Genomic DNA, 57,671 nt, shown 5'->3' with positions numbered 1-57,671 from the left:
TGCCGAATAGCTTATAACGATTCAGCGCGATTCTGTCGTATAGCCAGTTGCGTATAGCTGAGGGGAGCACTCTAAACAGGTTGAGTGTTTTCCAGGGGTAGCCAAGCTGCAGGACGATATTTAAGAACGCTTCGCTTTTTTCAAAGCACTGTCCGCCTTCAACATAGAGCATGGTTTCGTAGAATGAACGGGGATAACCGAAGTGTTCCAGAATCACTTTTCCTTGCTCCGATTGCACTGAACAGAGCTTAAATTGGCGGGCTTTATCATGCTTAATAATAAAATTAGCCCATCCATTACAAAGCTTACAGGCACCATCGAAAAGAATCACTTTATCAGTGCTATTTAGGTTGGGGGGCAATTGACTCATTACAGGCATTCCTTCGCTTATTCGGTTGATAGTATTTTTAAGTAGAGCAACTTCGCTTCCTTTGAGGCTGCTCTGTTGGCCAGTGTTTAGTTTAGCTTGGAGGCTTTATAGCGTTCAATAAACAGGTCTAGTGCTTCATTTAAAGACGAGGCTTGTTGTTCTTCCCCATTGAGCTTTAGCAATTCCGCGACTGTTTCTGCCGTACAGAGATGATCAGCATCGGGGTTACGCCTGAGATCGTATCGGCTAGGGGTTGAAGGATCGAAAGCTAACAGGGGGAGGTGATCCAGCCAGGGGCTTTTCCTGATAATTTTTCGGACCTCTTTCCAGGTACCATCAGGGACGATAATAAGGGGCTTTTGGCCTTCTTTGGTCGGACGGAACGCTTGACTTCGGGGTATCAGATCCTCTCTGTCGGCTGGGAAAAGCAGCCAGGCATTCGTCTCTGGGGCGCTTATTCTTTCAATCAGTTGTTGAGGAGGCTCTTTACGTTGCCAGATATAGCTTGTTGTACGCGGAAGAACCTTTTGGATTATCTTGCTGGTGGTCGTGGGACGCGCTGGTTCATTTTCATGTAATAGCAGCGCGAACTCCAATCGAGTATGTTCATTTGTAATCAGCTCACAGCAGCACCAGGCCTGCGCTAATCCACAACTTTGACAGTATTGATCAGCCAAGAGTTATCGCTTCTCCATCTGCACTTTGAATTTCAGAAGAGCATCCCCTTTAGCGGGCACATCAATTATCCAGCGCGCACTGCCACCCATGACTTTCTCGTATTTATGGCTGCTGCTTTCCATCTTCCAGGTTAATGGGAAATTTGCTGTCATCTCTAATTTGGCTGCAGTCGAGCGGGTATTGGTAATACGTAGCTCCTGACCAACCAGGAAGCCATTAAAGGTTTTGCTGAAGTGGGTTTGTTTTCGATGGATCGAAAGATCAAAAGCTTTGCCCTGACGAATTTCGACCTCATCATTCTTACCCGTATGACTAATTCGGCTGCCACCGGCAAACTGAAGCATGCCCTTGCTGTCTGGGGTAAATGTGCGGATCTTCCCACCTGGGAGTGGCAGCCCTAATTTACTTTTCTGGTCATTGCGGAACTTCAGTGTCAGTTCTGGTTTAACCCGGTGTTGGTTTCTTTCCAGAGTAGGGTAAACGAGGAATTCATAGTTATAACTGCGGTCGACCGGAATACCATCTGCATTCATAAAAGCGACCTGCTTGACTTGGCCATCAAGCAGATCAACTTTATTGGGTAGATCAAAGAGGTGGAAATCACCCAGCTCTTCCTGGGCCATTGCCTTAGGGGCAGAGCGCACCGCAGCGCCCATCGCAAAATCTGCTTGTAGCATCTCGGCATGACGCGCGTTGCCTGGGTTGTTCAGATTGCCCGCAACCAAAGATATCTGCGCGTTTTTGAAATCAGTGCCGGTTTGGTTGGTGAGGCTGGCGCGACCATCCAGAGTGGCTCGGTTGCCTGCTTCATTCAATGTAAGCACATAATCCATTCCCCAGCTTAAGCCCCCGGTCAGATAGCTAATACGTGACTCTTGGCTACGGGAAGTACCCACAGAGCGAAAGTTTACGCTGGGTTTGCTGAGCAGGTTGCTGGGAAGCGAAGGGTAGATGAATCGCCACTGATTATTTAATGGAATGCTCTCAAAGCGGTTGTTGCGCTTAATAAGGGCCCGGTTTCCATCGATGTTGAGAAGCTGAACTTCGGTTACCACTTCCTGGCCTGATACAGGGTTCAATCGGGCCAGCTGTAAACGTTTTCCAACGTAATGCTTCAACAGGTTATGCTGGTTAAGCAGGTTGGTATTAAGATTTTGTTCGAGTATCTGCCCAGCATTATCGATGCGTAAGCTTTCAACTTGCATCTGCTCGCTAACATCTTCCAAGGTTACTTCTTGCTGTGAGCGCAGTGGCGGTAACTCGCGAGTCTCTCGGACAAGGCCAAGATTCTGGTTGTACAAGGTTAGGGCTACAGCTTTACGTTGCTCTGAACCGATTTGCAAAGACTGTGCTTGTGCGCCTGTTAGGGAAAGACTCGCAATTAAAATACCCAGGCTTAGTTTTTGAAGTTGCATGCGTTAGATCCTCTTACTCAGCGCAAACTGTTTCTTCCATTGATATGTTTACCTAATAGGCCTGAATCGAGCCTTACTCCATATCCAGAGCAACCCGGAAACCCCAGCTGTTGCGTTTGGAATCAAGAGGGTGTCTGTAGCGACTGGCTGGTCTGATCAGTCGATCGATTTCAAACCAGGAGCCTCCGCGCATAACACGGTTCTTACAAGCTTTTTGTTTATATGCAGAACCATCGATCGGTACCAGGTCATAAGTATCCAGATAACAATCGGCAACCCACTCATCGACGTTGCCTGTCATATCATGAAGCCCCCAGCTGTTTGCCGGAAAACTACCCACCGGTGCGGTTTGCTTACCATCCCACTCGCTTCCGCAGCCAGCGCAGTTAGCCATATTGGGTTTCAGTTCATCGCCCCACCAGTAGGTGGTCAGATTTCCTGCACGCGCTGCATATTCCCATTCTGCTTCAGATGGCAAGCGGTAAGGCTGCCCTGTTTCATTTTTTAGCCAGGTGACATAAGCAACAGCATCACGCCAGCTTACGTTGACAACGGGACGGTTGCCGCGTCCCCAGCCATTATCATTAGGCAGGGCTCTGTTCGTTTCATTAGCGAAATGATCGTATTCGGCAAAGGTGACTTCGAAACGGGAGATGGCAAAGGGCTTTCTTATGGTTACGACATGAACCGGTTTCTCGTTATCATCGCCAATGCCTGTTTGATCGCCCATACGGAATTGCCCGGACGGTAATAACACCATTTCCGGACCATACTGGGTATCGTCAATCTGGTCTTTGAATACCTGCTGGCCTGGGTCTTCAGGATCGCCGTTGCCTATTTTACTTTTCGCGATCTCTAGTTGTTGCTGGAGAATAGTTTTATCCAGTTTCAGATCTTCTATCTCGCTGTCACGCTTTTTCTGCAGATCTTGTTGAGCTTGAAGAGAATCATACATCTGTTGAAGCGCTTCTTGCTGCTTCTTGATCTGTAGTGCCTGAAAGTCCTTCTCTTGAAAGTTGAAAAAGTCAGAGGTCAGCCAGCCTAGGAAATAACCAATAACAAATAGAAAACTTCCCGCAATACTGAGTAGAACAGGCTTTGAGATTACCGGAAGCTTCAATCCCTTAAGCTTATCTTTTAACGATGGCTTATCGGTTTCTTCCGTGTCAGCCGCTTCTTCAGCCGAAGCGTCAGCAGAATCTGTTTTTTTATCCTTAGGTTTTTCGTCTTCGCTTTTTTCAGCAGGCTGTTCTTTTTCGGGTGGAAACATCTCTTTGACAAGTTCGGTACAGTTAGCAAAGCGCTCTTCTGTATCCGTTGATATCGCCCTTTGAAAAGCATCCCACTGCTCATCATCCAGTTCGAGTGGTTTGGCTAGCTCTTTTCGAACACGATCTGCTTCGGTGTCTTTAACGCTAAAAGCGGGTTTGCCAGAGAAAAGTTCGAACACGATACAGGCGAAGGAGTAAACATCCGCTTTACGAGACAGTTTTCCTGGATGAAACGCTTCAGGTGACTGGTACTGCTGATAAGTAAAAGCCGGGCTTACCTGATCTTTTATCGCCTCAAAGCTTTCATGCAGAGCAAACAGTGAAAGCTTCACACCGCCTTTTCGGTTAATAAAAACGAAATCCGGATCAAGGCAACCATGCGCCATTCGAAGCTTTTGGAAGCCCATATCCACAGCATAGGCAAGTTGCTTGATTAGCCCTAGTCTCTGTTTTGGCTGAAGCGGATTACCCTTTTCAAGCATCGATCTCAGGGTTAAGCCATCGAGCTTTTCATAAGAGAGGAACAGCAAGCCACCTTTATGGGTAAAGAACCCATAGCATTCGGCAATATGCTTATTTTGCAGCTGTTTACTCAGCGTGGCATGTTTTTTAATTGCTTCAACAAACGCTACTTGCTTCAGTAGAGATGGATTAACAATAAGCAAAGTCACCAGAGGGCTTCCGGCAACGCCGACATCTTCGGCCTGCCATAGCTGGCCTAAAGGGTGTGCTTTACTTTGTTTGACGAGCTTGAAGCGATGGTGGTCCGGACCGATCTCGGAACCTTCCTGTAATGCTTCGAAGATTGATTCTGGGGTAGTGCTCATCTGGACCCATCCTGTTCCTGAATTCTCTACATATCATAGACAAGGGTGGGGGGATAAGTCAGCAGTAATGTGCTGATTTTGTGACGTTTAATCGATTCAGCAGATCTGCTTGGTCAAGCAGATCTGCTAGAGCTGTCTGCTTAAGCTGATGTATCCAGGTCTGGGAAGCTTTTTACCAGATCATCAACGGCTTTCATCTGGCTTAGGTAGGCTTCCAGAGTATGTAGTGGAAGAGCACATGGGCCGTCACATTTTGCCTGCTCTGGATCTGGGTGGGCTTCAAGGAACAATCCCGCAATTCCTTGTGAAAGTCCGGCACGAGAAAGCTGTGCAGCCAGAGCGCGTCGGCCACCTGCTGAATCCGTGCGACCTCCAGGCATCTGTAAAGCATGGGTCGCATCAAACATCACTGGATAACCAAACTCTTTCATAATCGAAAAGCCCAGCATATCTACAATCAGGTTGTTATAACCGTAGCAGGAACCTCGCTCACACAGGATCAGGTCGCTGTTACCCGCTTCTTCGCATTTGTGCAGGATGTGTTTCATCTCCTGAGGGGCCAGGAATTGCGCTTTCTTTATATTGATAACGGCATCGGTTTGCGCCATGGCCTGAACAAGATCCGTCTGGCGTGACAGGAAAGCAGGCAGCTGAATAATGTCACAGACTTCGGCAGCAGGCGCTGCTTGATCGGGTTCATGTACGTCAGTGATCAAAGGTACCTTAAAGGTGTCTTTAATCTCCTGAAGGATTTTAAGACCCTCATCCAGGCCTGGGCCTCGGAAAGATGTCAGGGATGAACGGTTAGCTTTGTCGAAAGATGCTTTAAAAACGTATGGGATTCCAAGTTTTTGCGTAACTTCAACGTAGTACTCAGCGATTTTAAGGGCTAAATCGCGTGATTCCAGAACGTTCATACCGCCAAAAAGTACCATCGGCTTATCGTTAGCAATCTCAATACCTGCAACCTGCACAGTCTTTTGCTGCATCTTCATCATCCGTCAAAAATAGAGAAAGGGGTATTATAACTGCATCTGGATGCAGAAGGAGAGGGGGGATCAACTTTTTCGTTTACGCGGGGAACAGGTGGGCGTATTTTCCAATCCATTCCAGTGCTGCATCCTGATCGGTTAGGTCCCGCCCCTCTGTAGAGAGAATGTGTCTGCGATAGCGCTGGATATAACACAGCTGTTCAAGCATGCGGATTCTCATCAGGGAATCTTCGGAATTAAAGCCGATTTCTAACTCATAGCATCCATTCTGACCTTCACAGCTTTGAATTGTGCCGCGGACTTCCAGATGGTTAGCAACGCTTGGGATTTTTATTGCGATTGCATCACCATAGCTATATGGCTGGGAGGAATGGCAGATGAGCTGGAAAATAGCAGGTGTTAGAGGGTTCGGTTTTGAATCCTGCATATTGAGTTCGATAGGGAACTCATCGGGATGGCGGATAGATACTTTTGCGTCGCCCATGACAATCACCTTATCAGCAATGTCTAGTATAGCTTTGATTTTTAAAGCCGTCTTAATCAATATATCGGCAGTGTTGTTAATCTTTTAGCTTTCTTTCTAAATTGGAGCGTTCATGTCACAAATAGACCAGGAAAAACTAGAAGAGTTGCAAGAAAGCTTATCGAAACTACAGAATTCTCGAAAAACACTTCTGCTATCTACTGTTACGTCAGAAGGCTTTCCTGAGATCAGTTATGCCCCTTATGTTCGTAACGAATCAGGACAGTTTTTTATCTTTATCAGCGAACTCGCTAGCCATACGCAAAATATTATGAACACGGCTAAGGCATCGGTGATGTTTATCAATGAAGAATCGGAGAGCCGCAACCTTTTTGCCCGAGAACGTCTTATCTATCAGTGTTCCAGCATTGAGGTCGATAATGAAAGCGATTTATATCATACCCAGCTTGACGCTATGGAAGCTGAGTTCGGGAATATGATCTCGATGTTGCGAACCCTTAAGGATTTCCACTTGTTCTGTCTGGAGCCAGAGCGAGGAAGTTATGTTGTGGGTTTTGGGAAAGCATATGATGTGGACCCAGTGTCCGGCACTTTGATCCACATAGATGAAGAAAAGCTAAAGCAGGGAAAAGGCTAGACACTTCCGCCCATCATCTCGACCACCACTGTTTTCACCAGAAATGCCGCTAGGCCCAGGCCCAGTGCGAAGAACAGAATGAAGGTACCAAACCTGCCCGCGTTAGATTTCTTCGCCAGGTCATAAATGATGAAGAAGATAAATGCGGCGAATACTGCCAGTCCTATATTGAGGGCAATCGCTTCCATTTCTGCTAAACGCATAGTCAGGCTACCTCGAGTGGGTCTGAATTAAAAAATTGGTTGCGGATTGTACAGTAAAAGCCCGCTGAAAGGTACTTTGCATTCCTTTATTAGCGTGCTCTAAAGTTGTGCGAACTGGTGGTGAAATTCTGATTGTTTTTTGATCGTTATCAATGGTTTTTTGGCACAGAATTTGAGGGCTGAATTTTGACAAAAAAAAATTAAAAAAAAGTAATATTCAGCTGCTATAGTCTCGTCGCGCTACAAGCCCCGAAACATCAATGTTTGCGTGAAAATCACCGCTTTGCCTACACCCAACAAAGTGCAAAATCAAGTATTGCATTACCCTCTGGGATCACTATATTTAGTGTCTTAGTGAATCCGCGGTACTACATATAGTGTCTTACGCGTAGCTAGAGTAGATAAGCTGCAGGCCCCGAAACAGCGGCCTTTGCTGACAAAGCGATGCCTGGAAGATGGGTTTTGATCAGGAAATAAGCAGCACATAATTACAAACACAAGATTAGGTTTATTTGGAAGGTCGCATGCAGCAAGATCTGATGGTTACCAAAAGGGATGGTCGACAGGAAAAGCTGGATCTGGAAAAGATTCACAAAGTAGTAATTTGGGCAGCGGATGGATTAAACGCGGTTTCCCCATCAGAAGTAGAGTTGAAGGCACATCTTCAGTTCTTTGAAGGTATGAAGACCTTCGATATCCACGAGACGCTGATTAAATCAGCAGCCGACCTGATTTCTGAAGATGCTCCTGACTATCAGTACCTGGCCGCGCGTCTGGCTATCTTCCATCTGCGTAAGCGTGCGTTTGGGCAGTTTGAACCGCCACGTCTGTTTGATCATGTATCCGCTCAGGTCGAAGCTGGTCGTTACGACAAACACCTGATTGAAGACTACTCTGAAGCAGAGTGGGAAACGCTGAACGGTTATCTGGATCACAAACGTGATATGAATTTCTCCTATTCAGCTGTGAAGCAGCTGGAAGGTAAGTACCTGGTACAGAACCGTGTGACAGGTGAAGTGTATGAGAGCCCTCAGATTCTGTATATGCTGGTGGCTGCTTGTCTGTTCGCAGATTATCCAAAAGAAACGCGTCTGGATTATGTGAAGCGTTTCTATGATGCGACTTCTTTGTTCAAGCTATCGCTACCTACACCTATTATGGCCGGTGTACGTACACCAACGCGTCAGTTCAGTTCTTGTGTACTGATCGAGTGTGGTGACAGCCTAGATTCTATCAATGCGACTTCTGCTTCCATTGTTAAATACGTATCTCAGCGTGCAGGTATTGGTATTAATGCAGGTCGTATTCGTGCGTTGGGTAGCCCGATTCGCAATGGTGAAGCATTCCACACGGGTTGTATCCCTTTCTACAAACACTTCCAAACAGCAGTTAAGTCTTGTTCTCAGGGCGGCGTTCGTGGTGGTGCAGCTACGTTGTTCTACCCGATCTGGCATCTTGAAGTTGAATCGCTGTTGGTTCTGAAGAACAACCGTGGTGTTGAAGAGAACCGTGTTCGTCATCTTGATTACGGTGTTCAGATCAACAAGCTGATGTACACACGCCTGATCAAAGGTGGTGATATCACGTTGTTCAGCCCGCATGAAGTACCGGGGCTTTACGATGCATTCTTTGCCGATCAGGATGAGTTCGAGCGTCTGTACGTTCAATATGAGAACGATCCAAATATCCGTAAGCAAACCATTAAAGCGGTTGAGCTGTTTGGTATTCTGGCTGCTGAGCGTGCGCAGACAGGCCGTATCTACATTCAGAATGTTGACCACTGTAACACTCACAGCCCATTTGATCCGACAGTTGCACCGGTTAAACAGTCTAACCTGTGTCTGGAAATTGCGCTGCCAACTAAGCCGCTGCAGCACGTTAATGACGAAGAGGGTGAGATCGCTCTTTGTACGCTGTCTGCGTTTAACCTGGGAGCATTGGAAGATCTGGATGAGCTGGACAACCTAGCTGACCTGATTGTTCGTGCGCTGGATAACCTGCTGGATTATCAGGATTACCCAATCCCTGCTGCACATACTTCTACGATGAACCGTCGTCCTCTGGGTGTAGGTGTGACTAACTTCGCGTACTACCTGGCGAAGAATGGTGTTAAGTATTCGGATGGTTCTGCTAATGGTTTGGTGCACAAAACATTTGAAGCCGTTCAATACTATCTATTGAAAGCGTCTAATGCGCTGGCGAAAGAGCGTGGTAAGTGCCCTAAATTTGATGAGACTGTTTACTCTAAAGGCCTGCTGCCAATCGATACGTACAAGCGTGAGGTTGATGAGTTCTGTGAAGAACCATTGCACTACTTCTGGGAAACCCTGCGCGAAGATATCAAAGAATTTGGTCTGCGTAACAGTACACTGACAGCACTGATGCCATGTGAAACCTCTTCACAGATTACAAACTCAACCAATGGTATTGAGCCACCACGTGGTTACGTATCGGTTAAAGCAAGTAAAGACGGCATCATGAAGCAGGTTGTGCCTGGTTATACCGAGCTGCGTGAGCAGTATGAACTACTTTGGGATATTCCAAACAACACCGGTTACCTGCAGCTTGTTGGTATCATGCAGAAGTTTGTGGACCAGTCTATCTCTGCAAATACTAACTATGATCCATCACTGTTCCCGAACGATAAAGTTCCGATGAAACAGCTGCTACAGGATCTGCTGACGGCCTATAAATACGGCGTCAAGACACTTTATTACCACAACACCCGTGACGGCGCTTCTGACCAGGCCGATGACGGTGGTTGCGAAGGCGGTGCGTGCAAACTGTAAGGTTTGCCCTCCTGCTTTTCAGCCAGAGTAGATAACGGCCTGCCCTGAAAGGGGTAGGCAACATAATTAGAACTATCCAAGGTTTCAGGAACGAATACCCCGATGGCGTACACCACGTTCAGTCACAGTACTCACGACGCAACTAAAGAACCCATGTTTTTCGGCCGCAGCGTTAACGTTGCCCGTTATGACAAGCAGAAATACCCAATCTTTGAAAAGCTGATTGAGAAACAGCTTTCATTCTTCTGGCGTCCGGAGGAAGTTGATCTATCAACTGACCGTAAAGACTTCATGAACATGCCAGAGCATGAGAAGCATATCTTCCTGAGCAACCTGAAATATCAGACTTTGCTTGATTCAGTACAGGGGCGTTCGCCGAATATCGCGTTTCTGCCGGTTGTATCTCTGCCTGAACTGGAAACCTGGTTTGAGACCTGGGCATTTAGTGAAACGATCCACAGCCGCTCATATACGCATATTATCCGTAATATCATTACTGAGCCTTCAGAAGTCTTTGACCAGATCGTTACCAATCCTGAGATCATTCGTCGTGCCGATTCTGTAACACGTCTTTACGATGAGTTTATTAACCTGTCGAGTGTACACAGTATTCACGGTGAAGGTTTGCATACGGTTGATGGAAAGGTTTACGACACATCAATGCGTAACCTTAAGAAGAAACTTTACCTGACACTGGTATCGATCAATGTTCTTGAAGCGATCCGCTTCTATGTCAGCTTTGCTTGCTCCTTTGCTTTTGCAGAGCGTGCGATCATGGAAGGTAACGCCAAGATCATTAAACTGATTGCCCGTGATGAAGCTCTGCATCTGACTGGTACTCAGCACATGCTGAACATCATGGCTTCGGGTGCAGATGATCCGGACTATAAGGATATCGCTAAAGAGTGCGAGCAGGATGTTTACAACATCTTTAAGGAAGCTGCGCAGCAGGAGAAAGACTGGGCACAGTACCTGTTCCGTGAAGGTTCCATGATCGGTTTGAACGCGCAGATTCTTTCTGATTACGTTGAGTACATTACTAATGTGCGTATGAAAGCGCTGAATCTGGAAGAGATCTTCCCGGCACGTCAGAATCCACTGCCATGGATGAATGCGTGGTTGGTAAGTGACAATGTACAGGTTGCACCGCAGGAAGCGGAGATCAGCTCTTACCTCGTTGGTCAGATTGACAACGAAGTAGATGAAGGTGACTTCGACGGCTTTGATCTATAAAGGATAGAACTATGGCTGGCCCATCAAGGATCAAAGTAAATCATCATCATACGTTTTATTATCAGTATGAGCCGACCTTGTTGGATGCGCTGGAAGCACAAGAGATTCCAGCGCCTTACAACTGCCGTGGTGGATACTGCGGTTGTTGTAAAGTGCGCCTGATTGAAGGCGAAGTGGATTATGTTCAAGACAGCTTATTGGATATGCAGGATGATGAAATTCTTACCTGCTGCTGTATCCCCAAGACCCATGTAGAGCTGGAGCTACCTGAAGAGTAAGTAGGTACTTCCTTAACTCTTATAACCTGGGTTTTTCACAATTTAAGTTATCCCAAACGGTGCTGCCTCGATGGCTTCACCGTTTTTCTCGTTTTTTTTACACAGCCTCAATGTTCATCTGTCAATAGCCGAAAAATAAAAAATAATTTTTTATTTTGAAACTGTTGATTTATATAACGTATTGAAAAATAAAGGTTATTTTTTGATGGATTAAAAAATAACCGATTTGCTGAATTCTACGTAAAACGTGCTTTTCAGCCATCTACCCCAAAACTATTCACTGAGTTATCCACAGGAGCTGGGGATCGTTATCAACTGAGATCTTTCTTGCGATCTTTAGTGATTAAAGTGAGTTTCTATGTGCTGCATCAACGGGCGGTGGCGTGTTTACTGCGAAGTTTGAGCAAGCTGTGAGTGAACAGAGTGAGGATAACAATCGAGCCTCCAATCAGGGTATTGGCGCTTGGGGCCTCTGAGAGAAAAAGCCATACCAGCAGTGGGCCGGCAATTGTTTCCAGTAGCATCAGCATACCTACCTCTGCGGCAGGGATACGGGTGGGGCCTAAAGTAATCAGAATAAAGGCGATGGGGATAACGATCAGGCAGAGTAACAGCATCCAACCCCACTGGTTGCCTTGCAACGAGAGAGGCGCTCCCCAAAGCCATCCGACCAGCGCGATAATGCCGCCTGCGAAAACTAAGGCTGGTGTCATATCTCGGTCTTTAACCGCCCGGTCATTAACGAACTTGCTGGAAAGGCTGAGGGCACAAGCCAGTGCCAATAAATCACCGGTAAGGTTAGGGGTGGACCAGGAGTCCTGCATAACCCAGCCTATTCCCAGCATGCAGATGGCAATTGCTAACCAGGTAATCGGTGGCGATTTCTCACCAATCGTAAACTGAGCAATGATTGCTGCAAACAGGGGCTGTGCACTAATGATCACCAGAACATTCGCGACGGAAGTGTGATGAATAGCGGAAACAAAAAAGATTGAACTTAACGCAAATAGGATGGCTGAGCGAATGTAGGGGAGATCTAACTGGACAAGCTTTAGCTCTGGTTTACGGTATAGAGTCCATAGACTGACCATCAGGGTCATTAATAACCCCCGCCAGAACAGCAGACTAAACTCATCGGTATCTACCAGCCGGATAAGCAGTGCATCAAAGCTTAGTACGATGACACCGAGGGCTGTTAACAGGAAGCCTTTTGCGTATTCAGTATTCATATAGTCGCCAATGGATCGAGTAGTGTGAACATACTTCATATTTTCCGCTCTGTCCTATACTGCTTTTAAATCCAGTTAAGGAGCGGAAGGATGCAAAGGCCAGACGAATTAAAGATCAATTATTGTGATCCTATTACGATGACCATGCTAATGACCCCTGATATGGCAAATTTTTCAGGTAAAGTGCATGGTGGCGCCTTACTCAAAATTCTTGATCAGGTTGCTTATGCCTGCGCGTCTCACTACAGCGGTAATTATGTCGTGACCTTGTCAGTCGATCAGGTTTATTTCAAAGCGCCGGTTCAGGTGGGTGAATTGGTGACCTTCTACTCTTCGATCAACCATGTGGGAAATTCGACCATGGAGGTTGGTGTTAAAGTCATTGCTGAGAATATCCATTCAGGGGAGCGGCGACATACGATCAGCTGCTTTTTTACCATGGTGGCCGTCGATGCCGAAGGCAATGCTGCAGCGGTGCCTGAAATAAAGTTAACAACAGATAAAGATAAACAGCGCTATATAGCTGCTAGCATGCGAAAGCAGTTGCGTAAGGAGTATCGAGATAGGGTAGAGGAGATTCATGATAAATGGACTGAAAATAAAGCTAATCTCAGTTCAGAAGAGATGGATGCATGGATCAAAGAGCATGCTGAACTCTAAGAGCTTGTTAAAAAGCTCAAAATAATGAAAGAGTTAGCAGGTTCGTAAGAATCGAAGACCTTGGCATAACCAAAGCAAGTGTAATAGAGTGATGCTTCATACAGTTAGAAGGAATTAGGTATGTTGCAGCATCAGCTTGAAGTGCTTATTAAGTCCGAAATCCCCCTGATTATTATTGAAAGCACCGAAGAGAATCAGGTGGTAGATATGCTGCTTGAGCTGAAGCCTGTGTATGAGCGCCCCCTTTTCAAATGGACGCTGACAGAGGGTATCCAAAGAATGGACAGGGATATGCCATCGCAGAAGCTATTCTCCCAGCCCGTTGATGCGCTGGGGCATATCAAGTCGGTTTCTACGCCCGGTGTCTATATTATGGCTGACCTGCATCCGTTTCTGGATGAAGCCATGCATGTTCGTTTATTAAAGGATATCGCGCTCAAGTTTAATGAGCTGGGTCACACCCTTATTCTCTTAAGCCATGCGCTTGAAGTTCCTGTGGAATTGATGAAGCTAAGTGCCAAGCTTGATATCGCGTTACCTGAGCGTAAAGAGGTGGAGCGAATCGTTCGCGATGAAGCCAAAGCATGGCTGCTGAACTCGGGTGATAAGGTTCAGGCTAACACAGAGAACCTTAAGTTACTGATTAATAATTTAACCGGATTAACGCGTACTGAGGTGCGTCGCCTGGCCCGCAACGCCATTTTTGACGACGGCGCTATTACCGCAAGCGATATACCTAAAATTAATGAAGCAAAGTATCAGTTGCTTAGCGAGCAGGGCAACCTGCACTTTGAGTATGATACCGCGCAGTTCTCTGATGTCGCCGGATTTAAACGCTTAAAACACTGGCTCGGAGAACGTCAGGCGTTCTTTAATGGAGGGGAGGGTGTCGGAAGTCTTCCTGCTCCTAAAGGTATGCTGTTATTAGGTGTGCAGGGGTGTGGTAAAAGCCTCGCAGCTAAAGCGGTTGCGGGAAGTTGGCATGCGCCTTTATTGCGTCTGGACTTTGGATCGATGTACAACAAGTTTTACGGAGAGACTGAGAAAAATCTACGAGATGCATTGCAAACTGCCGAGGTAATGGCCCCTTGTGTGCTTTGGCTTGATGAAATTGAGAAAGGTATTGCCAGTGGCTCCGATGATGGCGGGCCGGCTACTCGCATGCTGGGCACATTATTGACCTGGATGGCGGAAAAAAAGGCACCAGTATTTCTGGTCGCCACCGCCAATGATATCCAAGCCTTGCCACCTGAGCTTGTGCGCAAAGGCCGCTTTGATGAGATCTTTTTTGTTGACCTTCCTAATGATGAAGTGTGTTTTGCAATTTTTGATATCCACCTCAAACGGCAGAAAGTCGACCCTGCTGATTTCAATTTCGCCCGGTTAATTGAGGAAAGCGAAGGTTTCTCAGGTGCAGAAATTGAACAGGCGGTAATTTCTGCCTTTTATGCGGCCCATGCCCGGGAAATCACGCTTGATCAGGACTTGTTGATTGCAGAGTTAAGAAAGACACAGCCTTTGTCTGTTGTAATGGCTGAACAGATCGCTGAATTAAGGTTATGGGCGGAAGACAGAACAGTTTCCTGTGATTAATGGCTCACTCAATCTCGTGAGCCCTGATTAACTCGAGCCTATAACAGTTTCTTCCTGCACTTTTGGCTTCATAGAGCTGTTGGTCGGCCTTAGCGGTCAAACGATCAATCATATGGTCAACAGAGCCAATATAAGGTGTCGCACAACTGAAAGCACAGATGCCTGAACTAATGGTCATTGGTTCTTTAAGTAAAGATATCTCAGCGATGTCTTTCATTAAACGCGCGCAGATGTTGTCTATTTGCCCAGGCTCAACTTCGGGAAGCCACAGCATAAACTCTTCGCCGCCATAACGACCGACAAAATCATAATCACGAAGGGCGTTTTGCAGAACACGAGCCACAGCAATGAGGGCTTTATCGCCAGTTTGATGACCGTATTTGTCGTTAATCTTTTTAAAGTGATCAATATCGATCATTACCAGCGCCGCTCTGCTGTGATTTCTATTGACCCGGTTGACCTCTTTGCGGAGGTGTTTGTAGAGGGAGCGGCGATTAGGGATCTTGGTCAGGCTATCGGTAGAGGCCTTTTCCTCTAACCTACGATTGAGCTCGATGAGCAGCTTTTCTTGATGACGTCTGATCAGTTCAACTTCGATCCAGGATGCCATCAGCTGCAATGAATCAATATCGATATCTTTGAATTTACGAGGATAGGCTGCTGAGCTGGAGAAATTAAGCGTTCCATAGATCTCTCCTTTAAAGCGGATGGGAATCCCTATGTAGGATTCCAAACCGAACTCCATATAGGCGGGGTGTTTCCCTAACACGTCTGATTTACCGACTTCTTCTAAGGCTAGGTGAGTATCCGAATTACATGTGACAGAGCAGTAGGTCAGCCCTAATTCAAATTGATTCCCTGGTTTTAAAGGCACTTCATCGGGACAAACGCATTGTTTAATCACATATACGTTATCTTTGATTTTCGAAAGGATGCCTATATCAAGGTGAAAGCGTTCCAGGCCCATCTTAAGGATCGATTTTAATTGGTTATCGAAGCCTTCGTCATAATCGTTTGTGATCTGATATAAGCGCCTGATTACCTGTTCACTTTCTGAATATTCAGTCATATCGTTACTCGTGAGAACGTATTTTTATAGTCAGCTACCAGCTTTCTCTATTAGTATAGACTTCGAGGATTAACAGAAACAAAATCACAGCCAATGCAGGCTCAATATCAATAAAGCGCTTATTTTTACCGCTGGATTTTGAAAACCTGTCTACAATAAATTGTGATTTGGAATAACTAAAGGAACTGGAGTTGAGAGATGGTTGAGCAGTTTGAAGTCCTGAAAGAGATGGGCTTTGATGACCCGATGGCGATTGAGAAATTTACAACGCGCACTGAAGGGGATATGGATATCCTGAAAATCTACCTGAGAAAACAGCAGGGAGATTGGATATCCAAAAGCAAGAAGTTCAAGTTTAAACGTTCTGATAAGTCGGTAGAGATGGGAACTGCGTACGGTGCTGCTTCAGCCCCTTCGTCCTACTTCCTTAAGGCGCTATCTGAGCTGGAGAAACTGATTAAAGTTGAACATGATGCTGATAGCCGCAAGCAGGTGCTGTTAGATGAAATTGATCATCTGGAGAAGGTCATGACTCGTAAGATTGAGGACATTCGTCGTCAATTAGAAGAGCTTTGAGACTTCACAATAGCATCGTGATAAAGCTGGGGTCAGTTTTCTACTGACTCCAGCCATTTCCAATCTTCAATGACCTGATTAGCATAGTCATACGCCGCCTCAACAAGCGCTTCGGATTCTTGTGAAATCAATCTGCCTGCCGCAGCTTCAAAATAGTTAGAGCGCCTGTCACCTCTAGCATGCGCCAGTGCTAATGCTTTTGCGCAAGCTTGAGCGTATTCAACAAACCCTCCTTTGATTGCTTTTTTACCTGTCGCTATATGTTCGGGGTCGATGCCTACCTTAGCGTGATGCCGGGAGCGCACTAGCCAATGGGCTCCCTTCCATGCGACGGCATCCAGAACCAGATCGGGGTTGCGCTGCATTCGGCGTTGGCAAGTGACTGTTAAGTGGGCCGGATTGAGCAGGTTAACCGGACTTAAGTTGTCAAAATTGAACAGTGGCGCAGCATCTCGCTGTTTTTTTATTTCCACAATATGAAAGAGCGGAAATTCGTGGAGGTCGGGGTTTTCATTTGGTCCAACTAAGAGGTAATAACGTTCCATGTTGACCGAACCGGTTCCTGCGCCTAAGCGCATAGCGATATCGATAATCTGATCATCAACATAAGGCGCAAACTGTTCTTTGATTTCCTGGAACTGTTCTTGAGTTAACCGAGAGAATTTTTCCGGAAGGTCTCGAAACCTCAAAGGCTTTCGTTGCAGATCAATGGCTTTAGCCAGGGAGCTTTTATGCAGGTACTCTGTCCCGTCGCAGGTACGAGCCTGGGCTTTTAAGGAGCGTTTATAAAGTATGTGATTGGGCTCAAAGCTTTCCAGTACATAGCGGTAGCTAAGCTTGTCTTCTGCCAGATCGTGGCAACTTTCTGCATAGCTTTGGAAGAATGTAGAAATAGCCGCTTTGACCTGCTTACTACCGACACATACTTTCTCAACAGGTTCTGCTGCAAAGTATTGGCCAGATTTGATCCCTTTACAGTGATCAGCGCAGAGAATCATGCTCACAGCGAAGCGGAGTAGATCCCATTCAGCGCGCCCTATGCAGGCATCATCAAAGTCATTGGGGGCAAAAATGGTACGGTCACCATGGGAACCTTCTTCACTGAAAAGGCCGAAGTTAGAAATATGGCAGTCGCCGATAATCGCGGTTGTTGGGATACTTTTGAGAGAATGGGGTAAAGTGATGACGCCTGAGGCCAGATCATCGTAAAACACAGAAGAGGCCCCCCTCAGCATAACGAAGGGGCTGATCGCCATTTTTTTGTGTTTTCCCAAACCTGAGCCGGGGAGCGCACCATCGACTCGGGAGATTACTTTACTAAGACGCTTTTGACGCTGATTCATCCTCTGACCTCATAATAAAGCTTATCCATTGAGCTTACTCAATTGATAAGCCCGCTGCCAAGCTATCAATCTTCAGACTATCTTATACAATCAGCAGATTCATACATTTCAAGGGAACGCCCAATGAGTTGGGATATCTCACTCACTTTTTTTATCTTGTTTAGCACTATCGCTCTGTTTATCTGGGATCGTTTTCAGATGGAACTGGTTGCGTTGATGGCGGTGTTGGCGCTATGTCTTAGTGGAATTATCACTCCATCTGAGGCCGTTTCCGGGTTTGGGCAATCGATTGTTGTGATGATTGCCGCGTTATTTGTTGTCGGCGAAGCACTGTTTCGAACGGGAGTAGCCGCTTCGGTGGGCAATCTGCTGCTCAAAGTTGGTGGGGATAGTGAGAGCCGGCTGTTACTTATCCTCATGCCGGCAGTCGCATTAATATCAGCTTTTATGAGCTCTACAGGTGCTGTTGCGTTGTTTATACCCATCGTGATCAGTATTGCGAGAAGGGCAAACATCCCTTTGGCGAGCCTTATGATGCCGCTAGCGTTTGCTTCATTAATGGGCGGCATGCTGACGCTGATCGGCACCCCACCCAATATTGTTGTCAGTGGGCAGCTTGAGCAAGTGGGTTTGGCTGGGTTTAGCTTTTTTGACTTTACCCCAGTGGGCCTGATTGTCCTTTTTGTCGGTACTTTGTATATGTTGACCATAGGACGATGGTTACTGAACAAGTTGGGTGGCGGGGATTCTTTACAGGAGCAAGTCACGCTAAAGCAGATGGCAGAACGATATGGCGTGGTTGAGCATCTGCATAGTCTGAGGATCAAGCCCGGCTCAACATTGATTGGGCAGACGGTGACTAGTGCCGGGTTGCGCACTCACTTTGAAGTAACCGTTTTTGCAATCAGGCGCAAAGAGCGGCTATTAAGCAGTATGATGCCGGTGCTCTCATCGACAGAGATGGCGATGCATGATGAGTTACTGGTTTTCGGCAGGCGAGAGGATGTTGAGCGGCTCTGTGGTTATAAATCTCTCTCCTATCGTGGTTTTGCCGAAAGTGAGCGAGATGAAATGGCTCAGCAGTTTGGTGTAGTAGAGGTGATGCCTAAGCCAGATAGCCATCTAATAGGTAAAACCTTAAAACAGGCGAGATTTCGTGACCGCTTTAAGCTGAGTGTTATCGGTATAAGGCGCGGTATTGAGAATGTCGAAACAGAATATCGGACCACTCCTATAACAGGGGGGGATTCATTGCTGCTCTGTGGGGATTGGCAATATATCGAAAAGCTGTCAAAACAACATGATCTGGTGGTACTGAATACGCCTGCTGAAAAAAGCGTAGCGCCAGCCCATAGAGAGATGGCTCCTATCGCTTTAGGTGTGTTAGGGCTTATGTTGTGTTTAATGGTCTCGGGTGCCGTTTCAAGCTTAACCGCGGTGCTATTGGCGGCCATTCTGATGATCTTAACGGGTTGCCTGAAAATGGATGAGGCTTATAAATCCCTGAATCCGGCCAGCCTGATTATTATCGCGGCGATGTTACCCCTTGCAGGTGCCATGGAGAAAAGTGGTGCTCTGGCTTTAGTTGTAAATGGTTTACTTGAGCTGCTGGAAGGTAGAAGTCCTCTATTGGTCTGCGCAGGCTTGTTTCTTTTCACGACTGTATTCAGCCAATTCATCTCAAATACTGCAACGACGGTACTGGTTGCACCGGTTGCATTAGCCTCTGCTCAAGGGTTAGGGCTTAACCCGGAGCCTCTGCTGATGACGGTAGCTATAGCCGCATCGACCGCGTTCGCAACGCCCATTGCATCGCCGGTTAATACATTGGTGATGACTCCTGGCGGTTATCGTTTTAAAGATTTTGTCAAAGTTGGAGTACCTCTGCAGTTGGTTACATTGGTACTCACTCTGATTTTCGTGCCGATATTTTTTACGTTTTAATCGTAAATAATATCCCCCCTAACCCGGGTAATCGGTTCTACGCCGGCCCAAACGGGTAGCTCCATATCTTCTGGGTCGTCCTCGGGGCCAGCGTCACGAACTTTTGCGGAGACCTCTTTGATCTTAAAGGCCAGCACGGTTGTAGCTTTTAGCTCTGTTTCATTAGCGGGGCGTGCTTCTGCAGAGCGCCCCTCTTTTACTTTCTCCAGCATCAGATCTAACTGTCGACGCTTTTCAAACTCCTCATCAATCAGTTCTGCTTGCCCATACAAAATAACGCTACGGTAGTTTACTGAGTGATGGAAAGCAGAACGTGCAAAGACCAGCCCATCAAGCAGTGTAATGGCGATGGCAGCTTCCTCTCCATCGAGTAAAGCCTGGAAAAGGCCGTTTTTGCTAGATCCATGGATATAGAGAAGGTCACCGTCACGCCAATGAATAGTTGGCTGGATCATTGGTTGTCCATTCCAATTACAAGACACATGGCAGACTAGCGCTTCATCCATGATCGCGTGGATAACTTCTTTATCATAGGTAGCTCTTTTAGAGCCTCTCTTTACGCGTGTCCTGGCTGTGACAGGATAGTTATTACTCACTTTTCTACTCCCTGCTGAATTGATTTCCGTGTAGGATAGGCTTTAAATTAGGTCTATAAAAGATCCAATATAATGCAAGGTGATGGGCCCAGTTTTGCTTCAACCAAAGATTGCTCAGTGTTTTAGCCGTTCCTCATTTTCGGGCAAAGAAACCCTTTATCGATGGGTATTTCGCTGTTTAGAGCTCGCTATCAGAAAAGGGGAGCTGGAGGCTGGTTTTAAACTACCGCCTACACGCCTTCTGGCCGAGGCGCTGGGTATTGCCAGAAATACGGTTAAAACTGCTTATGAGATGTTGCTTTCAGAGGGGTATATCGAAAGCAGGGTGGGAGATGGGAGCTATGTAGCTGAACTCCCTCAGGATCTAATAAATCCGGGTCATAAAAGTAAGAAGGCCAGGGCCGACTTACCTCTCTCTGAATACGCTCAGCAATATATTTCACTGCCTCCCCTTAATTCGGACATACGAAAGATACTCCAACCGGGTATTCCGGCATTAAGAGACTTTCCTCTGGGGCAATGGAAACGTTGCTTGAGTTTTGCCTCTTCCTTTAAGGCCCTGGAGTCTTTTCCGCCTGCGGGCGATCTGAAACTACGTGAACAGATCGTTGATTATCTGCTGAAATTTCGGGGGATTGAGGCAGATCCAGAGCAGGTGTTAATTACGTCGGGTTCGCAACAGGCTGCCTTTTTAACAGCGCAGCTGCTATTGAACAAGGGTGAAAAGGTTATTGTTGAAACGCCCGGGTTTCCTGGAACCAGCGGTGTTTTCTCCAGCTTAGGCTGCCAAATTGACGCATTAAATATGGAAGAGGCTGTCAGCATTGATAGTGATGCCCGGCTTATAAATCTAACCCCTTCGCGGAATTTTCCTCTAGGGCATACATTGTCGCTTTCACAGCGTCTCAAGGTGGTGCAATGGGCAGAACATAATAACAGCTGGGTGCTGGAAGATGATTATGATTCCGAGTTTGCTGAGGGCTACCCTGTATCGGCACTGCTTTCTATCTGCGAAAGTGATCGGGTGATCTATACGGGGACTTTTAGCCGAAGTATGTTTCCTGCGCTAAGGCTGGGCTATATGGTATTGCCGCCTAAGCTTGTGACAGTTTTTACCCGGGCGCGTAGGTATATGGACGGTGGGCTTTCTCAGGTGGTTCAAGTTGCCATGGCTGAATTTATGGGACAGGGCTTTTACTCGAGACACCTTAAAAAAATGCGCCAACACTATATCAAACAGGCGGATCATATGCTTAAGCAGATAGAGAAAACTTCGTTAAGCGAGCTAGCGCTGATTAGTGCGCCAGGGGGGATGCATTTGGTTTTAAAGCTACCGGATTGTATCGATGACAGGGCAATGGTTGGTGAGCTGGATAAAAGAGGCTTTGGAATTCGTGCGTTATCCGGTTACTGCCAACAAGGTCAGTCAATGAATGGTTTAGTTATAGGATTCTGTGTGGATAAAGAGGAAGTGATTAAGCCAGGTATCGAGGAGGTCGCGTCTCTTTACAAAGCACTGCGAGATAAAGCCTAGTTGAGGTAAAATAGGGTTTTCCTTCCTTGTTGGGTTTCGTTATGAGTGCTTCATCTTTCGCTGAGCTGGCTCTGTGTCCAGAGTTACAGTTTACCCTTAAGAATCTTGGTTATGAGCAACCAACGCCGATTCAGTCACAAGCGATACCGCTGGTGCTGCGAGGGGATGATCTTTTGGCAGAAGCCCAAACCGGGACCGGGAAAACGGCCAGTTTTGCACTGCCTATTATTGAGAAGTTGAGTAAAAACCCCATTGACGGTTATCGCCCTGTGCGCGCCTTGGTTTTGGCTCCTACCCGTGAATTGGCGATACAGGTGGCGGATAATACCCTGGAATACGGACGTGATTTGGGTATGCGAGTTATATCCGTTTACGGGGGCGTGCCGGTAGAGAACCAGATTAAACGGCTTAAGCGTGGGACCGATATTCTGGTGGCAACGCCGGGGCGATTACTGGACCTATTAAGGCAAAAAGCGATCAGTCTGGAAAAGCTTGAATATCTGGTGCTCGATGAAGCTGATCGTATGCTGGATCTGGGCTTTATCGACCCGATTCAGAAAATCATGGATTATGCAGCAGATGATCGTCAGACCTTACTCTTTACGGCTACGGCCGACGAAAGTGTTGAGGTATTAGCCGAATTCTACCTCAATAACCCAACCAAAATTAAAGTGACGCCGCGTAACTCTACCGCGAAGCAGATCAGACAGTTTGCCTATCAGGTCGATTATGGGCAGAAGGCAGATATACTCAGTTATCTGATTACAGAGGGTAAATGGGGTCAAACACTGGTCTTTGTAAGGACTAAAAAGCGTGTGGATGAATTGACTCAATATCTATGCAAAGAGGGAATAAACGCAGCCGCTATTCACGGTGAGAAGAGTCAGCGAGAACGTGTGCGTATGCTTAATGAGTTTATCGCTGGGGATCTACATGTGCTGGTGGCGACTGACGTGGCAGCGCGAGGTTTGGATATCGAGTCTTTACCTTATGTCGTTAATTATGATCTGCCTAATCAACCTGAAGCTTATGTGCACCGGATTGGGCGTACCGGTCGAGCAGGGGAGACTGGGGAAGCTGTTTCATTAGTGGCTCCAGCAGAACGTGAGTTCCTGCAGAGAATTGAGAAACTGATTAAGCAAAAAATAAAACTGCGCCCCGTACCAAGAATTGAAGATGGCAAACGGCTGGAAATTGATGATTTTGCAGATAAACCCATGAAGCGAAAGCCTGCTAAGGCAAAGCAGCAAAAGCGTAAAAAGGTTGAGTCTTATCAGCCGGATAAAAGTAAGAAAGCGATTCGCCCTTCACTTTTTAACAAGTGAAAAAGTAATCTTACTGGGCTTGTTTCCACTCGGGAGGCGCTTGTAGCATCTGTAGATCATTTATCAGAGCAAGTGCCTGCCAGCTGTCGAGCGGGAACTGTATATCTCCGTTCGATTCACCGTATTTTGTTTTGAGAAGTTTGGCTTGCTCATTGTTGAAATCAAATAAGCCGAGCCCTTTCATTCCCCATCCCGCAAATAATCTACTGTCTATCAGGTCAAATGAAATAAGCTGTATCTGCCCGTGTCTGGGATCGTGGGCAATTTTCATAAAGAGCTTGTTAACTTCCTCATACTTACCTTCGATCACCTGTAAAAAATGGTTGGGGGTTGCAAGCAATAGGCCTGTAATCCCGTGTTGTTCGTTATTTTGTTCGCTTTGATGAAGGATTGTCCTCACCTGTTCCCAATCCATTGTGCCATTGGGACGGCTTTTGTATATGAGGCGATACATAGTCATAACTCCAAAGGGAATGAGTTAATTAATAGTAGCCTACGGACAAGTGTGCAAGATGGATCCTATGGGATCCACCTTCATCTAACCGTTACAACTAGAGAAAAGGTTTGAAACGGTCATCAAGCGGAGTATCCGCTAGGTGGTTGGTGTAGTTACTCATCACCTTTTGTGCCAGACCTAATACGATCTCCAGCAGTTGTTTTGGACCGTATCCGGCAGCATAAAACTCAGCAACTTCTGCCTCAGAGACAACGCCTCGGTTGCGAACGATAGCCAGAGTCATATCGTGAAGGGCCTGGAGTTTAGGTGTTGGCATCGCTTCCTTGTTTCTTAATGCAGCGGTTAGCGCTTCATCAACATTCATCATTTTGGCGATTGCTGCATGGGCAGGAACGCAATAATGACACTCGTGTTCTACATTGATCGTTTGCCAAACAACCGTAAGTTCTTCTTTATCAAAAGATGTTTCCTGAAATTTCTTATGCAGAATCTGATAGGTCTCAAGGAGTTCAGGGGATTCCGACATCACTCCATGTAAACCAGGGATCAATCCAAACCCTTTTATCGAATTATCGAGAAGTGGACGGCTGGCTTCAGGAGCACTTTCGTAGGTGTGAACTTTTAGATTATTCATTAGTCATTTCCTGATTAATTATTATTGATCAATTGGTCAATAATTGGATCATATTTGTATTTGATCGATTGATCAAGTTAAAATTGATCAACTGTTCAATATCGGTAATGCAATGGCTAACGTAGCGAAATATGACAGGGACGAAGTGATTCATAAGGCAATGATGCTGTTTTGGGAAAAGGGTTTTAATGCAACTTCCACCCGTGATCTCCAGGATGCAGTTAATCTTCGCCCTGGCAGTTTCTATGCGGCTTTTGGTAGCAAAGAAGCGCTTTTCAGTGAGGCATTAAAGCTTTATGCAAGCGAGTCTCATGACTATTTGTTGAATATGTCAGCAGAAAATGACTCGGCTATGGGAGTGATTCGAGCTTTCATGCAGGGCATTATTTTGGGGCGTAAGAAAGTAGCTCCCAGTGAAATGTGCATGCTAGTCAAAACGATCGCAGAACTGACCGATGAGCATTCAGTGCTGTTAGAACAGAGCCGGGAGCTGCTGAAAAATACCGAACGGCAGCTCGCCCAGCTATTAGAGAAAGCTCAGCAGGAAGGTGAGTTTTCGAAGCACAAAAGCTGTTCGCATACTGCAAGTTATCTGATGGTGCAGATTATGGGGCTGCGTACTTACATGAGAAATAGCCAAAGCCCGAAATTGATCGAAAGTTTGTTGGATGAAATGTTCTCAAACTTACAGCATTGATAAGGGAACCTGCGAACAAGTCCTGAGCGACTCAGGCTTTCAGAGCGGTTAAAGATCTAGGCAACGATTGCAGACATACTGGTTGTACGTTGAAAATCGTTAACGTAGAGATTGAATCGCTCTGTAAGCCCCTTTGGGTGGGCGCTAAAACGACTTCCTGCTTTGTCAGGCAGTTTGGAAAGGACCCGTCATTACACTGCACTGCCTTTCGCGCACTAAGTCGTTTTATTGTCCACTGAGAAAGTCCGAGACTTATTCGCAGGTTCCTAAGCTGTTTAGCTCAGAGTTTTTTGTTTCTAAACGAGCGCGTATAATGCTCGCCTTTATATTTTGAAAGAGTAATAACGAAGATGGCAGATAAGCTTGAGTGGGATGACGCGGCAAAACAGCGTGTAGACGCAGCACCATTTTTTGTCCGTAAATTAATCCGTCATAAAGTAGAGAAAGCTGCACGTAGTCAGGGGCTTGATCGTGTCACGGAAGCTCTGCTGGATCAGGTAAAGCAGAAACAGATGGATAAGCAGGGTTAGTCATACTAACTCTGTATCACTCGAGTAAAAGCGACAACCTTATTTCTGCCGGAATTCTTGGCTTTATACATAGCCTGGTCTGCCCGATAGACAGCAGGCTGAATATCGCCTTCTTCCCTTCGCCAAACCGCTACACCGAAGCTTGCAGTTATTGATAAAGAATCATGGCGATCAGTGATTTTATGCTGAGCGATCGATTTTCTTACCCTTTCTGCAATCAGTAAAGCCGTTGCTTCATCTGTTTCGGGCAGTAGGATGATAAATTCCTCACCGCCATGTCGGCAAAGACAATCCGCGGCTCTTAAGCTCGGGCCTATGAGGTTAGCCACATCAATAAGTACTTTGTCACCAAACTGGTGGCCATACTGATCATTTATCTGTTTGAAGTGATCAATGTCCAAGAGGATGATGGCAAGCTCGCGGTTATATCGATGGGAGCGTTCGATCTCTTCACGGGAGCGTTGATCAAAAGCGCGCCTGTTCAAGACCCGGGTTAGCGGATCCGTCGAAGCTAGCTTTATCAATTCTTCTTCCGCTTTCTTTCTGGCATTAACCTCTAGCTGCAGGTCTCGGGTTCTTTCTTCAACCCGATGTTCCAAAGTGTTTCTCGCTTCTCTAAGCTCTACATCACGATGGGCAATTCGTCGGTTCATGCTATTAATGTGGTCAGCGATTAGCCCAAGCTCATCCTTTCTGTCGGAGATCATCTGGTCGGCGTAATCACCTTCAGCACTTCGTTCCAGAGCTGCGATAATTCTGAAAATTCGCCGTAAGATCCATTTCTCGAAAAGAAAAGATAGCAAGAAGAAAGCAATTCCCAGAACAACAAGAATGATCACCAAACTGATGCCGAGAAACTTATGCATCAGACTGTAGATTGGCGTCAGATTGAAGGTGGAGCGGATGACCAAATACTCCGCACTGTGCAGGGTGGATCGATTAAGGTCCGCCCGGCTGTAATGATGAACAATATGGTTCTCTTTATTGACTGTTGTAACCCCTTTCTCTGGAAGGGAGGGGAGATCAGAAGCGTTGATTGGCGCCGTATTTTGTAGGAAAGGAAATGCGGCATAATTATTAACTAGATAGACATCAACCTTTTCAAGCATTGGGTTGGTCTTTTCCAGTTCAGTAAAGAAATCACCAAATAGAAACTCGACGTATCTTGATGAATGGCTATGACTGAGGAAGTTTTTGACGTCATAAGAAACCTCCAGCATATAATCAGAGTTTAATGGTGCGTAGTACGCATAAACCTGCAGGATCCCGGTTTTGGAAGACACATTTATTCGATCAATCTCAAGTCGTCCGGTACCGAACATCTTCTTTAAATGCTGTTCAAAGGCTTCAGAGATAGTCCCCAATTGAAATCCCATATCGGGAAGAAAGTTTGTCGCGACTACGCGCGTATCGCGATCGATTATATAAATAGCATCGACGCCATAATCTTTTGATAATTGGGCTAGACGTTCTGAATCCCAGTCTTTGGGATCGAAGTTTTCATGGAGAATGACTTCGGATAAACGGAGTAGAGCGCGCCGTGCTCGTTTATGTAGCTCTCGCTCATCATTGGCGATTAGCTCATCAAACACTCTGAAGCGTTCCCTGACCTGCTGATGAACATGCCCTACTTGTTGTTCAACCTGTGATTCAAATTCGTATTTTCCCACGAAGAACAGTGTCAGGCTGAGGATCAGGCCAACACCAAGAACAGCTAGGGTAATAAGTAAACTAAGAAGACGTTTCACTACTGAGTTCTGAGGGCTTCAACTTTTAATCCACTATACATGATATTACTTACAGTTAAGTTGCACCTTGGTCTAGGTATATTAGAAATGACGGATAAATTAGTTCTTTGGGGGAATCCGCGAGAATAAATGCCCACAGGAGTAAGAAGGGGGTGATTTTTGTTATACAGAAAATTAATGGCTAGATAAATAGACCATTGCTTTTCTTTTAACTAATTGAAAATAAAGGATTAATTTTCTCTGCATTTATATGGTGCAATTTGTAGAAGTTCCAGTAGTTATGCGGTCTGTAGCAATCTACCCATAATCTATTAACTGAGTTATCCACAGAAAATGTGAGTAACTACAAATAAGCCGCTTTATTTATAGGGTTATAAGGGTTTTCAGGATTTTATTAGGGAAAGCATCTAACTTGGCGGGGATGAAGCTCCAGTGACAGGCGAACCCTGAGGTTTCTCAGAGATTCGCCTTGGAGTGCGAGAGTCAGGTATTAAGGCTCGGCCTTTACCGGTGTTAGGTTTTGAGCCAGCACCTCGTCACCAAACCAGCTTAAGTTATCATGCATCTCAACAACTTCACCGACGATGATCAACGCAGGGGCAGGCAGTTTAGCCTGAGCCTGACGTTCAGCTATGTTCTCCAGAGTGCCTGTTAGCACTTTCTGATCGGCCGAGGTTCCACGTGAGACAATTGCGGTTGGTGTATTGGCCGGTTTGCCATGCTCGATCATTTTTGCACAGAGTGTTGGTAAGGTATGCAGGCCCATATAGAACACAACCGTCTGGTTTGGGTGAACCAATTCTGCAAAGTTCAGATCACTGGTGCGGTTCTTTAATTGCCCTGTCACAAACTTGACTGATTGTGCATAGTTGCGATGGGTAAGTGGAATACCCGCATAGGTTGAGCAAGCGCTGGCAGCTGTGATCCCTGGGACCACCTGAAATGGGATATCATGGGCCTTAAGGGTTTGCAGCTCCTCGCCACCCCGACCGAAGATAAATGGGTCACCGCCTTTTAGTCTGACGACACGTTGTCCTGCTTTGGCATGTTTTACCAACAGCTCATTGATACCTTCCTGTGGGACCGCATGATTATCACGCTTTTTACCTACGAAGATCAGGTCTGCATCACGTCGACAGAGATCCAGTACCGCGTCAGATACTAATGCGTCATACAGAACTACATCGGCCTGCTGCATGAGACGTAGTGCCTTGAATGTCAGCAATTCAGGATCACCAGGGCCACCGCCTACCAGATAGACTTCGCCTACTGAATGATCAGGGTCTTCATTGGTTAGCTTGTCTTCAATCAGATCGATGGCTTCTTGTTCGCGACCGGCAAATACCTTTTCCGCAATCTGGCCCTGAAGAACATTTTCCCAGAACACACGGCGATGATTAACAGTATCGAAGGTCTGTTTGACGCGATCACGGAAATGATTCGCGATGCTGGCCAGCTTGCCATATGACTTAGGGATCCAGGTTTCTAACCGTGCACGTAATAAGCGAGCGAGAACGGGGGCACTACCACCTGAAGAGATCCCAATAACAATGGGTGAGCGATCGACAATAGCAGGAAATACGAATGTGCATAACTTAGGGCTATCAACCACATTGACTGGGATGTTGCGTTCTACGGCGTCGAAATGGACTCGCTCGTTCAGCGGATTATCATCCGTCGCTGCGATAACCAGCATTTTCCCTTCCAAAAGAGCAGAGTGGTACTCACCAATAATACTCTGTCCCTGGTTTTCATCGAGGAGGTCTTGTAGTTCCTCGCAAACCTTATGTGAGATGACCGTGACCAATGCACCCGAACGACACAGCAGTCTTGCTTTACGTAATGCAACATTACCGCCACCAACCAGTAGCACGTTCTGACCGGTCAATTTGAAAAACAGAGGTAGATAATCCACGAAATCTCTCCAGAGGTTATACCAGTAATAGCTTTTCTGTTAGATAGCTTTGTATAACCATGTTCTATGCAACCTGTGTGCCCTTAACGTGCTGTCCTAAGAAAAAAAACTGAAGGTTAGTTAAGGGCTATATTCTCGTTATATTGCTTCATTTTATCAGCTGCAGATTCACTTTGGGGACGTTATAGAAAATTTTAGCAAGTCTGTGGCGCTATTTTGGTTCGCCGTGGTGTCCAAAATGGTGAGCGTGGCCTTGATGTTCACCATGATGGTGCAGGGAGGGGTAAGAGTAGGTGGCTGTATTAATCTGACCAGATAGCGCATTCTTGCTGGTAGAAGGGGCGATAACTTTGTTAGTCAGAACTAATACAGCCTGGTCTCCTGTTCAGAGCAGCATCCGGCTGCTCCTTGCAGCTTACTTCTTGAAATTCAGCGGTGTTGCAGGATGTAATCCGCACTCGCGATTTTCAGGGTTTTCCCACCACCAACGACCAGAACGTACATCTTCACCCATTGAGATGGCGCGTGTACAAGGTGCGCAGCCTATGCTGGGGTAATGCTTGTCATGCAGCTCGTTGTAAGGGACATCATAAGCTTTGATATATGCCCAAACTTCTTTCTCAGACCAGTCAGCCAGAGGGTTGAGTTTGTGCATGTTGTTGCCTTCATCCCACTCTTCGAACTGAATCTCATCACGGGTTACGGACTGTTCACGGCGCAGGCCTGTAATCCAGGCCTTGTTGCCGGAAAGTGCACGTTTTAAGGGCTTGATTTTACGTACAAAGCAGCAGCCCTTACGCAGATCCTGAGAGTCGTAGAAAGCGTTGATGCCATTTTCAGCGACATAGCCTTCGACATCCGCAGCTTCAGGGTAATAAACATCAACCTGCAACGCTGGATATTGCTTACGTACATCATCGAGAAGCTTCAATGTCTCTTCAGGTAAGCGACCTGTATCCAAGACAAAGTTACGAATTTCAGGACAGTGCTTGCTGATCAGGTCAGCAATGACGACATCTTCAGCCCCCAGGCTGTTTGCAAAAACCAGCGATCCCTCATGATCAGCATGGCCTTTGTTCAGTAGAGCCGCTGTTGCTTCAACTTTAGCTTGCAGCTCTGCAGTTAGTTGCTCACTCATAAATAGGACCTCACCGTCACTATTAATTACTGCTTATAAACAGCGCGAATGTTATCCGCCGCACTTTGGTAATAGTTGCTCATCTCCGTGAATGCATTAAGCATATCAGGGGTAAACTCTTCATCGCTGATCTGGATCGCTGTAAAACCACAGCGCTCCATATAGGCAAATCGATCTCGGCCCACATCACCCGTTGCGCGGATCTCACCTTTGTATCCAGCGCGAACTAGATGACGAGCGATACTAAAACCACGACCGTCTCTGAAAGCCGGAAAATCTACCGCAACAAGGGGAAACTTGTCGAGATTTTCCAGAACTTCATCAAGATTGTCGTCACCATTGATCTTAATGCCGACCTGGCCAGAATGAGCTTCAAACTGAGCCTTGTGTTCGTTATACAGCGCCAGAGGTACGATAATATCGCCTGTCTGCTGCAGGTTTTCTTCGTCGATCAGTGTCCAGCTGTCTTCAACAACTTCACGATTAATTAGCAGGGGCATATACGTACTCCTTGAACGGTGCCATACCGATACGGTGGAAGGTATCAATAAAACGTTCGCCTTCTAGGCGTTTCTCAACATAAACTTCAACAACTTTCTCTAGCGTGTTAGCTACCTGATCGGAAGCAACTGCACGGCCAATTACCTTACCCAGTGCAGCATCGGAACCATCATCACCACCCAGGGTGATCTGGTACCACTCTTCACCTTTTTTGTCGACGCCTAGTATACCAATGTGGCCAACGTGGTGGTGCGAGCATGCATTCATGCAACCAGACATGTTGAGCTTGAGTTCACCCAGATCATGTAGGTAATCCAAACTCTCAAATTTCTCATTAATCTGATCCGCTACACCGATAGTACGGGCATTTGCCAGGGCGCAGAAGTCACCACCTGGGCATACGGTCATATCAGTGATCGTTCCCATGTTCGGACGGGCAAGGCCTGCTTCAGCCAGCACCTGCCAAACTGCGTATAGATCGGCTTTCTTAACATCAGCCAGAACCAGGTTCTGGTTGTGTGTCGCGCGGATTTCACCAAAGCTGTATCTGTCGGCAAGATCTGCAACCAGATCAAGCTGATCCGCAGTGATGTCGCCGGCAGGTTTGAGATACGGTTTCAGGGATACATAGGCGATACGGTAGCCATCGACTTTATGAGCAACGGTGTTGCGCTCGTACCAAGTGTTGAACGCTTCATCTTCTGCCAGTTTGGCTTCCAAAGAATTATCCTGCGCTGCGGACTCATCGTAATCAAATGGTTTGAAGAACGCTTTAACACGATCGATCTCTTCCTGAGGCAGCTTAAGATCCGTATCGCGAATATGTGCCCATTCCGCTTCAACTTCTTCACGGAACTTATCAATTCCCATCGCCTGAACGAGGATTTTGATACGCGCTTTGTATTTGTTATCACGGCGGCCATTCATGTTGTAAACACGAATGATCGCTTCCAGGTATGAGAGCAGGTCTTCTTTAGCCAGGAATGGATTGATCTGTTTGCCGATCATTGGTGTACGGCCCAGACCACCACCAACGATAACTTCAAAACCAACTTCGCCGGCTTCATTCTTGATGATATGCAGGCCAATATCGTGTACCTGCGTTGCAGCTCGATCATCAGGAGCGGCAGAGATCGCAATTTTAAATTTACGTGGCAGGTACGCAAATTCAGGGTGCAGGGATGACCACTGACGAATAATTTCGCAGTAAGGGCGGGAATCTTCCACCTCTTCAGCGATTACGCCGGCAAACTGGTCCGTTGTTGTATTACGGATACAGTTTCCTGATGTCTGTATAGAGTGCATCTGAACCGTCGCCAATTCGGCAAGAATATCAGGCACTTCTTCCAGTTTAGGCCAGTTAAACTGCAGGTTTGTACGCGTTGTAAAGTGTGCATAGCCCTTATCATAGGTGCGTGCGATATGCGCCAGTTTGCGGAACTGTGCTGAGTTGTACATGTTGTACGGGCCAGCTACACGCAGCATTGGTGCATGGCGCTGAACATATAGGCCATTCATCAAACGCAAGGCCAGAAAATCATCTTCGGATAATTCACCTGCCAGGAATCGGCGGGTCTGGTCTCTAAACTGTTCAACGCGTTCGTCAACCAGCTTTTGATCGACTTCGTTATACTGATACATATCTTAATTCCCTTGTCAGGACAGTGATACTGACCCAACACCTCACTTTAAGGGTTAATTAACTTTTCTTAACCTGCGATTACAAAGCGCAGGCCGATAGCAAATAAAATGGATCCCATGATTGGCTGCATCACTTTTGGGGAGATTCGGGTGCCGATATGGCTGCCCAGGAATACACCCGGTAATGAACCGATGATCAGATAGATCAACAGGTCCATATCCACACTTCCCATCTGGTAGTGCCCAGCACCTGCAATAGATGTCAGAACTACCGCATGAACCAAATCTGTGCCGACAATTGTGGGCATGCTCATGCGCGGATAAAGCAGAATCAGTAGCGCCGTACCTAGTGCCCCCGCGCCAACCGATGATAGCGTCACAAGTGCGCCCAGAATCATGCCCATTAGTACTGTTACGACAGGGCGCCATTTACGGGCATGAGAAGCGGCACTGGTGTGCTGCCATTTCATTGCCTGGTTTCTGATCTTATTGCGCAGGAATACTGCGATTGACGTCAGGACCAGTGAAACGCCCAGGGTTAGGTTCATCAGATGTTCAATCTGCTCAAGGCCGTCTAAGCCCTGAAGGTACCTGATGGTCAATAGACTGCCAGGAATACTGCCGAGCAACATGAACAGAACAACGCGCCATTCAACCAACTTCTTTCGGGCATACGAAATCATACCGCCGCATTTGGTTATAGCTGCATAAAGCAGGTCGGTGCTCACTGCCACAACAGGCGGAATACCGAAAACAACGATTAGAATTGGCGTCATTAAAGCGCCCCCACCAATACCGGTGAGGCCAACAATGAAGCCCACTACTAATCCTGCAAAGCTATATGCCAGTTCCATAAATCCAGATAAACCTGTCCAAAATAATCTGGCGGCATAATAGAGGAGGTTTTATATAACTCAAAATAATAATTGGGAATCTGTTTATAACTTTTTGTGTTGTTGGTTGTAATTCTTAGTGTTTTGGTGGGTTATAGGTTTTATATTCTTTTTTGTTATCAAAAAGTAATTATATATTCTTTTGTGTTTTATTAAATGAGCTGCGATAATGCGCCGCAATATTGGATAGTTGTGTCTGATTAGGGCTGCTTAGGCTATTCGCAAAATTTATATAGAAAGAGTGTTTACTGATGAGTGCTTTACCTGAACATCGCTTAACGCACCTCAAACAACTTGAGGCTGAGAGTATCCATATCATTCGTGAGGTAGCTGCTGAGTTTGATAACCCAGTGATGCTTTATTCAATCGGTAAGGATTCTGCTGTGATGCTGCATCTGGCGCGTAAGGCCTTTGCACCGGGTAAGCCTCCTTTCCCTTTGATGCACGTTGATACAACGTGGAAGTTCAAAGAGATGATCGAGTTCCGTGACAAGATGGCAAAAGAAGCGGGTATGGAACTGATCGTTCATATCAATCAGGAAGGTGTTGATATGGGAGTTGGGCCATTTACACATGGTTCATCAAAGCACACAGATATTATGAAAACTCAGGCGCTGAAACAGGCCCTGGATAAGCATCAGTTTGATGCTGCTTTTGGTGGTGCCCGCCGTGATGAAGAGAAATCGCGAGCAAAAGAGCGTGTGTTCTCTTTTCGTGATCAGAACCATCGCTGGGATCCAAAGAGTCAGCGTCCAGAACTCTGGAATGTCTTTAATACTCGCGTAGATAAAGGTGAGAGTATCCGAGTATTCCCGTTATCCAACTGGACAGAACTGGATATCTGGCAGTACATCTATCTGGAAAATATCTCTATTGTACCGCTGTATTATGCTGCGAAGCGCCCGGTTGTAGAGCGTGATGGCATGATGATCATGGTTGATGATGAACGTATGCCTTTGAATGAAGGTGAAGAGCCTGAAATGAAAAACGTTCGTTTCCGTACTTTAGGCTGTTACCCACTGACCGGCGCTGTTGAATCTGAAGCTGCGACCCTGCCTGAAATTATTCAGGAGATGCTACTGACAACAACTTCAGAGCGACAAGGTCGTGCGATTGACCACGATAGTGCTGGATCAATGGAAAAGAAAAAGATGGAAGGTTACTTCTAAGCCATCTTTTAGAGAGTTGGGCGTAGTCAGCAGATTAAGCGCCGAAATAAGTACTGAAACAGAATTTAAGCTCACTGACCATTGTGCCGGTGAGCTCTCCTAAGGAGAAAACAATGAGCCACCAAAGTGATCTGATCGCTTCTGATATCCAAGAGTATCTGCATCAGCATGAGAACAAAGAACTGCTTCGCTTCCTGACTTGCGGTAGTGTAGATGACGGTAAGTCAACTTTAATCGGTCGTCTTCTGCATGACTCGAAGATGATCTATGAAGATCAGTTAGCGGCGATCCAGAAGGATAATGAGCGTGTTGGTAATGCTGGTGAAGAGCTTGACCTTGCGCTTCTAGTTGATGGTCTTGCAGCAGAGCGTGAGCAAGGTATCACTATCGACGTTGCTTACCGTTACTTCTCTACATCTAAGCGTAAGTTCATCATCGCGGATACTCCGGGCCATGAGCAATACACACGTAACATGGCAACAGGTGCGTCTACCTGTGATCTGGCAATTATTCTGATCGATGCACGTCACGGTGTACAGGTTCAGACTAAACGTCACAGCTTTATCGTTTCTCAATTGGGTATCAAGCACACGATTGTAGCCATTAATAAAATGGACCTGGTTGACTTCAGCGAAGAACGCTTTGAAGAGATCAAAGCCGATTACATCGAGTTCTCCAAGCAGTTGGATCTGCCTGATATTCAGTTCGTGCCTATCTCTGCACTGAAAGGCGACAATGTAGTGAGCCTGTCTGAATCCATGGGTTGGTATCAGGGCGAGCCTCTGATGGAGACTCTGGAAACCGTTGAGATTGCTAACGACCAGAATTTCGATGAGCTGCGCTTCCCGGTGCAGTATGTTAACCGTCCAAATCTTGATTTTCGTGGCTACTGTGGAACCCTGACATCGGGTGTAGTACGTCCGGGTGATGAAGTCACTGTATTGCCATCTGGTAAATCCAGCAAAGTTAAGTCTATTGTTACTTTCGAAGGTGAGATTGATGAAGCATTCCCGCCGATGGCCGTGACGCTGACGCTGGAAGATGAGATCGATATTTCCCGTGGCGATATGCTTGTTCACAGTAATGCTGTACCTGATACGACGAACCGTTTTGATGCGATGGTCGTTTGGATGGCAGAAGAATCGCTTCAGCCTGGTCGTCAGTACGAAGTGAAATTAAACACGACTCGTGTTGCTGGTGGTATTAGCCATGTACGTCACCGTGTTGATGTGAACACACTGGAACAGTCTGCTGCTTCTACACTAGAGCTTAATGAGATCGCTCGTTGTGAAATTACATTAGAGCGTGCTGTGGTTGCAGATGATTATCGCTCCCATCATGGTACAGGTTCCTTTATAATTGTTGACCGCCTGACAAACGCAACGGTTGCGGCAGGTATGATCATCGATGATGGTTCCCAGAATGAAATTGATCTGGACGGTAGTCTGATCAGTACAAGTGATGTTGATGCATCTGCTCGTGCGGTTCGTTTGGGCCAGTCAGCTGCAGCCATCGTTATTAGCGGTTCTGATGCTGAGATTCGCGAGACGCTGCTGTTTAGTCTGGAAAAGGTTCTTTTTGAGCGTGGTCGTGCTGTGGTTGCTTTTGATCAGTCGCAGTTGGGTGATCTGAAAGCGCAGGTTGCCGGTGTTGCAGCACTGTTTAATCAGGCAGGTTTGATCTCTTTGATTGAATCTGACGCATCAGTTGAAGGTGCCATTAACCTGAATACAGACAGCCTTGCTGGTGATTCAGCAAAAGCGAAACTTCAGGCGGCTGTAACACAGTTGCAAGCAAAAGAGATCATCTGATCTGAAACCTGGGAGGTTGTATTAGGTAAACCTCCCAGTTTTTTGCGCTAAGTCAGATTCACGCTATACCTTATCAAATACAGAAAAGGTAAACTTTAGCAATTTCTAATCTTTGCTTAACGCACTGGTTTATAAGCTATTTAACACGGATCTTATGACAGAATATCTTCTGATCGTAATCAGCACTGTGCTGGTTAATAACTTTGTACTGGTTCAGTTTCTGGGGCTATGTCCATTTATGGGGGTGTCCAATAAGCTGGAAACCGCTATGGGCATGTCACTGGCGACAACGTTCGTACTTACACTGTCATCCGTGTGTAGTTATCTTGCCTATACCTATCTGTTGCAACCACTCGCGCTTGAGTATCTGCAAACAATCACCTTTATTTTGGTGATTGCGGTCGTCGTGCAGTTTACCGAGATGGTGGTACGGAAAACGAGTCCTTTATTATATAAAGTATTGGGCATATTTCTGCCTCTCATCACGACTAACTGTGCTGTATTAGGTGTGGCGCTGCTCAACATCAAAAAGCTGAACGGTTTTATCGATTCTATTGTCTATGGTTTCGGTGCTGCAGTAGGTTTTTCTCTGGCACTAATTCTATTTTCTGCAATGCGTGAGCGAATCGCTGTTGCGGACGTCCCGGCTCCTTTTCAGGGTGCGGCCATTGGCATGGTGACTGCAGGGCTGATGTCCCTGGCGTTCATGGGCTTTACCGGTCTGGTTCAGATATAAGGGGCCCTGATGGACATAATTCTTATTGCGATCGCTGCTCTGTTTGGCTTGGCATTGGTTTTCGGACTACTGCTTGGCTTTGCATCAGTACGCTTCCGTGTTGAAGGGAACCCTCTGGTCGATCAGATCGATACGATTTTACCTCAGACTCAATGTGGTCAGTGTGGTTATCCCGGGTGTCGTCCTTATGCCGAAGCTATTGCAGAAGGAGATGCAATCAATAAATGCCCTCCTGGCGGTCAGAGTACCGTTGAAGCACTGGCAGACCTGTTGGATGTCGAAGCGATTCCACTTGAGGGTGGTGTAGAAGAAGAGCCGGTTAAGAAAGTTGCTTATATCCGCGAAGACGAATGCATTGGTTGTACTAAATGTATTCAGGCTTGTCCTGTAGACGCTATTCTCGGTGCTGCTAAGCAGATGCACACGGTGATTGAAACTGAATGTACCGGTTGTGACCTTTGTGTAGAGCCTTGCCCGGTCGATTGTATTGACATGTTGCCAATTGAAACAACACTGAACACTTGGAAGTGGAATATGCCTAAACCAGGTGTGCAACTGATCGTTACCGATAAACGCGGTGAAGTTAGCCAGGGAGATGCAGCTTAATGAGTACTAAGTTCGCGTTCCATGGTGGTGTTCACCCACCTGAAAATAAGCGGCAATCAACCGGTGGGCCTATTCAGGTGGCACCTGTTCCTGAGCGCTTGGTGGTACCGCTTTCTCAGCATATAGGGGCACCTTCAGAGGTCGTTGTTAATGTTGGTGACAAGGTACTTAAAGGTCAGGTTATCTCAGAAGCGGTAGGGCGTCTTAGTGTTAATGTGCATGCGCCTAGCTCTGGGGTTGTTGAAGCCATAGAGTCGCGACCCGTGCCGCATATTTCAGGTATGACGGCCCCTTGTATCATCATCAAAACCGATGGTCAGGATCAGTGGTGCGAGCATCAAGGGCTGGAAGATTATCAGTCGATCAGCAAGCAGGAACTACTTGATTTTATCCGTTTCCGCGGAATAAGCGGTATGGGTGGCGCTGGCTTCCCGACGGATGTAAAGCTTCATCTGGGTGATGATCATATTGTAAATACACTCGTTATCAATGCGATGGAGTGTGAGCCTTATATTACTGCTGATGATATGTTGATGCGTGAACACGCAGATCAGGTGGTAAAAGGCATAGAAATTATCGCCCATCTGCTCAAACCGCATCACGTAATGATCGGTACAGAGGACAATAAGCCACAGGCGATCCGTGCGATGGAGCAGGCTGTAGCTGAGTCAAAGCTGGATATCGATATTATTGTTGTACCAACGGTTTATCCCTCTGGCGGTGAAAAGCAGCTGATTAAGTTGCTGACAGGTGTCGAAGTACCGAGCGGTAAGATTCCTGCCGATGTGGGTATTGTCTGTCAAAACGTAGGTACGGCTTCTGCGATTTACGATGCTGTTTATAACGGCGTACCTCTGATCTCCAGAATTGTAACGCTGACAGGTGATGCGCTGGGTCATCCGCATAATATGCGTGCCCTGATTGGTACACCGTTGGAAACGTTGCTCCAAGCGGCTGAAGTTAAAGATAAAGAACTCTATCGTCTGGTCATTGGTGGACCGATGATGGGCTTTACGGTGGATAGCCAGTCTATCCCAATGATCAAAACCACCAACTGTGTGATTGCGGCGACTTATGATGAAATGCCGCCTGCTCCTGCGGCGAATCCTTGTATCCGTTGCGGTATGTGTGAACAGGTATGTCCGGCAGAGTTGCTACCTCAACAATTACACTGGTTTGCCAAAGGCAAAGAATTTGAGAAGGCCAAGCATCATAACCTGTTTGATTGTATTGAGTGTGGTGCTTGTTCCTATGTCTGCCCGAGTAATATTCCTCTGGTGCAATACTATCGCTTTGCTAAATCCGAGATTCGTGCTGAAGAGGCTGAACAGCGTAAAGCGGATCATGCCCGTATGCGCTTTGAAGCACGTCAGGAACGTTTAGAACGGGAAAAAGAAGAGAAGGCGCTTCGTCGTAAACAGCGAGCTGAAGAAGCTGCGAAGGCGCAAGCTGTTAAGAAAGATAAAGCTTCACAAACGACTGAGAAAGCTACAAATTCAGGCGAACCTGATCTTAGGGCACTGAAAACGGCAGCGGCCGTTGCGAGGACTAAGCTTAAGAAAGCTCAAAAAGCCCTTCAGTTGGCTGAAGAGAAAGGGGTTGGCGATATCGATAAATTGCGCCAGACCGTGACTGAACTTGAAGCCAAAGAAAAAGCGACCCAGGAGGCCTATGATCAGGCACAAAGTGCCCCGGCTCCAGCACCTGTCGTTGATATTAAGCAGCTGAAAACCAATGCTGCTGTTGCCAGAACTAAACTTAAGCAGGCTGAGAAAGCCCTGGCTAAAGCCGAGGAAAGTGGCGAGGGCGACATTGAAGCACTTAAAGCTAAGTTGGTTGAACAGCAGGCTAAAACTGAAAAAGCTCAGGCCGCTTATGATCAGGCTGAGTCAGGTAATGCGCCTCAGGCTGCGGCTCCAGTAGTTAATTTAGATGAGCTAAAAGAGACCATGGATGCTGCTCAGAGCAAGGTTGATAAGGCTCAGAAAGCGTTGGATGCAGCGATTGCTTCAGGCAGCCCGGCTGTAGAAAAAATGAAAGCCGGCGTCGAAAAACTACAAGGCAAGTACGAAGAAGCAAAAGCTGAGTACGACAAAGCTATCTCCTCAGCCGCTCCAGCGCAAGCTGCTACTGCGAACATTGATGAGCTAAAGGCCGACATGGATGCGATCCAGGCTAAGGTTGAGAAAGCTCAGAAAGCGCTGGATGCAGCGATTGCCTCAGGCAGCCCGGCTGTAGATAAAATGAAAGCAGGTGTCGAAAAGCTGCAAGGCAAGTACGAAGAAGCCAAAGCTGAGTACGAAAGAGCCATCTCCTCAGCCGCTCCAGCGCAAGCTGCTACTGTGAACATTGATGAGCTTAAGGCCGACATGGATGCGATCCAGGCTAAGGTTGAGAAAGCTCAGAAAGCGCTGGATGCGGCTATTGCTTCAGGCAGCCCGGCAGCAGAGAAAATGAAAGCCGGCGTTGAAAAACTTCAGGGCAAGTACGAAGAGGCTAAGGCCGAGTATGAGAAGGCCCTGGAAGTTCAACCTCAAGCATCTTCAGCTAACCTGGATGAGCTGAAGGCTGACATGGAGACTATGCAGGGCAAAGTCGAGAAAGCGCAAAAAGCGCTGGATGCAGCATTAGCTTCGGGTAGTCCCGCTGCCGAGAAAATGAAGGCAGGTGTAGAGAAACTGCAGGGTAAATACGAAGAGTTAAAGCAGGAATTTGTCTCTGCGGGTGGTCAGATTAATGAACCTGAGCCGGAAAAGGCAATTGACCCAAAAGCGTTGAAACAAAATGTTTCGATCATGCGTACCAAGTTGAAGAAAGCTCAGGCTGCACTTGATGAATCTGAAGATGATACGGAGCTTCAAGCGGAAGTAGAGCGTCTTAGCAAAGCTCATGATGAAGCTAAAGCGGCCTTTGATGCTTATGAAAAAGAGCAGATAGATAAAGCAGCGGCTGAAGGTGTCGATCTGAAACAGTTGAAAATTGACGCTGCGATGGCGCGTGCTGCTGTGACTAAAGCAGAACGTGCCTTAGATAAAGCACGTGAAGCCCAGCAGGACGATCTTCCAGAGATTGAGCAGCAGCTAATGGCTGCACAGCAGGAAGCGGAAAAATTAAACCAGACGTTGAATCGTTTTACCCACTAAGGAATTGTTGACTGATGGCGTTGATACGTACCAGCTCTCCTCATCTTCACAAAGCCAGTAGCACGTCTGACGTGATGCGTTTGGTCGTGTTAGCGACCCTGCCTGGCCTGGCGGCGATGACCTTTTTCTTTGGTTGGGGAACGCTGATTAATGTGATCTGGGCGGTACTACTGGCGGTGGGCTTTGAGGCAATCATTGTCAAAGTCCGTAAACGTCCGCTGGGCTTTTATCTAAAGGATTACAGTGCGGTTGTGACTGCATTACTGCTAGGTTTGGCTCTGCCTCCTTTTGCCCCTTGGTGGGTGACTCTGGTGGGGGTATTCGTTGCGATCGTCATTGCTAAACATCTCTATGGTGGATTGGGCCAGAACCCGTTTAACCCGGCTATGGTTGCCTATGCTCTGTTGCTGGTGTCTTTTCCGGTACAGATGACTAGTTGGACGCTGCCTTTTGTCATGATTGATCAAGGCAGTAGCTGGAATGTATTGGGTTTCTTCGACACTCTTAGCGTCATTTTTGGGCAGGTTGCGCCTGGGCTGGTAGACAGCTACTCAGGAGCGACGCCGCTGGATGTGATGCGCCATCGTGGTGGCCTGACAACGGAAGAAGTTTGGGACTCTCTGCCTGTGCTTTCAGAGGGGATCGGAGCATGGCATGCGGTAAGTGCTGCTTACTTTATGGGTGGAGTTTTCCTGATCTACCGTAAAGTGTTCACCATTCATACGCCGGCGGCTATTCTGATCACGCTGGTTGTGATCTCATCGATGTTTTATGCGGTTGATCCTTACGCATTTGCGGATCCATTTTTCCATCTGACTGCTGGCGCAACCATGCTTGGTGCATTTTTTATTGCGACCGATCCGGTTACCTCGGCGACCAGCAACCGTGGCAAGATTATTTTCGGTATTGGAATTGGCTTGCTGATCTACATTATCCGAGGCTGGGGAGGGTATCCTGATGCGGTTGCTTTTGCCGTACTGCTGATGAACCTTTCTGCCCCGTTTATTGATCAATACACTCAGCCTCGCACCTACGGGCACGCTAAAGCTAAGCGCGGTATGAAAGGAGGCGCATGATGCAGTTTTATAGCGCAATGAAAACCAGTACGCTGGCGATCAGCCTTTTTGCTGTGGTGTGTGCAGCTGTGATCGCGGTGACTCAGGTAACGACAAAAGATCAGATCGCTAAAAATGAGCGAGAGCAGCGCGCAAAAGCGCTTTACGAAATTGTCCCGAAAAGCACCATCGATAATGACCTGCTAGAAGATACGATCGAAGTGATTGCTCCTGAGCTTCAGGGTAATGAACAGCCTGCAACGGTATACCTGGCAAGAAAAGGCGGGATTGTTAAAACGGTGATTCTGCCGCTGGTTGCACCTGACGGTTATAGTGGAAATATCCACATTATTGCTGGAATTAATGCAGATGGATCGGTTGCCGGTGTCAGGGTGTTGGCGCATAAAGAAACACCGGGCTTAGGCGATAAAGTGGACACTAAGAAGTCTGACTGGATCTTTAGCTTCGATGGTTTGAGTAAAACGAGTAAAGATGATGATCGCTGGGCTGTAAAAAAGGACGGTGGTCAATTTGATCAGTTCACCGGAGCGACTATTACACCCCGTGCTGTGGTAAATGCGGTATCTCGTGGAGTCGATTACTTTACTGAAAATCGAACGGTTTTATTGCAGCAAACAAATGAACAAACAGCTGAGGTAGCCAAATAATGGCGGCTGATTACAAGAAAATTACGATGGACGGATTGTGGGGTAACAACCCTGCATTGGTTCAGTTACTGGGCTTATGTCCGTTACTGGCTGTAACGGGCACCGTCGTTAATGCTATAGGTTTGGGTATAGCAAGTACTTTAGTGCTTTTGGGGTCTAACCTGACCGTATCGGCTTTTCGTAAGTTTGTGCCAGAATCTGTTCGTCTGCCTATATTCGTTATGATTATTGCTTCATTTGTAACCGCTATTGAGTTACTGATGAAAGCATTTACCTATGAGCTCTATCTTATTCTGGGTATTTTCATTCCTCTGATTGTAACTAACTGTGCAATTATGGGCCGCGCTGATGCATTCGCGTGTAAAAACCCTGTTAAAGAATCCTTGCTAGACGGTCTCATGATGGGGCTTGGCTTTACTGCCGTGTTGGTTATTTTGGGTGCCATGCGTGAGGCTTTAGGTCTGGGAACTTTATTTACCGATATGCACCTTTTGTTTGGGCCGATAGCTGAAAACTGGAAGATCACTTTGGTGGATGATTACACCGGTTTTCTATTTGCTATTTTGCCTCCTGGTGCATTCGTTGGTATGGGGTTATTGATTGCCTTGAAGAACCTGTTTGATATGCGGATGCAACAACGCAAAGCTGAGCAGGAGCCTGATCCGGGTTCACGCCCTGAAAGAGTTAGAATTACAGGGTAACTTTTCAATTTTACGGCGCAGGCAGAATTGTTTTCTGTCTGTGCATCATTTAGGCTTTTGTATCTGATTAGAATCCTGAGTAGTAAGGATCGTTGTGAGCAAGCCTGTACCTGTTGTTATTTGTGATGATTCCCGTATGGCCCGTAAGCAGATGGCATCTGCTTTACGTGGTTGGAATGTTGAAGTCACATTTGCCGAACATGGCCTTGAAGCCCTTGAAGCTATTCGGGCAGGCAAAGGCGATATCCTTTTCTTAGACCTTACCATGCCGATTATGGACGGTTATCAAGCGTTGGAGCGTATCCGCAAGGATGATCTTCCCGCGATGGTGATCGTTGTGTCAGGTGACGTACAGCCGGAAGCCCGTCAGCGAGTACTCGAGCTTGGTGCTCTAGAGTTCATTAAAAAGCCGACTTCTCCAGAAGCGATATCCGAGGTTCTGAAACAGTTTGGCTTGCTCAGTGAAATGGAGGGAGTAAGTTTCGATGCAGGAGATGACGGAAAAGCCTTAGCTTTGCCGGAGTACTATCAAGAGATCTCCAATGTCGCCATGGGGCAGGCCGGTGAAATGCTTGCACGGCTATTGAATACCTTTGTCCACCTTCCGATTCCCTATGTGAAGATGCAAAGCGCTGAACAGATACACGGCACTTTGTTTGAGTTAAGTAGTAGTGGGGCAGAAATTACCAGTCAGGGGTTTATTGGCGGTGGTGTTGCAGGTGAAGCTTTGTTACTGCTCCCACCTGATGAGCTCAATAAAGTCGCCAAGCTGATGGAAGCTGAGGTATCCGGTGGTGATAAAAAGTCAGAGCTACTGATGTCTTTATCAAACGCACTAACAGGGGCTTTTCTTTCTAGCCTGGCTCAACAATTAGACCTAACTTTAAGTAAAGCGACTCCTGCGATCATCCATAACTATTCAGGCATGAATGCTTCTTCAGAACATTTTTCTGAAACACTCACTATTCGAATTAAATATCATCTTCAAGAATATGATTTTGAGTGTGACCTGTTATTGGCTTTTACCCCGGACTCAATACCGAAGCTCAAAACTATAGCGAGTTATTTCTGATGAATTCCTACAACTTTGAAGAAATTGATGAGCTGCATTGGACTCTGGGTTTAGTTCATCATCTTGAGGTCGGCCTGATCGTTGTAGACAGGGCAGGGGTGGTGAAACTCTGGAATGGTTTCATGGAGAACCACTCAGGGGTTGCCTCATCGAATGTTGAAGGGAAAATCTTATTCCAGTTGTTCCCTGAGCTACCTCAGCGTTGGTTACAGCAAAAGCTGGATTCTGTATTTCTATTACGTAACGCTGCTTATACCTCGTGGGAACAGAGGCCCTATCTATTTCATTTTAAAAGTAACCGACCGATTACGGGTTCGGCGCCTTTTATGTATCAGAATATTACCCTGACGCCTTTAACCTCTCCGACGGGGGAGGTTGATCATGTCGGTATTCTGATCTACGACGTTACCGACAATGTAACCAGCCAGTTGGAATTGCAGCAGGCGAACAAAAAGCTACAGGCGCTAAGCCGTGAAGATCGTTTAACAGGATTATTTAACCGTGGTTACTGGGAAGAATGCTTGAATAATGAGTTTGAGCGTTTTAACCGTAGTCAGATGACCAGTACTCTAGTCATGTTTGATATCGATCACTTCAAGCGAGTTAACGACACCTATGGGCATCAGGCTGGGGATGAAGTGATTCGAGTAGTTGCAGATACTTTGCGAGAGCAAGCTCGTAAAACGGATATCCTGGGTCGTTATGGCGGTGAAGAATACGGCGCTATTCTTACCGGAACTAATGGTGAAAACGCGATGATTTTCGCTGAGCGCCTGAGAGCGCGTATTGAATCGCTGGTGGTGCCTTACGGGGAGCATCAGCTGAAATTTACTATCAGTATTGGTGTCTCTGAACTGACTTATGAACATGATAGCCCCAAAGAGTGGCTGGAGCAGTCAGACCAGGCATTGTATAAGTCTAAACAGAGTGGCCGTAATTGGGTTACTTTGTTTGGTGAGTCCGAATAGCAGTTACTTTCACTAAATATGAATAAGCAAAAACGTCACGAGATTTTCTCGCGCTGGCGCGCAGATAACCCACACCCAACGACAGAGCTGGAATACGACTCACCATTTGAACTACTGATTGCTGTTATCCTTTCGGCACAGGCAACGGATGTCGGGGTCAATAAGGCGACACGTAAGTTATATCCTAAAGCCAATACACCGGAAGCAATTTACGCATTGGGTGTTGATGGCTTAAAGGAATACATCAAAACCATTGGTTTATTCAATGCCAAGGCTGAAAACGTTATTAAGACCTGCAAAATGCTCATCGATGAGCATGATTCGCAGGTGCCTGATAGCCGTGAAGCTTTAGAAGCTTTGCCTGGTGTTGGGCGTAAGACCGCAAATGTGGTGCTGAACACCGCATTTGGGCAACCTGCAATGGCCGTTGATACACATATTTTCCGTGTGTCTAACCGGACTAAAATTGCCCCGGGTAAGAATGTAAATGAGGTTGAGCAGAAGCTACTACGTTTTGTACCTAAGGAATTTCTTATCGATGCGCATCACTGGCTTATCTTGCATGGGCGATATACCTGCGTTGCCCGTAAACCTAAATGCGGATCTTGTATGATTGAAGATCTGTGTGAGTTTAAAGAAAAAACCGAATTTTAGACGGTAAAGACCTACTCAAAATGTCATAACCACTTCTCCGCATGAATTTTTCTCTTCCCTATGTGTTTTTGTTGATTAAAAAACAATCAGCGGTTTCTGTTTGCTTATTCAAGAACAACTATACTGTTTAAATAGGTCTGTTTGGCTTAGTGCCTAAGCGGTATGGATTTCCGTTTTGTTTTATTAATTTATTGATATTAAACGGTTAATTTCTTCTTCCTTTTTTAGTTGGGTTTTCTGAAGTTTAACCCTTTGTTTAAAAGGAAATAATGTAGTCGAATAAATGGAGGCTGTTTATGTGGTCTCAGAAGAAGATAATAGTGGCAACTATAAGTGGGTTGGTTGCTTCAGCAGGTGCACAAGGAGCAGCGTACCCAAAAAATAATGATCCAGATAAACCTGATTCAGTTGCAGAGTGGGGGCCCTGGGCGTTGCCATTTGCTACAGCAGCAGGTGATCCTGCCGGAGGCGGAGTAGCACTGGCATTTGCGGGTGAGGCTGGAGATGAGTATGTGTTGCCAGATGATAGTTTGGCATTAAACGACCCTCCGGATGAAGAACCGCCTAACGAAGAACCTCCAACGCCGACACCGACACCGACACCGACACCGACACCAACGCCGACACCAACGCCGACACCAACGCCGACACCAACGCCGACACCAACGCCGACACCAACGCCGACACCAACGCCGACACCAACGCCGACACCAACGCCGACACCAACGCCAACGCCGACACCAACGCCGACACCAACGCCAACACCGACGCCAACACCGACGCCAACACCGACGCCAACACCGACGCCAACACCGACGCCAACACCGACGCCAACACCGACGCCAACACCGACGCCAACACCGACGCCGTCTCCAACTCTGAGTGGCTACTCGAGTGTTTATGCGGGTAATGACAATATTGACTGTGTTAATCCAAGCCCTACTGGTTGTGCGAGGGGCCAGGGTCAGGGACGCTTTAAGAACGCGACGGATGTGTCAGATCCTAAAGTAGGCACATATACAGTGATGCTGAATAGTGAAGAGGCTCAATTGCTTCTTGCTACGATTAAAGCATTCACGATTAATCCTAATGGGGGCGGCTCGATTACCTCACTGGAATTTGTCGATCCACCAACTACTGACGCCAACGGCACGTTGTTGGTGAGCATTGATCAAGGTGATGGAAGGATAAGTACGCTCGCTGTGCCAGCTCAATATGGGTTGTTCACTGAAAATGTCAGTGATGTGTATATGTTCCAGGGAACCTGGAGGGATGGATCATTTACGACTCAGGAGACTCGCAATCCTAATGATGATGATCGAATACTATTCGATGGGCATTTGGGAACCTTCGTCTACGGCGTAGAAACCACCCAGGCTCAATTGAACAGTTTTGTGGATAGTCTTGCCGTTAAAACTGCAACCTATACCGGGGCAACGGGGTTTGGTGCTGATGTAACACTGAACCTGAATTTCACCGCGCAAACATGGACAGGTACATTCAACGGAGGTGTAGATACAACAAGTGAATTGCAATTTGGTCCGGAAAATCTGGGAACTGCAGCCGTGATAGGGCATATCGGATTCACGGCGACAGGTACCATCAGTGGGACTAACATTACCTCTTCAAGTATCTCTGCAAACGATTTGAGTGTAAGTTTCGGTAATCAGGACTTTACACGAACAATCAGTGGTACCGTTGATGCAACATTCTATGGATCAGAAGCCCAGGGTATTGGCGGTATTGCAGATATTAATAAGCAGTTCTACGAAAAAGATGGACCTGATATCACCTCATTTGATGGTAAGCATATCACTACATTTGCGACAGAACTCGACACCGATTAATCAGGAGATCCGGTGGGAAAAGGCACCTCTTTAGGTGCCTTTTTGTTATTCAACGGAATAATGGACGAATATATTGGCGAAAATACTACCTTTAAGCGGTGTAGGTCGGCCATGAAGCAATCTGCAGCCTTCGTACAAAAGCATTTGCCCTGGTTGCATAGTTATCTGATGTTGTCGATAAAAGTGATCTTCGATGGTAAGAGGCCAATCCTCTTGCGTCTTCTGCTGAATGTTGAGAATGAGGCTGACTTCATGGGTGTTAAGTCTGTCCCGATGCATCTCTAAAACAGCTCCTTGATGGTATTCTCGTATACCGTAAACAAAAGTCGGCTTAAGCAAGCAGCCGCTCCACGCTTCAGCAATCGGTTTCAGGGTTGCGTGAATCTCTTCTTTCATATCATCGGAAAGGGTGATTAGACTACTCGCCTCACCCTCTTTGGAGTGAATAAAGCCAGGTACAGATTCCGTTATGGCGGAATTTTGATTTGAATGGTGAAACACTAACAGCTTTCTAAACAGTGCCTCGGGAATAACACTTTTGAGAAAGCCTGTCTGGCTATGGCATGGGAAATTTTCATTGGCTTCTCTATTTTGCGCTGAATCGGCCGTTCCTTTAGAGCGAAACCATTTAGTGATAATTGCCTTGTAACCACGTTTCACCGGTTCTCCATGATGAAGTGTGGCAGGATTAGGAGAACCGTCAGTGGTTAAGTTATTCCATATAACGGCTTTGCCCTGAGACGGCAAAAAACGCTGCCCTAGTTCTGGGAAAAAAGTGCCCCCACCTTCCTGAGTGTTGTTGAGGTAGATCATGAAAGTCCAGGTGCGCTGGCCACGTGCTTCTGCATGTTCCAGAAACTCATCTGATTTGGGCTCAAAGTAATCGGTATGGGGTTTAAATTCTTCACCGATATCATACCACTGGCCCTGGATGCCTTCTGAATAGCTAGGTTCAATACCTAGCATCTTACAGATACGCTGATCAATCTCTGCTACAAATGTAGATTCAAGGAGACTTAGATCACAGGTCTTGCTGGTTCGGTAGTGTTTGTAATGACCGGTTTCATTGGTCGTTGTTGACGGCCTTTGGTGATGTTGAATGAGTTCAATCATCTGCGCGCATTCTTCTGGCGAGAGAAAATTGTTTACATAAAAAACCTCTGCCTTATGGGTATCTATTTTCTCAGCACAGGGAATGAATAGTGGGGGGGGAGGAGATGTCGCCTCTGAGCAAAAAACAGCTTCTGAGGCGGCTTCATAGCTAAATCCATGTTCTACCAATATCTCTATCATCCCAGAGCGATCGCAATCTCTCTGGATGTTTATCTCTACCCAGTCCAGCCAATCTTTAGGTAATTTGGTATGGCTCATTATTTCACATATGTTTTGCTTGCCTTTACTTCAGATTAGCAGGGGTTTAGATTTTGGCGTGAACTTTCAGGAAACTTTATTGCTGAGGAACACAGAAAAATCGTCGAAACCACCAATATGCTGATTATTGATAAAAATTTGTGGGACCGTATGTCTGCGAGAACGTAACTTCATCTCTTTCTGCAGAGCAGGCCGGTTGGTGATTTCAAATTCTTTATATTCCCAGTTTAGTTGTTTAAGGAGCTTTTTTGCTGCCCGGCAATAGGGGCAATAACCTTTTGTGTATATCTCTACTTTCATGACATTCTCTCCTAAAAGGGGCGACTGAATAGCCGCCCGACATGATTAATTAATGCCGTCGATGTCGTACCAAGGCGTAGGATTGATTGGGCAGCGGAAGCGCACACCATCGGTTGTCACGGTTACACGCGAGATACGTTGCTCACCTGGTTCCAGGGGAAACATATCCAGACCTTCATGGGTTTTGAAGTTCTGAATCTGGAAGCCGACTAACTTGTCAGATTTATTCGTTACAACGAATTCGTACTCTCCAGCTTTCAAACCGGCGAGTGTCTCTTTTGCGGAAAAGTAACCGCTGTATTCGTCCAGGTGTATAACGGTCACGCCATCTGCACGTGTCTCTGGAGTGGCTGCACTCGCAAATGGTGCGGTAATAAATGCGCTGATCAGAATAAAAACTGATGTCATCTGTTTAATGAATTTCATTTGGCTCTCCTTGGTTACCCTTTGGATTAGTTGTGAAGAAGTAAGCTAACTTTAAATCGAAATATTTGTACGAACTATGCTATAAAGTATAAAAATAATTGCAGATCGTATAATTATGAATACTGATGCGCTTAGTGATATTCTGAAATGGTTACGCCTGAAAGCGGAAATTTATGTTCATGCAGATTTCCAGGGTTGCTGGGCTGTAGATACATCAGGCAGTCGGAAGGTGCCTTTTCATTTGGTAAACAGTGGGCGAAGCTGGTTACATCTTGAAGGTCAGGAACCTCGATTACTCAGTGCGGGGGACTTGGTCATGTTCCCAAGAGACACAACGCATTATTTAAGCAGTGAGAGCCTGTGCCCGACACCAGCATTAGTTGAGGAAACACTTAATAATCAGGGAGATATGGGGGACGGGCAGATAACCGGCCTGGCATGCGGTTTCTTTGAATTTGAAAGTCAGGAAGCCTGGCCTATTCTGGATAAACTTCCAGACGCAGTTGTTCTGGAGTTAAGTGATACCAGTCGTTTAGGTAATACGCGTGCACTTCTTCAGCTTCTGATCGCTGAACTTGAAGAGCACGGTCCTGGGTATCTGCAATCTGTAAACCATCTTACACATGTTTTATTTATTCATATTTTGCGTAGTCAGTTAGACAATATAGGTTCTGGCTTGTTAAAGGCGTTGTTTCATCCCAGGATTGGCCTGTCACTTTCACAGATACATTCTCAGCCTGAAAAGGCATGGAGTTTGGAGTTATTAGCAAGAGAAGCAGGCATGAGTCGAGCTGCTTTCGCGTCTGAATTTAAAGCGCTTACCGGGAAAACCGCGATGTCGTATCTCTCAGAATGGCGAATGCTTCAAGCGACGGAACTACTTCGCAGCACAAATTTATCTACTATTGAGATTGCTGAACGCTGCGGGTATCTATCTGAGGTCGCGTTCCGTAAAGCTTTTAAAAAGGTAACCGGTACTGCACCTGGCGCAGTTCGTTCAGAGGGTCGCAGGCAGGATGGCCAAGCTCAATTGTAGTTATCCAAAATATCTGTGGATAACTTATGGGGTAACTTTTGGGTAGATTCCTGAAAGCCGCGCAGTTTCTAGAGGTTCAGCAATTTGTACTAATCTTGTGCTTGAGATTTATTTTTTAAATTTCAATAAGTTAAGCTGAAATGGAAATGACAGGTACGAATTGTTTAAAATTTATCCACATGAGTGAAGTAGTCTGTTTAGTATGTGGATTTTATTTGTTTGAAGATTATTTATTAGCCTTTGTTTCAGCCTTGTAATATAGGCGCTGTGGAATAAGTGGGTCCTTACATCTGATCGTAGGGTGTGATAAATCGTGTTTTATTCACCGACGATGTGTTCGGTGATTGGGTGGTTTTTAGCTGATGTCCAAGTGGTATGTTTATATTGTACGTTGTGCCGACAGTAGTTTGTACACAGGTGTAACGACGGAGCTTAAACGCCGTGAAAGGGAGCACAATGGCGAGTTGCAGGGAGGCGCAAAATACACACGTGTTAGAAGGCCTGTGGAAATAGTATGGTCAGAGCCCCACGAGAATCGATCTGATGCAACAAAGCGTGAGTATCAGATTAAGCGTTATTCAAGGAAGAAAAAGCTAGCACTGGTCTCTGAGGAATCATAAAAGGGCCGGAGATTGACTCCGGCATAGGCTGAGGAAACAGCCAGGCCCTCTCGAACATTTGTTCACCGGGCTGTTTTCTCATAGCAGGTTCTGATCCCTCAGATATCAAGCATGATCAAGAGGGGGCGATAAAGGTACTTTTCTTCGTCGCATTAAACTTTCCTTTGCTAAAGGTAAAAGCAATCTCATTTCTGGAATTGAGTTCGTTAACCGGCGCACAAACGCGATAAATAGCTTGTGTACTTTTACCGATCAGGTTGATTTGTGCCGGACCGATTAACCGGTAGTGAATATTTTCATTCATACCCTTAATGCCAATCTCAACCTGGCGAAGGTTTTTATCAAAAGCCTGTAGTTCTATCTGATAACTATTACAAATAGAGTCTTCAACCTGTTGATAGAGTTGCCCTCGCTCTCTTGCTACTTCTACCAGAAGGCTCTTGCTGTTTGATAAACCGTAAGCAACTCCCCATACGGTGATGACCAGAACTGAAAGATAGCCAAGCAGCCGGCCGCGTAAGATAGAGCTTTGACTCTCAACTGACTGATTATTAGTTCTGCCTTGTGGAGCCAGTTCCTTCTCGGAATAAAATTCTATTAACCCGGTAGGTTTTCCAATCTTCTTCATTACCGTGTCGCATGCATCGATACAGGCGGCGCAATCAATACAGGCAGCCTGTAAGCCGTCACGAATATCTATACCGGTGGGGCAAACCTGAACACAGATACCGCAATCAACACAATCCCCGCCTGTGCTTGAACCATCTTTCAGGCCACGGCGAGGTTCGCCACGTACAGCATCATAGGTAACTGTTCGCGTGTCTGGATCAAACATTACACCCTGAAAACGCGAATAAGGGCACATATGAAGACATACTTTTTCCCGTACAAGGCCTGCATTCAGATAAGTTAGCAGGGCCATGGTGGTGATCCACGACAGCGTAAAGAGTGATGCTTCAATGTTGATAAGGTCAGAGAGCAGTTTCTCTACAGGTACAAAATACGCACTAAAGGTGATCGCTGTCGCCAGCGAGAGTAACCCCCAGCTTAGGTGCTTCAATACTCTGCGTAACAGTCGGATGCCAGTTAAAGGACGATTTTCATTTTTGGCTCTGAAAGCCGCTTTTCCTTCAGTCAGATCCTCCAACCTTATGAATAACCAAGTCCATATAGATTGAGGGCATGCAAACCCACACCATACTCGCCCCCAGCCAACGGCCATAAAGAAGAGTAGGCTGGCGCCAGCAATTAAGAGGCCGGCCAGAATGGGTAAGTCATACCAGGAAAGTTCCAGTGTAAAGAGGAAAATTCTGTGGGATTCAAAGTCGAACAATACGGCTGGACGGTCACCTATCTTGAACCAAACCATGGCAAAAAACAGGCCTATTAGCGGCCAACTTATAAAACGCCGCAGGTTTTGGTAGAAACCTTCGACAAGCCGTACATGAAATTTACCATTTCCAGGCAATGGGGGGGCTTCGTGAATATTCGTTAAGGGAATTTCACTTTTAGTTGATTGTTGCATAGTGCTCACCAGGCTCAAATCTGATCTGAGCTCACTATAAACGAACCAGAAAATAGGGGCAGGGATAAAAAAAATAATTATAATGGGTACAGATGAGGGGCTTATGAATTATTTGTATCAGAATCTTGAGCGCGAGCTTGCCCAGGAAATTCTTCAGGGCAGGCTACCTGCCGGAAGCAAATTACCTTCTATTCGTTATCAGTGTGAACAGCTTGGCTTATCCAAAGCCACCGTCATTCATGCCTATCAACGCCTTGAAGCTGCAGGCTTGATAGAAGCACGGTTTAAATCAGGTTTCTATGTCGTAGGGCAGGGGACTAACCGACCTATCCCCTCAGAATCGCTGGTTCATAGTGAGCCTCAGTTGGTGGATACCAGTGATCTGATGCGGGATATTATGGAGCACAGCGCTGCTTTCGATATTGCGCCACAAGGTAGCCACAGTCGTGATCTGCCGACAGGAATTGTTGAGCTTAACCGATCCATAGCCAGGGCTTTGCGATCTCAGAAAGAAGCGGACCACCAATACTACGATGAGCCTGCTGGGGTCGCCGAGATTCGTGAACAGATTGCGGAGCGCTATCAGCGACTGGGTTGTCGTTTTACCTCGTCAGAAGTCACTATGAGCGCAGGATGTCAGCATGGTTTGGCGCTTGCGCTGCAGATGTGCTGTCAGCCAGGAGATATTGTGGCTGTTGAATCACCGGGTTTTTATGGTGTGCTACAACTGATAGAAAGTATGGGGCTGAAAGTGCTGGAGATTCCCGTATCGGCCCAGCACGGTATGTCGATCAACGCGCTTGAAACGGCGGCACAGAACTGGAATATCAAAGCTTGTGTCGTTACGCCATCTTTTGCGACCCCCACAGGCGCTTGTTTACCTATTGCACAAAGACATCAGTTGCTTGCGTTGTCAGAGGAAAAAGACTTTATGGTTATCGAAGATGATATCTACGGTGATCTGAGCTTTTCCCAGCGCATCCCCCCCCTCAAACAGCTTGATCGTCAGGGGAAGGTGATTCTTTGTGGCTCTTTTTCAAAGGCACTGAGTCGTGATGTCCGGATGGGCTGGGTGGTAACAGAGCAGTTCAGGCAGTTGCGACGTTTAAAGATGATTAATCTGTTGGCGGTTTGTAAATTCGTTCAACGAGGCTTGGTCGACTTTATTGCTGACGGAAGTTATGACAAACATCTGCGAAAGCAAAAGTTTCTATTGCAGCAGCAACGCGATCAGTTGATTGCCTTGTTAGATCAGTACTGGACTCCCTTGGGAGAGGTACGTGTTAGTCAGCCCCAAGGGGGGATTGCCTTGTGGGTAGAGTTAGAGGATAGATATGATTTGAACGAATGTTACCTTCAGGCCCGCTCAGAAGGAATATTGATTACGCCGGGGAACTTGTTTACTGCGCAGGACCGTTTTAAGAACTGTTTGCGTCTGAGCTTTGCGCATAATTGGTCAGGACCCCGGGTAAAAGCGCTTATCCGCTTGGCTGAGATTATAAAGGCGGGTCATTGAATATAATTCTATCCCGGCCAGTTTGTTTAGCTTCATATAGATTCTGATCAGCTCTTTGCAGTACATGGGCAAATGATTCATCGACTTCACGGCGGGCAATTCCCGCACTTAAAGTGATTTGCTGGCCCTCAGCAAAAGTTAATTCGTGGGTATGTTTGCGCAGCCTTTCCGTTAGCTTCAGTACGGGCTCATCAGAATTTGCCAACGTCATGACAACAAACTCCTCTCCGCCATAACGGACACAAAGGTCCTGAGCTCGGGTATGGGTTCTTAGTACTTCGCCGACTTTGCTTAATACCTGATCACCTACCATATGGCCATAGGTATCATTAACCTGTTTAAAGAAGTCGATATCAAGGAAGACAATATATAGATGGTTAAACTGATTCCGATTGTCCTCGCGAACAAAACTGTCTTCGCTTTCATTTAGATAACGACGAGTATACAACTGTGTTAGCGGATCTCTGATTGCCATGTTGCGGATAGTAGAGGTGCTTCTTTTAGCCATCACTACCGAAATTATTGTCATAATAAGCACAGCCGCAGCAATTAACTCGGCAGACTGTATAAAGATCTGGTTTTTCTTAGCATCCAGATCATCCAGGTAGAGGCCTGTTCCTATCACCCAGTCCCAGGGTTCAAACAGCGAAACATAAGATACTTTTTCAATATGAGTAGAACGGTCACCGGGCTTCGGCCACAGGTAGTCTACCCAGCCACCTCCCTGTTGCGCCGTTTCAGTAAACTTTTGGAAAAGGTATAGACCATTGCTGTCCTGAACTGGTCTGACATCGGTATTGTCCAGATCGGGCATCACTGGATGCATCACCATCCTGCCGTTGGTGTGATTGATCCAGAAATAGCCGTCTATATCGTAACGTGCGTTGCGAAGGGCATGTAATGAAAGCTGTTTTGCTTCATCTTCTGTGAGCTCTCCCTGCATACTTTTTTTATGGAAGCTCTCTACAATTGAAGAGGCGACAGAGGTTAGGTGTCGGGATTGATTACGTTGTTCCTGATAGTAGGTATCACTAAACGCTTGATAAAAGAGGTATGAAAGCAGCAGCATACTGACCAGGCCAATGAATGTCATTAGACCCAGTTGCTTACCGATGTCGGAACTTAGCGAGATTTTCATAGCACAACTCCGCCGCGACAGCATACGCGGCAACTGCGACATCCCTGCGCTACACTCCTACTTTCACCTTACTCCATAATAGTCCATGAGCCTTGATTAGCATCAATAATCAGAAGGATATGGGGCCTCTGGAATTGATGCTTGGCAAGCTCTGAATTCATAGATGATTGATTGTGGATTGGGAGGATAAGTACTGATATATTTGTTGTTATATTATAACTTTTATTGGAATGGTCATGTCTAATTCTCTTTTCAAATCATCTCTATTGGTTGCGGCGATCTGTGCAACAAATGCAACGGCTTATGAGCGTCAGCATGAAGCCCATGTTCATGGTGAAGCTGAAATGAATGTTGCCATTGAAGGTAATGTCATCGAATTGGTTCTGAAGTCGCCATTAGCCAATATTGCGGGCTTTGAGCATGAAGCTACCTCCGATGAAGATAAAGCGATATTAAGCAACGCTCAAAAGGCGCTTCAAGATGCTTATACGCGGGTTCAATTGCCTGATTCTGCTGTATGTATGCTTGATGAAGTCGATGTGCACCTGGGCGAAGAGCATGGCGATGAAGAGGCTCATGACCATGATAAGCATGATCACGATAAGCACGAACATGAAGAACATGCTCACAAAGATCATGACCACGATAAGCACGATCATGAAGAACACGGTCACAAAGATCATGACCACGAAAAGCACGATCATGAAGAACATGCCCACAAAGAGCATGAGCATCATGAGCACGAAGAAGGCGAACACGGAGAGCACCGTGATATCCACGCTCACTATACGTTCAAGTGTGTTAAGCCTGCTAACTTGAATAGCGTGAAACTGGATTTCTTCACTAAATTCCCGGGAATGGAATCACTTCATGTTAATCTACTCACCGAGAAAGGCGCTCGCCAGGTTGAACTAACTCAGAATAACTGGTCTATAGATCTTTAATATCTAAAGGAAGGTCTGATGTCGCAAGCTGCGATAGAAATTGAAAGTTTATCATTCGCTTGGAAAAAAGAAGCGTTAACACTTCAAATACCGCAGCTTGCTATACAATCAGGTGAGAGGGTGTTCATCAAGGGACGCTCTGGGAGTGGCAAAAGTACACTCCTTAATCTACTAGGAGGCATGATTAAACCGGATTCCGGAACGATCAATATCTTGGGTAAAAATATAGGCCATCTATCCTCAAGTCAGGCGGATCACTTTCGTGCTGATCGCCTGGGGGTGATTTTCCAGCAATTCAATCTACTTCCTTACCTTAATCTGGTGGAAAATGTCACGTTGCCTTGCCGCTTTTCTAGGCGACGTTTGCTTAAGGCCAAAGAAAACTATGGCTCATTAGAGCAAGCGGCTATTGAGTTACTTGCAGAGCTGGGGCTGGATTCCACAGAACTCCTGAATCGCTCAGTGCGAGAGCTTTCGACGGGGCAGCAACAACGTGTTGCCTTAGCGAGAGCATTGATCGGACAGCCTAATTTGATTATCGCAGATGAACCTACATCGGCGTTGGATACAGAGCATCGTGATCGGTTTATCGAGTTGCTGAGTCAGCAATGTGAACGGCACCATTCCACATTGCTGTTTGTTAGCCATGATGAATCGCTCAAAAAGCATTTTTCCCGAGTAGAAGTATTGCAACCCAATCCGGCGGGAGGGTTTTGCATATGATCCTTTTGCGCCTTACCTGGCTTAGTTTATTAAACCGAAAAGCGACATTGCTGCTGATCTTAGCCTCTATCAGTATCAGTGTTTTTCTGCTTTTAGCGGTCGATATGGTTCGGCATCAGGTCAAAGACAGTTTTTCATCGACGGTGTCCGGTACCGATCTGGTCGTAGGCGCGCGCAGTGGACAGATTAATCTACTGCTTTATTCAGTTTTTCGTATAGGAAATGCAACAAATAATATCTCCTGGCAAAGTTACCAGGAGATATCAAAACACCCCAAAGTAGATTGGAGTATCCCGCTATCGCTGGGAGATTCCCATAAAGGATATCGGGTACTGGGCACGAGTCAGACGTACTTTACGCATTACCGTTATGGGAAAAAACAAAATCTGGATTTTGCTAAAGGTAAACCCTTTGCCGGGCTGTTTGATGTGGTTCTCGGGGC

General features: G+C 46.4%; 54 protein-coding genes (2 of these 54 running past the window's edge). 30 read left to right on the top strand and 24 right to left on the bottom strand.

Going from position 1 to position 57,671, the window contains the following annotated elements; genetic code table 11:
- The 6 genes from MED92_RS06800 to MED92_RS18470 form a co-directional block, all read right to left on the bottom strand.
- Window positions 1-370, bottom strand: partial view of a thiol-disulfide oxidoreductase DCC family protein gene (locus tag MED92_RS06800; protein ID WP_007020781.1) — the 5' portion only. 62 nt of this gene lie to the left of the window's left edge; 370 of the gene's 432 nt are visible here — the first part of the coding sequence; the start codon lies at window positions 368-370; its stop codon lies off the left edge, out of view.
- Between the two features lie 86 nt (window positions 371-456).
- On the bottom strand, window positions 457-1,047 hold the full coding sequence (locus MED92_RS06795) for a tRNA-uridine aminocarboxypropyltransferase (RefSeq protein WP_007020780.1): 591 nt from the start codon (window positions 1,045-1,047) through the stop codon (window positions 457-459).
- A 3-nt stretch (window positions 1,048-1,050) separates the two neighbouring features.
- Window positions 1,051-2,463 carry a DUF4139 domain-containing protein gene (locus MED92_RS06790; RefSeq protein ID WP_007020779.1) on the bottom strand — a complete coding sequence of 471 codons (1,413 nt, stop codon included), beginning with the start codon at window positions 2,461-2,463 and terminating at the stop codon, window positions 1,051-1,053.
- A gap of 73 nt (window positions 2,464-2,536) precedes the next feature.
- The gene (locus MED92_RS18475; RefSeq protein WP_007020778.1) at window positions 2,537-4,561 is read right to left on the bottom strand and encodes an SUMF1/EgtB/PvdO family nonheme iron enzyme; all 2,025 of its coding nucleotides are present in this window, start codon (window positions 4,559-4,561) and stop codon (window positions 2,537-2,539) included.
- A gap of 140 nt (window positions 4,562-4,701) precedes the next feature.
- On the bottom strand, window positions 4,702-5,550 hold the full coding sequence (gene kdsA / locus MED92_RS06780; RefSeq protein WP_007020777.1) for a 3-deoxy-8-phosphooctulonate synthase: 849 nt from the start codon (window positions 5,548-5,550) through the stop codon (window positions 4,702-4,704).
- An 82-nt stretch (window positions 5,551-5,632) separates the two neighbouring features.
- A complete protein-coding gene (locus MED92_RS18470) occupies window positions 5,633-6,037 on the bottom strand; it encodes a hypothetical protein (protein WP_007020776.1) in 405 nt (134 codons plus the stop codon).
- A 112-nt stretch (window positions 6,038-6,149) separates the two neighbouring features.
- Between MED92_RS18470 and MED92_RS06770 the strand changes: the two genes are divergently transcribed.
- On the top strand, window positions 6,150-6,674 hold the full coding sequence (locus MED92_RS06770) for a HugZ family pyridoxamine 5'-phosphate oxidase (RefSeq protein WP_007020775.1): 525 nt from the start codon (window positions 6,150-6,152) through the stop codon (window positions 6,672-6,674).
- On the opposite strand, the gene MED92_RS06765 is transcribed toward MED92_RS06770, so the two are convergent.
- The gene (locus tag MED92_RS06765) at window positions 6,671-6,877 is read right to left on the bottom strand and encodes a DUF2788 domain-containing protein (protein WP_007020774.1); all 207 of its coding nucleotides are present in this window, start codon (window positions 6,875-6,877) and stop codon (window positions 6,671-6,673) included. The two genes, MED92_RS06770 and MED92_RS06765, sit on opposite strands and share 4 nt — an antisense overlap.
- A 524-nt stretch (window positions 6,878-7,401) precedes the next feature.
- On the opposite strand from MED92_RS06765, the gene nrdA reads away from it, so the two are divergent.
- The 3 genes from nrdA to yfaE all read left to right on the top strand — a co-directional run bounded on the left by nrdA (window position 7,402) and on the right by yfaE (window position 11,177).
- Window positions 7,402-9,666, top strand: a complete 2,265-nt coding sequence (gene nrdA / locus MED92_RS06760; protein WP_007020773.1) for a class 1a ribonucleoside-diphosphate reductase subunit alpha — start codon at window positions 7,402-7,404, stop codon at window positions 9,664-9,666.
- 102 nt (window positions 9,667-9,768) lie between these two features.
- Window positions 9,769-10,899, top strand: coding sequence for a class Ia ribonucleoside-diphosphate reductase subunit beta (nrdB, locus tag MED92_RS06755; RefSeq protein WP_007020772.1), 1,131 nt, complete (start codon window positions 9,769-9,771; stop codon window positions 10,897-10,899).
- 11 nt (window positions 10,900-10,910) lie between these two features.
- Complete coding sequence (gene yfaE, locus MED92_RS06750; RefSeq protein WP_007020771.1) at window positions 10,911-11,177, top strand: class I ribonucleotide reductase maintenance protein YfaE; 267 nt, start codon at window positions 10,911-10,913, stop codon at window positions 11,175-11,177.
- Window positions 11,178-11,545: 368 nt separating this feature from the next.
- Here the strand turns inward: yfaE and MED92_RS06745 are convergent, their stop codons facing one another.
- Window positions 11,546-12,406: a DMT family transporter gene (locus tag MED92_RS06745; RefSeq protein ID WP_007020770.1), complete on the bottom strand. Its 861-nt coding sequence runs from the start codon at window positions 12,404-12,406 to the stop codon at window positions 11,546-11,548.
- A gap of 90 nt (window positions 12,407-12,496) precedes the next feature.
- On the opposite strand from MED92_RS06745, the gene MED92_RS06740 reads away from it, so the two are divergent.
- A complete protein-coding gene (locus MED92_RS06740) occupies window positions 12,497-13,066 on the top strand; it encodes an acyl-CoA thioesterase (protein ID WP_007020769.1) in 570 nt (189 codons plus the stop codon).
- Between the two features lie 120 nt (window positions 13,067-13,186).
- On the top strand, window positions 13,187-14,659 hold the full coding sequence (locus MED92_RS06735) for an AAA family ATPase (RefSeq protein ID WP_007020768.1): 1,473 nt from the start codon (window positions 13,187-13,189) through the stop codon (window positions 14,657-14,659).
- Window positions 14,660-14,663: 4 nt separating this feature from the next.
- Here MED92_RS06735 and MED92_RS06730 read toward each other — a convergent pair whose 3' ends face one another.
- Entirely contained in the window at window positions 14,664-15,728 is a 1,065-nt protein-coding gene (locus MED92_RS06730) for a sensor domain-containing diguanylate cyclase (protein WP_007020767.1), read from the bottom strand.
- 198 nt (window positions 15,729-15,926) lie between these two features.
- Here MED92_RS06730 and MED92_RS06725 point away from each other — a divergent pair, with 198 nt between their 5' ends.
- The gene (locus tag MED92_RS06725; protein WP_007020766.1) at window positions 15,927-16,304 is read left to right on the top strand and encodes a DUF3461 family protein; all 378 of its coding nucleotides are present in this window, start codon (window positions 15,927-15,929) and stop codon (window positions 16,302-16,304) included.
- Window positions 16,305-16,336: 32 nt separating this feature from the next.
- On the opposite strand, the gene MED92_RS06720 is transcribed toward MED92_RS06725, so the two are convergent.
- On the bottom strand, window positions 16,337-17,647 hold the full coding sequence (locus MED92_RS06720; protein ID WP_007020765.1) for a DUF2252 family protein: 1,311 nt from the start codon (window positions 17,645-17,647) through the stop codon (window positions 16,337-16,339).
- A gap of 123 nt (window positions 17,648-17,770) precedes the next feature.
- Between MED92_RS06720 and MED92_RS06715 the strand changes: the two genes are divergently transcribed.
- Entirely contained in the window at window positions 17,771-19,591 is a 1,821-nt protein-coding gene (locus MED92_RS06715; RefSeq protein ID WP_007020764.1) for an SLC13 family permease, read from the top strand.
- Here the strand turns inward: MED92_RS06715 and MED92_RS06710 are convergent.
- Complete coding sequence (locus MED92_RS06710; RefSeq protein WP_007020763.1) at window positions 19,588-20,187, bottom strand: pyridoxamine 5'-phosphate oxidase family protein; 600 nt, start codon at window positions 20,185-20,187, stop codon at window positions 19,588-19,590. The genes MED92_RS06715 and MED92_RS06710 overlap by 4 nt on opposite strands.
- 94 nt (window positions 20,188-20,281) lie before the next feature.
- Here MED92_RS06710 and pdxR point away from each other — a divergent pair, with 94 nt between their 5' ends.
- Together pdxR and MED92_RS06700 are read left to right on the top strand one after the other, a co-directional pair.
- Window positions 20,282-21,721 carry a MocR-like pyridoxine biosynthesis transcription factor PdxR gene (pdxR, locus tag MED92_RS06705; protein WP_162010856.1) on the top strand — a complete coding sequence of 480 codons (1,440 nt, stop codon included), beginning with the start codon at window positions 20,282-20,284 and terminating at the stop codon, window positions 21,719-21,721.
- A gap of 41 nt (window positions 21,722-21,762) precedes the next feature.
- Window positions 21,763-23,046: a DEAD/DEAH box helicase gene (locus MED92_RS06700; RefSeq protein WP_007020761.1), complete on the top strand. Its 1,284-nt coding sequence runs from the start codon at window positions 21,763-21,765 to the stop codon at window positions 23,044-23,046.
- A gap of 10 nt (window positions 23,047-23,056) precedes the next feature.
- On the opposite strand, the gene MED92_RS06695 is transcribed toward MED92_RS06700, so the two are convergent.
- Both MED92_RS06695 and MED92_RS06690 read right to left on the bottom strand, forming a co-directional pair.
- Window positions 23,057-23,500 carry a BLUF domain-containing protein gene (locus MED92_RS06695; protein WP_007020760.1) on the bottom strand — a complete coding sequence of 148 codons (444 nt, stop codon included), beginning with the start codon at window positions 23,498-23,500 and terminating at the stop codon, window positions 23,057-23,059.
- Window positions 23,501-23,597: 97 nt separating this feature from the next.
- Window positions 23,598-24,137, bottom strand: coding sequence for a carboxymuconolactone decarboxylase family protein (locus MED92_RS06690; protein ID WP_007020759.1), 540 nt, complete (start codon window positions 24,135-24,137; stop codon window positions 23,598-23,600).
- Window positions 24,138-24,249: 112 nt separating this feature from the next.
- Here MED92_RS06690 and MED92_RS06685 point away from each other — a divergent pair, with 112 nt between their 5' ends.
- On the top strand, window positions 24,250-24,834 hold the full coding sequence (locus MED92_RS06685; protein ID WP_007020758.1) for a TetR/AcrR family transcriptional regulator: 585 nt from the start codon (window positions 24,250-24,252) through the stop codon (window positions 24,832-24,834).
- A gap of 350 nt (window positions 24,835-25,184) precedes the next feature.
- Entirely contained in the window at window positions 25,185-25,364 is a 180-nt protein-coding gene (locus MED92_RS06680; RefSeq protein ID WP_007020757.1) for a PCP reductase family protein, read from the top strand.
- A gap of 5 nt (window positions 25,365-25,369) precedes the next feature.
- Here the strand turns inward: MED92_RS06680 and MED92_RS18465 are convergent, their stop codons facing one another.
- From MED92_RS18465 to MED92_RS06650, 6 genes are all read right to left on the bottom strand, one after another.
- Window positions 25,370-27,112: a GGDEF domain-containing protein gene (locus tag MED92_RS18465; protein WP_007020756.1), complete on the bottom strand. Its 1,743-nt coding sequence runs from the start codon at window positions 27,110-27,112 to the stop codon at window positions 25,370-25,372.
- Window positions 27,113-27,602: 490 nt separating this feature from the next.
- Window positions 27,603-29,027, bottom strand: coding sequence for a siroheme synthase CysG (gene cysG / locus MED92_RS06670; RefSeq protein WP_007020755.1), 1,425 nt, complete (start codon window positions 29,025-29,027; stop codon window positions 27,603-27,605).
- Between the two features lie 415 nt (window positions 29,028-29,442).
- The gene (locus tag MED92_RS06665; protein WP_007020754.1) at window positions 29,443-30,165 is read right to left on the bottom strand and encodes a phosphoadenylyl-sulfate reductase; all 723 of its coding nucleotides are present in this window, start codon (window positions 30,163-30,165) and stop codon (window positions 29,443-29,445) included.
- 26 nt (window positions 30,166-30,191) lie between these two features.
- Window positions 30,192-30,665 (bottom strand): DUF934 domain-containing protein, encoded by a 474-nt coding sequence (locus MED92_RS06660; RefSeq protein ID WP_007020753.1) that lies wholly within the window; start codon window positions 30,663-30,665, stop codon window positions 30,192-30,194.
- Window positions 30,649-32,307, bottom strand: coding sequence for a nitrite/sulfite reductase (locus tag MED92_RS06655; RefSeq protein WP_007020752.1), 1,659 nt, complete (start codon window positions 32,305-32,307; stop codon window positions 30,649-30,651). Before MED92_RS06655 ends, MED92_RS06660 begins: the two co-directional genes overlap by 17 nt.
- 68 nt (window positions 32,308-32,375) lie before the next feature.
- Window positions 32,376-33,161, bottom strand: a complete 786-nt coding sequence (locus MED92_RS06650) for a sulfite exporter TauE/SafE family protein (protein ID WP_007020751.1) — start codon at window positions 33,159-33,161, stop codon at window positions 32,376-32,378.
- A gap of 290 nt (window positions 33,162-33,451) precedes the next feature.
- Here MED92_RS06650 and cysD point away from each other — a divergent pair, with 290 nt between their 5' ends.
- The 12 genes from cysD to MED92_RS19125 all read left to right on the top strand — a co-directional run bounded on the left by cysD (window position 33,452) and on the right by MED92_RS19125 (window position 47,630).
- Window positions 33,452-34,369, top strand: coding sequence for a sulfate adenylyltransferase subunit CysD (gene cysD / locus MED92_RS06645; protein WP_007020750.1), 918 nt, complete (start codon window positions 33,452-33,454; stop codon window positions 34,367-34,369).
- Between the two features lie 113 nt (window positions 34,370-34,482).
- Window positions 34,483-36,180 (top strand): sulfate adenylyltransferase subunit CysN, encoded by a 1,698-nt coding sequence (cysN, locus tag MED92_RS06640; protein WP_007020749.1) that lies wholly within the window; start codon window positions 34,483-34,485, stop codon window positions 36,178-36,180.
- A 154-nt stretch (window positions 36,181-36,334) separates the two neighbouring features.
- A complete protein-coding gene (gene rsxA / locus MED92_RS06635) occupies window positions 36,335-36,916 on the top strand; it encodes an electron transport complex subunit RsxA (RefSeq protein WP_007020748.1) in 582 nt (193 codons plus the stop codon).
- A gap of 9 nt (window positions 36,917-36,925) precedes the next feature.
- Window positions 36,926-37,522 (top strand): electron transport complex subunit RsxB, encoded by a 597-nt coding sequence (gene rsxB, locus MED92_RS06630; RefSeq protein ID WP_007020747.1) that lies wholly within the window; start codon window positions 36,926-36,928, stop codon window positions 37,520-37,522.
- Window positions 37,522-40,665: an electron transport complex subunit RsxC gene (gene rsxC / locus MED92_RS06625; RefSeq protein ID WP_007020746.1), complete on the top strand. Its 3,144-nt coding sequence runs from the start codon at window positions 37,522-37,524 to the stop codon at window positions 40,663-40,665. The genes rsxB and rsxC overlap by 1 nt, the downstream gene beginning before the upstream one ends.
- A gap of 14 nt (window positions 40,666-40,679) precedes the next feature.
- Window positions 40,680-41,741 (top strand): electron transport complex subunit RsxD, encoded by a 1,062-nt coding sequence (gene rsxD / locus MED92_RS06620; RefSeq protein ID WP_007020745.1) that lies wholly within the window; start codon window positions 40,680-40,682, stop codon window positions 41,739-41,741.
- Window positions 41,738-42,388: an electron transport complex subunit RsxG gene (rsxG, locus tag MED92_RS06615; RefSeq protein WP_337445066.1), complete on the top strand. Its 651-nt coding sequence runs from the start codon at window positions 41,738-41,740 to the stop codon at window positions 42,386-42,388. The genes rsxD and rsxG overlap by 4 nt, the downstream gene beginning before the upstream one ends.
- Entirely contained in the window at window positions 42,388-43,089 is a 702-nt protein-coding gene (locus tag MED92_RS06610; RefSeq protein ID WP_007020743.1) for an electron transport complex subunit E, read from the top strand. The genes rsxG and MED92_RS06610 overlap by 1 nt, the downstream gene beginning before the upstream one ends.
- 94 nt (window positions 43,090-43,183) lie before the next feature.
- Window positions 43,184-44,161, top strand: coding sequence for a response regulator (locus MED92_RS06605; RefSeq protein WP_007020742.1), 978 nt, complete (start codon window positions 43,184-43,186; stop codon window positions 44,159-44,161).
- Window positions 44,161-45,129: a sensor domain-containing diguanylate cyclase gene (locus tag MED92_RS06600; RefSeq protein WP_007020741.1), complete on the top strand. Its 969-nt coding sequence runs from the start codon at window positions 44,161-44,163 to the stop codon at window positions 45,127-45,129. The genes MED92_RS06605 and MED92_RS06600 overlap by 1 nt, the downstream gene beginning before the upstream one ends.
- 18 nt (window positions 45,130-45,147) lie before the next feature.
- Window positions 45,148-45,783 (top strand): endonuclease III, encoded by a 636-nt coding sequence (gene nth / locus MED92_RS06595; RefSeq protein ID WP_007020740.1) that lies wholly within the window; start codon window positions 45,148-45,150, stop codon window positions 45,781-45,783.
- Between the two features lie 320 nt (window positions 45,784-46,103).
- On the top strand, window positions 46,104-47,630 hold the full coding sequence (locus MED92_RS19125) for a hypothetical protein (protein WP_202899532.1): 1,527 nt from the start codon (window positions 46,104-46,106) through the stop codon (window positions 47,628-47,630).
- A gap of 45 nt (window positions 47,631-47,675) precedes the next feature.
- Here the strand turns inward: MED92_RS19125 and MED92_RS06585 are convergent, their stop codons facing one another.
- From MED92_RS06585 to MED92_RS06575, 3 genes are all read right to left on the bottom strand, one after another.
- Complete coding sequence (locus tag MED92_RS06585) at window positions 47,676-49,001, bottom strand: prolyl hydroxylase family protein (protein ID WP_007020737.1); 1,326 nt, start codon at window positions 48,999-49,001, stop codon at window positions 47,676-47,678.
- Window positions 49,002-49,067: 66 nt separating this feature from the next.
- On the bottom strand, window positions 49,068-49,301 hold the full coding sequence (grxC, locus tag MED92_RS06580; protein ID WP_007020736.1) for a glutaredoxin 3: 234 nt from the start codon (window positions 49,299-49,301) through the stop codon (window positions 49,068-49,070).
- Window positions 49,302-49,346: 45 nt separating this feature from the next.
- Window positions 49,347-49,727: a hypothetical protein gene (locus MED92_RS06575; RefSeq protein ID WP_007020735.1), complete on the bottom strand. Its 381-nt coding sequence runs from the start codon at window positions 49,725-49,727 to the stop codon at window positions 49,347-49,349.
- Between the two features lie 115 nt (window positions 49,728-49,842).
- Here MED92_RS06575 and MED92_RS06570 point away from each other — a divergent pair, with 115 nt between their 5' ends.
- Both MED92_RS06570 and MED92_RS18825 read left to right on the top strand, forming a co-directional pair.
- Window positions 49,843-50,763, top strand: a complete 921-nt coding sequence (locus tag MED92_RS06570; RefSeq protein ID WP_007020734.1) for an AraC family transcriptional regulator — start codon at window positions 49,843-49,845, stop codon at window positions 50,761-50,763.
- Window positions 50,764-51,125: 362 nt separating this feature from the next.
- Window positions 51,126-51,383 carry a GIY-YIG nuclease family protein gene (locus MED92_RS18825; RefSeq protein ID WP_007020733.1) on the top strand — a complete coding sequence of 86 codons (258 nt, stop codon included), beginning with the start codon at window positions 51,126-51,128 and terminating at the stop codon, window positions 51,381-51,383.
- Window positions 51,384-51,498: 115 nt separating this feature from the next.
- Here the strand turns inward: MED92_RS18825 and ccoG are convergent, their stop codons facing one another.
- A complete protein-coding gene (gene ccoG / locus MED92_RS06565) occupies window positions 51,499-52,908 on the bottom strand; it encodes a cytochrome c oxidase accessory protein CcoG (RefSeq protein ID WP_007020732.1) in 1,410 nt (469 codons plus the stop codon).
- A gap of 103 nt (window positions 52,909-53,011) precedes the next feature.
- Here ccoG and MED92_RS06560 point away from each other — a divergent pair, with 103 nt between their 5' ends.
- Window positions 53,012-54,424: an aminotransferase-like domain-containing protein gene (locus MED92_RS06560; RefSeq protein ID WP_040662302.1), complete on the top strand. Its 1,413-nt coding sequence runs from the start codon at window positions 53,012-53,014 to the stop codon at window positions 54,422-54,424.
- On the opposite strand, the gene MED92_RS06555 is transcribed toward MED92_RS06560, so the two are convergent.
- Window positions 54,405-55,562, bottom strand: coding sequence for a diguanylate cyclase (locus tag MED92_RS06555; protein ID WP_007020730.1), 1,158 nt, complete (start codon window positions 55,560-55,562; stop codon window positions 54,405-54,407). The genes MED92_RS06560 and MED92_RS06555 overlap by 20 nt on opposite strands.
- A gap of 236 nt (window positions 55,563-55,798) precedes the next feature.
- Here MED92_RS06555 and MED92_RS06550 point away from each other — a divergent pair, with 236 nt between their 5' ends.
- The 3 genes in view from MED92_RS06550 to MED92_RS06540 are tightly spaced (at most 18 nt apart) and all read left to right on the top strand, a layout consistent with a single transcriptional unit that may run on beyond the window.
- Entirely contained in the window at window positions 55,799-56,506 is a 708-nt protein-coding gene (locus MED92_RS06550; protein WP_040661620.1) for a ZrgA family zinc uptake protein, read from the top strand.
- Between the two features lie 18 nt (window positions 56,507-56,524).
- On the top strand, window positions 56,525-57,229 hold the full coding sequence (locus tag MED92_RS06545; RefSeq protein ID WP_007020728.1) for an ABC transporter ATP-binding protein: 705 nt from the start codon (window positions 56,525-56,527) through the stop codon (window positions 57,227-57,229).
- Window positions 57,226-57,671, top strand: the 5' end (the start) of a protein-coding gene (locus tag MED92_RS06540; protein WP_007020727.1) for an ABC transporter permease. It continues 814 nt past the right edge of the window; 446 of the gene's 1,260 nt are visible here — the first part of the coding sequence; it begins with the start codon at window positions 57,226-57,228; its stop codon lies off the right edge, out of view. Before MED92_RS06545 ends, MED92_RS06540 begins: the two co-directional genes overlap by 4 nt.

The organism is Neptuniibacter caesariensis, from assembly GCF_000153345.1.
Lineage (GTDB): Bacteria > Pseudomonadota > Gammaproteobacteria > Pseudomonadales > Balneatricaceae > Neptuniibacter > Neptuniibacter caesariensis.
This window is presented reverse-complemented; position numbering and strand designations above follow the sequence as displayed.

What these genes read in the sequence shown, in the direction of transcription:
- MED92_RS06790 (WP_007020779.1), bottom strand. Translation starts at nt 2,463, where the DNA reads ATGCAACTTCAAAAACTAAGCCTGGGTATTTTAATTGCGAGTCTTTCC.
- MED92_RS18475 (WP_007020778.1), bottom strand. Translation starts at nt 4,561, where the DNA reads ATGAGCACTACCCCAGAATCAATCTTCGAAGCATTACAGGAAGGTTCC.
- kdsA (WP_007020777.1), bottom strand. Translation starts at nt 5,550, where the DNA reads ATGCAGCAAAAGACTGTGCAGGTTGCAGGTATTGAGATTGCTAACGAT.
- MED92_RS18470 (WP_007020776.1), bottom strand. Translation starts at nt 6,037, where the DNA reads ATGGGCGACGCAAAAGTATCTATCCGCCATCCCGATGAGTTCCCTATC.
- MED92_RS06770 (WP_007020775.1), top strand. Translation starts at nt 6,150, where the DNA reads ATGTCACAAATAGACCAGGAAAAACTAGAAGAGTTGCAAGAAAGCTTA.
- MED92_RS06765 (WP_007020774.1), bottom strand. Translation starts at nt 6,877, where the DNA reads ATGCGTTTAGCAGAAATGGAAGCGATTGCCCTCAATATAGGACTGGCA.
- nrdA (WP_007020773.1), top strand. Translation starts at nt 7,402, where the DNA reads ATGCAGCAAGATCTGATGGTTACCAAAAGGGATGGTCGACAGGAAAAG.
- nrdB (WP_007020772.1), top strand. Translation starts at nt 9,769, where the DNA reads ATGGCGTACACCACGTTCAGTCACAGTACTCACGACGCAACTAAAGAA.
- yfaE (WP_007020771.1), top strand. Translation starts at nt 10,911, where the DNA reads ATGGCTGGCCCATCAAGGATCAAAGTAAATCATCATCATACGTTTTAT.
- MED92_RS06745 (WP_007020770.1), bottom strand. Translation starts at nt 12,406, where the DNA reads ATGAATACTGAATACGCAAAAGGCTTCCTGTTAACAGCCCTCGGTGTC.
- MED92_RS06740 (WP_007020769.1), top strand. Translation starts at nt 12,497, where the DNA reads ATGCAAAGGCCAGACGAATTAAAGATCAATTATTGTGATCCTATTACG.
- MED92_RS06735 (WP_007020768.1), top strand. Translation starts at nt 13,187, where the DNA reads ATGTTGCAGCATCAGCTTGAAGTGCTTATTAAGTCCGAAATCCCCCTG.
- MED92_RS06730 (WP_007020767.1), bottom strand. Translation starts at nt 15,728, where the DNA reads ATGACTGAATATTCAGAAAGTGAACAGGTAATCAGGCGCTTATATCAG.
- MED92_RS06725 (WP_007020766.1), top strand. Translation starts at nt 15,927, where the DNA reads ATGGTTGAGCAGTTTGAAGTCCTGAAAGAGATGGGCTTTGATGACCCG.
- MED92_RS06720 (WP_007020765.1), bottom strand. Translation starts at nt 17,647, where the DNA reads ATGAATCAGCGTCAAAAGCGTCTTAGTAAAGTAATCTCCCGAGTCGAT.
- MED92_RS06715 (WP_007020764.1), top strand. Translation starts at nt 17,771, where the DNA reads ATGAGTTGGGATATCTCACTCACTTTTTTTATCTTGTTTAGCACTATC.
- MED92_RS06700 (WP_007020761.1), top strand. Translation starts at nt 21,763, where the DNA reads ATGAGTGCTTCATCTTTCGCTGAGCTGGCTCTGTGTCCAGAGTTACAG.
- MED92_RS06695 (WP_007020760.1), bottom strand. Translation starts at nt 23,500, where the DNA reads ATGTATCGCCTCATATACAAAAGCCGTCCCAATGGCACAATGGATTGG.
- MED92_RS06690 (WP_007020759.1), bottom strand. Translation starts at nt 24,137, where the DNA reads ATGAATAATCTAAAAGTTCACACCTACGAAAGTGCTCCTGAAGCCAGC.
- MED92_RS06685 (WP_007020758.1), top strand. Translation starts at nt 24,250, where the DNA reads ATGGCTAACGTAGCGAAATATGACAGGGACGAAGTGATTCATAAGGCA.
- MED92_RS06680 (WP_007020757.1), top strand. Translation starts at nt 25,185, where the DNA reads ATGGCAGATAAGCTTGAGTGGGATGACGCGGCAAAACAGCGTGTAGAC.
- MED92_RS06665 (WP_007020754.1), bottom strand. Translation starts at nt 30,165, where the DNA reads ATGAGTGAGCAACTAACTGCAGAGCTGCAAGCTAAAGTTGAAGCAACA.
- MED92_RS06660 (WP_007020753.1), bottom strand. Translation starts at nt 30,665, where the DNA reads ATGCCCCTGCTAATTAATCGTGAAGTTGTTGAAGACAGCTGGACACTG.
- MED92_RS06655 (WP_007020752.1), bottom strand. Translation starts at nt 32,307, where the DNA reads ATGTATCAGTATAACGAAGTCGATCAAAAGCTGGTTGACGAACGCGTT.
- MED92_RS06650 (WP_007020751.1), bottom strand. Translation starts at nt 33,161, where the DNA reads ATGGAACTGGCATATAGCTTTGCAGGATTAGTAGTGGGCTTCATTGTT.
- cysD (WP_007020750.1), top strand. Translation starts at nt 33,452, where the DNA reads ATGAGTGCTTTACCTGAACATCGCTTAACGCACCTCAAACAACTTGAG.
- cysN (WP_007020749.1), top strand. Translation starts at nt 34,483, where the DNA reads ATGAGCCACCAAAGTGATCTGATCGCTTCTGATATCCAAGAGTATCTG.
- rsxA (WP_007020748.1), top strand. Translation starts at nt 36,335, where the DNA reads ATGACAGAATATCTTCTGATCGTAATCAGCACTGTGCTGGTTAATAAC.
- rsxB (WP_007020747.1), top strand. Translation starts at nt 36,926, where the DNA reads ATGGACATAATTCTTATTGCGATCGCTGCTCTGTTTGGCTTGGCATTG.
- rsxC (WP_007020746.1), top strand. Translation starts at nt 37,522, where the DNA reads ATGAGTACTAAGTTCGCGTTCCATGGTGGTGTTCACCCACCTGAAAAT.
- rsxD (WP_007020745.1), top strand. Translation starts at nt 40,680, where the DNA reads ATGGCGTTGATACGTACCAGCTCTCCTCATCTTCACAAAGCCAGTAGC.
- rsxG (WP_337445066.1), top strand. Translation starts at nt 41,738, where the DNA reads ATGATGCAGTTTTATAGCGCAATGAAAACCAGTACGCTGGCGATCAGC.
- MED92_RS06610 (WP_007020743.1), top strand. Translation starts at nt 42,388, where the DNA reads ATGGCGGCTGATTACAAGAAAATTACGATGGACGGATTGTGGGGTAAC.
- MED92_RS06600 (WP_007020741.1), top strand. Translation starts at nt 44,161, where the DNA reads ATGAATTCCTACAACTTTGAAGAAATTGATGAGCTGCATTGGACTCTG.
- nth (WP_007020740.1), top strand. Translation starts at nt 45,148, where the DNA reads ATGAATAAGCAAAAACGTCACGAGATTTTCTCGCGCTGGCGCGCAGAT.
- MED92_RS06585 (WP_007020737.1), bottom strand. Translation starts at nt 49,001, where the DNA reads ATGAGCCATACCAAATTACCTAAAGATTGGCTGGACTGGGTAGAGATA.
- grxC (WP_007020736.1), bottom strand. Translation starts at nt 49,301, where the DNA reads ATGAAAGTAGAGATATACACAAAAGGTTATTGCCCCTATTGCCGGGCA.
- MED92_RS06575 (WP_007020735.1), bottom strand. Translation starts at nt 49,727, where the DNA reads ATGAAATTCATTAAACAGATGACATCAGTTTTTATTCTGATCAGCGCA.
- MED92_RS06570 (WP_007020734.1), top strand. Translation starts at nt 49,843, where the DNA reads ATGAATACTGATGCGCTTAGTGATATTCTGAAATGGTTACGCCTGAAA.
- MED92_RS18825 (WP_007020733.1), top strand. Translation starts at nt 51,126, where the DNA reads ATGTCCAAGTGGTATGTTTATATTGTACGTTGTGCCGACAGTAGTTTG.
- ccoG (WP_007020732.1), bottom strand. Translation starts at nt 52,908, where the DNA reads ATGCAACAATCAACTAAAAGTGAAATTCCCTTAACGAATATTCACGAA.
- MED92_RS06560 (WP_040662302.1), top strand. Translation starts at nt 53,012, where the DNA reads ATGAATTATTTGTATCAGAATCTTGAGCGCGAGCTTGCCCAGGAAATT.
- MED92_RS06555 (WP_007020730.1), bottom strand. Translation starts at nt 55,562, where the DNA reads ATGAAAATCTCGCTAAGTTCCGACATCGGTAAGCAACTGGGTCTAATG.
- MED92_RS06550 (WP_040661620.1), top strand. Translation starts at nt 55,799, where the DNA reads ATGTCTAATTCTCTTTTCAAATCATCTCTATTGGTTGCGGCGATCTGT.
- MED92_RS06545 (WP_007020728.1), top strand. Translation starts at nt 56,525, where the DNA reads ATGTCGCAAGCTGCGATAGAAATTGAAAGTTTATCATTCGCTTGGAAA.